This is a genomic window from Vibrio sp. 1288 (assembly GCF_033344475.1).
Genome location: NZ_JAWPOX010000031.1, coordinates 1 through 54,310 on the forward strand (window position 1 = coordinate 1; position 54,310 = coordinate 54,310).

Consider the following 54,310-nt stretch of genomic DNA (forward strand, 5'->3'; position numbering starts at 1 on the left):
GGTAAGCAGAGTTTTTGAAATGTAAGGCCTTTGAATAAGACAAAAGGCTGCCTCATCGCTAACTTTGCAACAGTGCCTTTTCAACACAAGCGTGATCATCGGTGCATCCGCACCCTATACATTTAGCAGTGAGCATAAGCGCCTCCCCAAGTAAATTAACAACATCATAGTATCATTATGTGATGCTGTAAATATTAAAAAGAAAGCGGCCATAGCCGCCCTTCCGAAGTAATTTTCCTTTAGTGGTTGTCTTGGCCCTGTTTCCAAGCGACGAATGCCTGCACTAGCGGTACGCCATCATCACTCAAGGCATTCCCTTCTATCCATCCGCCTCGTATGACGACAGACTGCCCTGATTCCAAGCCAAAAGGTTCCCACTCAGAAGCCACCGGGGAACCGTCCACCAGCAGGTCGAGATCTTCAATCCATTTATCCCGGCCATCCAGAGTTTTCCAAACTGAGTCATCGACCCAAAAGGCCTTGATTTGTTCTGGTGTGGCATTGGTCCAATCGTTGTCTTTCCCGTCAGCAAGTGAAAGTACAGAGTCAACCGTTTGCTGCCAGTTCGGCCAATCTTCTTCGACAACAACGCAAGTAAGCGAGCTCTTGCCATTTGCTCTGCGGCCATCATCAACCTTCCGGATCAGCCTTTCCAGTGTCGCCAGCTCCTCATCGCAGAGCACGGCCTGTGCATCGCTTATCTTTGCCACGAAGTAACGTGCTTCAAGCATCGACATAATTATTTTCCTCCCCAGGGCACAAGTTTTGTCGAATATCCAAGCATTAGTGGGTGCTTCGGGTCCCCCGAACCAGTCACGCCAAATGCCAATACCGGCTTCCCAGATGCAACGAGCTGCTCTAAAAGCCTGTCCAAATGAACATGCAAAGACTTAGGCAGCTTAGTTCGGCTCCCCCAGCAGGGCACCAAGACATCAGCATCCCGAATAATCCTTTCCAAGTGGATTTCATTTTCAGGCCCGACAGGATCAACCGCCGTAGCCAGCTCTCGAACGTCGGTCGCCCGAAAAGCAAAAGCATTACCGACTATGAATCGCCTCCCTCCGTTGACCTTGGTAAACCCTATCCACTTTCTGACCGTGTGATCGTCCTCGGTGGCCGTGGCCGTAGAGCCGTTTACACCAAAATAACCGAACACAAGGCCTTCGGGTTGCACATCCCTTTCCAGACGGTATCTGTACATGCCGCACTTGCTGATAATTGCACTCAAAGTGTCACCTCTTTTTGAATGAAAAATGCCCTTTCACAGTTGCATTTTTTAATGCTGTGATAGGATAAAAGTGTAAGTTGAAAAGGAGAGATGACCATGAAACATGTACTGAATATCGCGCTGATGGCTGTTGTTATTCTTGGCCTGGCTATGCTTGAGGCCACCAACTGGGGTTACGCAGTGCTGGCTATCCCGGCAGTGATTTGGGCCAAGTCGGTGCTCAACCTTCTGCACAAACTGCCGGTTCTGGCTGCTGCTTTTTGGATTCTGGTTGCTGTTTTCGCGTGGCAAGCGGCACTTGTTGGTATCCTGTTCTATGGCGTACTTGCGACCCCTAAAGCGCCAGCAAACACCAATGGCAAGAAAAGCCGAAAAGCCAATCTGATGGGCACTTACAGCTACGACTTTAAAACCGGCGAATGCTTTAGCTAAGACTGGCTCCACGGTTATTTCTCCTCAGCCTTCCTGATGGGCGCTCTCAGCGCTCTCAGGACAGCTTCTTCAAGAGCTGCGGCCCCTGCCCTATCACGTCGCTTTGTTAATGCCCCATATTGCTTCCTGATGGGTAGCATCAGCTCTTCGAGTTCATTGCGCTTCCTATCGTCGGCTTCAAGTTTCTCGCTTCGCGCCAAGGCTTCGGCTTGCTCGCTTTTTGCTTGCCACTCTATCTTGTCGCCTTGCACTTCCCATGCTTTAACGTAATGAGCATCATCCAGACCTTTTGCTCCGTTGTCCGAAAACGAGGCCCCTGAGTAAATGCCACCGACAACCCAGCGCCTTTTGCTTTTTCCCTTTGAGAAATACATCTCACGGCCTAAAACACCATCGCGCAAAGTGGCTACCGAGATAAATAGCCCAGCGTCCCCTTTCCTAAAGCCGCAGAACACAAACTCAAGCGGTTCGTATAAATCACTCATGCTGATCACTCCGAAGAACAGACAAGACCTTCTCAGCTCGCTCCTGGAGGTCTATGAGTTCGGCAGCATCATTACCGCTCAATGACATGTCCCCGCCATAGAGGCGATACTCAACGCTGTCCATCGCCTGGCGAAGCAATCCTAGAAGAGCATTCACGTTTGCCGGTGTTGATAGGGCGACGGCTTCACCTTTCAGCTCACGTCCATTAAATTCCGACCACTCGGCTATGCCTGTCAGTTCGCAACAATTTGAGCAGGACATACTGGCAACATTCTGGGGATCGTCTGGACAGTGTTCATTGATGACAAAGTTCATCTCGTCACTGCCGCACTTTCCACAAATGATGTGTACTTTTTTGCCCATGCTGCTGCCCTTAGTGGAGAGTCTGCTCTTCCACAACAATCATCCCGTCAACCAAGCTGATTGTGGCGGGACCGCAGTTACCCAGCACCTCAGCTTTGACTCCGTTGTTCAACGCGACATAAAGCCGTCTCGCCCCGTTGGTGACGCGGATGCCTTTCTGGTCGAGTTGTTCAAGCATTTCTTCGTAGGTAATTTTTTCGTCCATCAGTTCTCCTCAGCAAGGATCTCGTCGATGAGGTTCTTTGCTATCAATCTGGCATCCAAAGGGACAGCCAGGCTGTCAATTCTGCCTCTTTCATGGGCAACAATGAGTTGCGCCTTCCAAGCTATCCCGGAAAGAGAAGCATCAGGTTCTTTACCTGAGCTTCTCATACATCTTGCGTTTCGGTACGCCGCCAGCCACTCAGGTCTGGTTGAGTTATAACGCCCAAGGCCAGCTTTTCGTTGGAAGCACATTCATCGCGCACCTTTACAGATTCATTTTATGATACTGTAAACAATAAAAAGACACCTTGCAAGACTTTCACATGTGAAAGTTTTCTGGTTTACATCTGCTCGCTTGGATCAAACCCCAAAGCCTTGCACACGTCATCCAGGTCATCGAGCGTGAAGAATCCCAGCGTCAGTTCCCCGGAGCGCTTCGCGGGGTTATAGCGAACTTTGATAGGCCTACCCGTAGCATCGCTCATCAGGGTCTCCAGGCGCTTAATGTCTGCATCCCTGTCCACTTCTTTGCCCTTCGCTATCGCCTCAAATTTATGAACCGGTGTCCTGGTATGCAGGAGATCCCTCAGGAGCTTTTCTCTCTTGCTGAAAGGTAACTTAGCCACGGCCCTCACATGCCCCAGGGTGATCTTGCGTGGATTTCTGAGCCAGAGTGTTAGCTCTTCCTCCGATAGCGTACCGGCGCGTTTCAGGTGTGTAACCGTATAGACCTTCTCAATACCCAGATCCTCTCTGATCTGACTGTTTGAACGCCCCTCTCCGCTTAGGAACGCGACCACATAGGCCTTTTCTGCATCAGTCATGCCTGGATGCTGGTGGTAGTAGTCAATGGCTTCTCTTGCATCGAGCAGTAGGGGTAGGTTGTTCATTCAGGACACCTTTTAGTCACATGACTATATCGAGGCTTATTCTACCCCCTATTTTAGTCACATGACTACTTACTGACATTTCGGCCCCCATCGCCGCCGATTTTTCTTGATTATAGGTTTGAATCTATATAGGATTGCACCTATATTAAGTAAGGAGAAATCATGTGGGTCATCGAGACAACCGACACCTTTGATGAGTGGTTCGATGCTCTGGATGATACCGATAGAGCAAACGTGCTGGCTTCGATGATGGTGCTGCGAGATAGAGGCCCCATGCTGTCGAGGCCATACGCGGATACTGTTAACGGTTCATCCTACAGCAACATGAAAGAGCTTCGGGTCCAAAGCAAAGGAGATCCTATCAGAGCGTTCTTTGCGTTCGATCCAAAGCGTAAGGGGATTCTTCTCTGCGCCGGTAACAAGACCGGGGACGAGAAAAGGTTTTATGAAGTAATGATCCCAATTGCAGACCGTGAGTTTGCGGCGCACTTGGATAAATTGAAGAAGGAGTGACGTTATGGCAAGAACTCTTGACCAAATGCTGGCAACAGAAAAGCCTGAGGTTGTTGCCAAAGCACAGAAAGCGGCCACTGAGATGTTACTGAACATCCACTTGGCAGAGCTTCGTGATCGCATGAACCTTACCCAGGGGGAAATTGCTGCATCTCTGGGTGTGAGACAGCCGACAGTCTCCGAGATGGAAAAACCTGGACGAGATCTCAAGCTGTCGTCCATTAAGCGGTACGTTGAGGCCTCCGGTGGCAAGCTACGCCTCGATGTTGAACTTCCGGACGGCACCCACTACGGCTTTGCCGTTTAACTCGATACGCCCCGTTATGGGGCGTATTACTTCTCTTGCTCTTCTTCCAGCCGTTTTCGGTATATCTCTCCTGCACGTTCCCTGCCATCGTCGGTCAGCCTAAAGGCCAGCTTTAGAGAAGCATTCCGGTACTTGTTCAACAGGCCGTTCTCCACCAGCGTGTGGCATGACGTTCGGAAGTTCGTTCCATGAATACCGCTCTGGCGAGCTGAATTGATCATCTCCAGTATTTTTACACCTGGTACAGGCTCGGCTTTTCCACCGGCCTCAATTGCGTATAGAATGAACAAAACGTCTTTTTGAGTTGACGACAATCTCATCCCTTCCCCTTATTCATGTCTGATATGAATAAGGCTCCCACGAAGGAGCCTTATGTAAACCTTATTCATGTGTCACATGATTAAGATCTAGTTCACGGAGTCTTTCAACCCCTTACCAGCTTTGAACCCAGGAATGTTGGCCGCCGCGATCTGGATGTTCTCTCCAGTCTGGGGATTCCGCCCGGTTCGCGCTGCGCGTTCCTTAACGTGGAAAGTACCAAACCCAGTGAGCGCTACTGTCCCACCCGCTTTAAGCTCCTCTGTCACTGAGTTGATCAGCGCATTTACCGCAGCTTCGGCCTTTGCTTTGCTAATGTCAGCGTCTTCGGCCACTTTCATAATCAGTTCACTTTTGTTCATCGTTATTCCTGTTTGTTTTCTTGGTTACTGTTTACACCTGCATACTCTGGGGTGTGGTTAGTGCTTTCTTCGCCACTCCCAAGGGGGAGTTCTCTCCGATTCCGGTAATGCCCAGAGACCTCGCTTATCGGCTTTGGCTTCGGCCTCCAGCTTGAACAGCTCCGGTGTTTTGGCGTACTGCCGGTACACCCACGCACTCCCAGAACGGACCATTTCGGCATTGACCCATTTGCCATCGACATAAAGGTTGGCGACCAGACGGCCATAACGGTCTTTGTCGATTTGCTCGACTTTAATCATTCGACCAAACACCAGATCGGACAACGCCTGTTTCGCCTTTGAGCCGTAGGGTTGTTTCTTCTCTGGGGTGTCGATTTCCGCCAGCCTTACCCGGTACTGGATTTTGCCGCTCCGGCAATCTTTCCCGGAGTCACAGCTTTGTTCAGTCAGGACCTTGACCGTATCACCGTCAGACACCCCCACAACCTTCGCAGTAAAGGTTTCTGCCCATACCTGAGGGGCCACCACCAGCATGGCTACCAGGAACGCTGAAACCCCCGTATTTTTCACAAAACCTAACCTCATAATCACTCCATCCAAATTACTTTTTTTTCCCAGCCGGTAGAGCCTTGGCCCAACAGAGCCTTGTTTCATCCACCTTGCTGTCTACGATTCGACAGGCATCCCAGTTAAGAGATGACCAGTGAGCAATGGCAGAGGCCAACCAGTACCACGGTGCCGTAAACACCGGCTGGCCCCCTTCCTTCGTTTTAAATACCTGGTATCGCATGTTGATCCTCCTGTTTGGGTGAGGCTTAGGCCTCGTAATAGAAATTTTTTGTGTCCGGATAGGGTTTAAAGCAATGAGCCGTGGCTCTCCCCAGGGAAAGCACTGAAGCCTCAGCTTCCGGCGCTTCCTCAGTGTCTTCACGAAATTCCCCGCCAAGTTGCTTCACCCATTCGGCAGCGAGCTGCACACCTTCATCAAAGGGAACTTTGTTCTTTTGAAGCACATCCAGATAGGAAAGCAGCAAGCAGTGAGGCGTAATGACGGCGGTGTTCCAATCGGTTGCGAGCCGTGTTTCGTCCATATCTGCATACCAGGCATCAACCTGATGTTTCAATCCGATCTCGGCCATCATGCCGTGCTTACCGGCGACCTTTCTGCCTTCCTCTACCACATCAACCGGGGCGTCCCAGTAGAGGACTCCCCCGTCCGCTTCTTGGGTCGCACAGGTTGCACCTTGCGGCCAATGCCTCCGTTCCATAACGAGCTCGCAGAGCGTTTGGTTGCCTACAGGAGCCTTGTAGTCCTCATCGAGATTCACCACGATGGTTTCCGGCTCCTGTTCAACCGGTGGCAGGTATCTGGCGACCAGAGGCATTGTCAAAATCACAGCCCCATCCATGTGAAAGGATGTTGGAGCCTTCACTATTCGGTCCATTACCCAGCACCAAGCATGAAGCAACCGATCCTCTACCTTGTCGTCAGCCTCAATCTCTTGAACGAACTGGTTGAAACGAACCTGACTATCCAGAAACAGGCCTGTGCTCTGACACTTATCGCTGATCGTATGAATGAGCTCCGCCTGCTCCAGAAGCATTTCTCGGGTGACTTCCTCCACATCACCAAATGCGTCAAACAACTTTGTCATGTAGTCACGAATTTGCATGTTCTTCCCCCTCGGCATCGAATTGCTTTGCAAGCTCAGGATCACCGGCCCAGCGAAGGGCGTCTCCCATATGCGTGAAAGCGCGTTTATTGTTATCCTGCTTATTCACCCTGACCGGCGTCTTTTGGTCACGAGGCTGTAGTAGCCAGTACCCGGCCTCTTCCCTGATTAGTTCTGCGGCCACCAGAAAGCCGTTCTTCGTTGCAATGATCATCATCAGCTCCCGTGGTTAAGCCAGTAGGCATAGATAGTGATGGCAAGGCCTCCCGCGAGCACAATGACTGCGGCGGTACGCTGGACCCACTTCGATGCACCAAACCGCGCCAGGTGTCTCCCCAGGAACTGGAAAGGTGCTGTCTTTCCGATAGCGCGAATCACCCAGGAGATTGCCAACAGAAGGATGGCTGTGGCCGGGTATATACCAACCCCTAAGAGATTCATCTCTCCGACCGCGAGCTGATAGATGAATGCCAACAGCATGGCTACCGCAGTCAATACAGCTACAACCTTGGTCCCGTTTCGCCAGTCCCACGCTCGACGTGCGTCACTGGTAAAACTCACCATCGAGACAAGGAACGGCATAAATGGCAGGTTCATGCTGGTGGGTTTATCCATGAATGCGTCAAGACCCACAAACATGGCCGTCATCACCACATAGAACAACAGGGCGGGGACAAGCATGTCGCGTAAAGACCGAACCTGGTTGGCGTTCGCGTTTTGAGTATTCGTCGTCATTGTGTTTGCCCCTTCAACATTCCCCATAGCTGACGGTGAAGATCAGCGATTACCTTGTACGTCCCCTTCACTGCTGGTTGCTCAAGGGTCTTGAGCATCCACAAAGCAATAAACAGGCTGGAAAGCAGTGCCACCACCAACTGGATGTTGTGGCTACTCAAATAGACGGCATAGCCGTTTAGGCAGGCACTCAATAGCAACCAGACCCTGGCCGTCATCAGCCCCCAGCGGTGATAGGTCACGAGCAGGTAGGCTGTTACGACAGAACAGAGTGTCATGGCACCAGAAGTGGCTAGGTAAACGACCCATGTACTGGCCTCGCCAGTGACGTAAGTGCCACCAACGGAGAAGGACAAGCCAAAGATCCAAATTGCTGCATTCCGGAGTAGGGCATCAACAATGATGTAACTAGCAGCGAGATTGATAATTCCGCGTTTTAGCATTACCCCCTCCCGTTATTCTGATACCTGCCCAGCTCAGCTCTGAGCCTATTAATTTCTTCCGTGGCTTCGGCCAACTGCTCCCGATACTTCTTGAACTGCTGATATGAATGCCAGGACTGTCCTTTCGATACTGACTTCGTGATGGCGGCGACCTCATCCGGCGTCAACCGGGTGAGCTGCTCTTCCGGATAGATCAGGATGGTGTTGCTGTCCCAGTCAAAGCCTGCGTGAATAGCTTTCACCCCCACTGTAGGGGTTCCACCAATCCCACCTGGCTGGTGGATGACAAGCCTCAAAGGCGCTGAGGCCTTGTGTGGATGAAGGCTATCGAGAGCCTCTTTTGCTTCTTGTAACTCCATAGATTCACCTCATAGTGAAATCAGGCCCCGGAGAGCCTGACTTTCACATGTGAAAGTTAATTTGCCTTCTGCTGTCTGGCAGAAACCCTCAAGGCCAGCGCCTTTTGCATGTCGGGCTGCTGGAAACGCACCTTGGTCCGATCAGGCCAACTGTCCATTTCATTGCACCGCAGGGTGTCTATGGCCGCATCACGGTAAACCTGATAGAAGTCGGTTCCACCTATGGAGTTAATTGCCATCATGGCGGCAAACATCGGGTTACTGTTCATGACGCTTGTAAGAGTCTCGGGGGTCATTGGGGTGTCGCATGACTTGTTGAGGGCAACCAGCAGGTCATTACCAACCAGGGCACAGGCAGCGCATACCTGTTTGGTATCATCCAAGGCCTTCGCGTATTCGTTGTTTGGCTGAGGGACGCTTGAGCAAGCCGACAGGACAAGCAGCCCCGCCAGAAGGCATCCCAATTTAGTTGTAATCTTGATCATCAGTTCTCACTCCACTTTCACATGTGAAAGTTTTTATTGGTTCGCGGAGTCGTCTTGTTGCGACTCAATCATCATTTTTCGCATCACGGCCATGATGGCTTGCGCCGGTTGAGCGCCGCCGAGAAGCTGGCTCTTGCCGGTATGGTTGTCCACTACAAAAGTGGCTGGTGTCCCGTTGACGCCATAGCTCTTGGCTTTCTGGATGTCAGCTTCAACCTTGTCTTCGTACTTTCCTGAGCCGAGGCACTCCCGGAACGCATCCAGATCAGCACCAACACCAGTGACAACAGAGGCCAGGTCAGCAACACCGCCACCATTCCCCTGGGTATGGTGGAAAATGTCGTTAACGAAGACCCAGAAGCCACGGTTGCCCTTCTGCTCAGCAATACATTCAGCGGCCAGAGCTTCCTTGTGAGCTGCCGGGTTATGGAAATCGAGAGGCATGTGCTTCCACTGCCAATTCACATTGCCTTTGCTGGCATCCACAATTTGTTTGGGTGTGTCGTGGAATCGCTTGCAGAATGGGCACTCCATATCGGAGAACTCCACCAGCGTGAACCGAGCACCAAGGTCCCCGTAGATGTGTTTGCCTTCTTCGACCTTCTCAGGTGCTGCCTCGAACTGGGCATACTTCTGATCGATGTCGGCTTGTTGTTTCTGCGCGACAAACTTGTTGATGCTTTCGGCCACAGCAGCTTCAAACTCTGCCTTGCTTTTGAAGGTGACGCCTTCGGCATCCTTCACCTGGTTGACCGTAGACTTCACGTTGGCGATCTCTTGCGCCAGATCCTTCTCTTTCACGAACTGGTAGATCCCGAACCCGGTTCCTACGAGCCCCAAAAGAATGGCGGCAACAACCCCGAGACGTAGTGATTTGGTACTTTGTTCTGTCATATCAAACTGCTCCTATCAGTAAACTTTCACAGCGCTGAGTTCTTGCACGAAGGAACTGGCTTCGAGCTTCGCTCGTTGGGTCAGTCGCCGGATGATGTCTTCGGTTGGTGTGTAGTCCACCAAGTTGCTCTGGTGGATGACGTCTCGCGCCACGGAGTTCAAACTACCCAGGCCATCAATCAGCCCAATGTCTTTGGCCTGCTCCCCGTTCCAGAGCAATCCAGAAAACACCTCTGGGTCGTCTTTCAGTCGATCACCCCGCCCAGCCTTCACTCGTTCGATGAACTGCTGGTGGGTTTTCGATAGAACGCCCTCCCAGAATTTCTTCATGTCAGAGGTAAGAGGGGAGAATGGGTCGAGAAGCGCTTTGTGCTCTCCGGAAGTGATAGCCCGGCGCTCGATGCCGAGCTTGTCCATCAAGCCGGTGAATCCAAACCCCGAGCTGATGACGCCGATAGAACCGACAAGGCTGGCGCGGTCAGCATAGATTTCATCCGCAGCAGAGGCGATGTAGTAACCGCCAGAGGCACCGATGTCATCAATGATGGCGTAGACCTTTTTCTCCGGATGAAGGGCTCGCTGCGCCTTCACTTCGTCATAAATCCGTCCTGCTTGAACCGGGCTACCGCCAGGGCTGTTTATGCGAAGCACGATAGCTTGTGAGTTCGGGTTGTCGAATGCAGCTTGGATGGACGGGATAAGGTGATCAGCATCGGCCAGAGTGCCAGCAGCAATTTCACCACGGATGTTGATATACGCGGTGTGAGGGGCTCCTGCCTTGGCGCTTTGCCACGGCATCCCACCCGGATTAGATGCCAAAATGATGAAGCCGATCATGAGAAGCACGAAACCAGATGCGCGAAGCACACGCAACATGGTCCGCCAGCGCCGGTCTTTCACCTGCTCTTTATGCAGGGTGAACATGTACTTCTCAATGAGTTCTTTCTCCCAGGGGATCTCTTTGTTTTCTGCCATTAGTTTTTCCTTTTGCATGTTTCGATTATCAGTCCCCAGAACTCTTCATCAGCGCTATCAGCCCGGTCTTTGACTTTCTGGTAAACAAGGTTGGTGTTGAGCTGATGCTCACGACAGAACTGAGCAATGTTGCTGTAGGTCCTGTCCAGATAGGTGAAGGGTTTCCCTTTACCTTTTTTCTTGGCGAGGATGAGCTTCCACTCATCATTGGAGAGTTTGTCTGCGGCCTTCCCGGTGTCCGCAATGCGCCTACGCACCGTTACCGGATCAAGTCCATGTGCTCTGGCTATGCTGGCAACGCAGTTGAACTTCCGACCGTCAATCATGACAGTAGGCAAATCACCAGCGGCAGCCTCCTTGAATCGGAAACCTCTGTAACCTGGTTTGAAGATCCCAGGAGCAAGTTGCTCACGGAACTCGATTGCTTGTTCTGACCTGACAAACTTGCTGTCGATTTTGCCGAGCATGTACTTAGCCCGAGCGATTACCTGGTAAAGCGTCTTCTCCAGGAGCATGGCGTCAGCAGCTCGACTCGGAAGACCTATGTCGTCTTCTTGCTCGATACCCAACATTTCTGCATGGCTGGAGCCTTCTGCATGTCGGAAACAGCCGTCGTACTCAAAAAGAAAGGAGGCCAAACCTCCTCTCAGCTTTGCTTTGAACCGGGTGTTGGCCGCGTTCTCTGGCGCTGGTGCCAGCTCGGACACTTCAAGCCCTAAATTTGCGGCCAACTTCCGCAGGTCTTCCTCTCCAATTCGGCATCCAGGCTGCATAACCTGCGCCAGAGCAGATTCATCAGCACATCCGCGTTCTTTCAGCTCAGCCAAGAGGTAGGGAACTCGTACTACCCCCATAAGCTCAAGCTCCCTGAATCGCGTGGACCACCAGCTCACAGAGTTTCCCGTACACAGGAGCAAGGCAGAGTGAAGCCATCACCATGCCAAAGGCTTTCGATGGAGCCTCTTTGGCGAACTTGGTCAACCACGGCATCATGCCGCACAGAGCAGCAACCATAGCGCCAGCCACCCCCAGGGAAGGGAATGCCATCACTTGGGCCAGAATGAAGAAACACTGGGCGTATGCCGCATGGGTCATCGCCTTCTTATCTGCTGCCGTGAACTCCACGGCATCTACGCTTTTGACTTTTTCCATCACATTGTCCTCATGCAACATCAGGTTTTCCGAAAAATTTCTCATACACTTCGAGGTCGAAGGCCAGCATGGTCTTTGCCGCCTTTTCACTAAGCTGGTGGAGGCTAAGCATCTGAACCTTGTCAGTGCCGGTCACTTGCAGATCCACCGCGAACCACGTCCCACCTTTGGTCACGGCCAGAACTTGCACCGCCCAGGGCTTATCCAGTCGTTCGGGCGGAGTGATCATGTTCGACACTTTGGCGACCGTCGCGGTTGAACCTACCCAGTGCTTGTCGAACGCAATGACGTTCAACGCTTCAAACGCATCCTTCGCAGCTTTAAACCGGCTCCGGACAGCATCTTGTTGCTTCCAAGCCATGAACTGGAGAAGGGTCATTCCACCAGCCATAAGGGTGAGAAAACTCAAGCCATTGGCGGCAGCTACGACCGTCGCTACCAAGGACCCCAACATGACGAAGCGGTTATGTTTAAGCTGGGCCACTATTCACCTCCTATACCAACCAGCGTACAGGACTTTTCAAAAATGCAACCCCGCCTAGCTGCCCAATTCGGGCAACCCTGATTCAATCCAGAACTTTCACATGTGAAACTTTCCGCCACAGGAACAGGAGGTTTTTACCTGACCAGAACGGATGGATTGATAGCGGTGCCACAGCTTGACCACTTCTTTTTCGCTGAGAAGGTTTGTCTTGATGTAACGGACTCTATCCCCGTCCGCTGTCTCAACAACGGTTCGGACATAGCCGTACTTGGCAACGGGTGCCTTGTACTTGTGTGACAGAATTACCCGGTAAACCGAGAGCTGGATAATGTCCGACTCATAGATGTGGTTTACCTGGCGCAGCTTGGTGTCCAAGGGAATGAGAACCCCATTCTTGGTTTGGTACACCTGATCAACCCTGCCGTGCATGGGCACCGGCTGTGTGGTTGATATGTCCTGTTCGGACAAAAACAGAGTGGCCGAGCGCAGCTCATAAGGCATGTTCTCTGATTTCCACCACGCCCAGGTGTCTCCAATGCCGCGTTTGCGCCATTGGTCCACTTTCGCAATGACGAAAGGGGCGATGATCAGGACGAATATCCAGAGAACTGGCTTCATGACTACCTCCGGCCCCTAAACCACTCTGGATGATTGGATACATCCATGCTCTTAACCTGTGATGAGAAGACCAGTAGCTCTTGGGTCGTCAGGACGGTCTCAGGAGCCCGAGCGATGAAAGGTCTCAGCAATTCAGAACCCGCATAGATATTGATGACCATATGCAATCGCTCTGTTGCTCCAGAAACTCTCCGCCAGCTCCGGTAGGTTTCTGTTGATTTGGCATAGCCAACCAAGGCAGGAGCCAGCGTGTCGGACTCCTTCGTATTCAACTTCCCTTTTGCTGCCTTCGATACGAACTCAGCGATCACCGAAGCCAGCATGTCGGAGGTAAGGTGAAGCGGCAGCTTTATCGTGTCGAAGTCAGCCTGCTTGATGGTGAACAGGCGGATGTGATCGTTGCGGTAGTCACGCACATAGATGACATGACTCTCAAATGGGTTGGAGTGGTTAAAGGCATCCATACCCCAGCCTGCGGCCTCAAGATGTGCGTTTGATACTGACTTGTCGTAATCAAATTCCACGCTATTACTCTCCGTCTTGTCGTTCAGGAACTTTCACATGTGAAAGTTTTCCGTCGGTCATGATGTCCAGGACGGCTTTGCCCAGTCTCATCCCTTTATGGTTTTGAACCGGGTCTCCCTTGTAGAAAAGTCCTGGCTCGTTATCGGGATGGAATACCCCGTGAGGAATGTTGTCGTGATCGCCCAGCCACATGCGTAGCCTCAGATCCACCAGCCACCCATCATCCAGGACAACCCAGAAATGCGGTGTCACGATGTCCTTGGTCTGTTCGTTTCGCACAAAGCCATACATGCAGTCATGAGGTACACCCGCTTCATTGAGTAGGTGGCTTACTGCCCATGTCATACCGTCACATTCCATCTGGCAGTCATCCAAGGTCATAAGGACGGCTTCCAGTTCCCGGTGCCACTCCGTCATTTGCTTGGCCGCAGGTTTTACCACCAGCTCGTTTTTGTTTTCTGCCAAGATGATGTCTTCCTCGTCAATATTGCATTCGTCTATCGCTTCCGAACGGATGGATACCGCTTCATCCCAGTCATCGCTCGATCCGAAAATGCTCCAACCCTCAAGACCGTAATTCACCCATACGATGAACCGCTTTATCGTTTTCATGTGCGGCCCCCTTTAACCGTGCAACGTTCCCACATACTCACCCCTTCAAACCGTAACCCCACCAAAAAGCCACTTCTTGATGATTTCCAATCAGCAGCGGCAGGTTGCCCCTGAACTAACCTCACCGAAAAACCACCTTTAGATTGCTTTCTGGTGCTTATCAAGTTCTCCTGAGTGATTAGTCGTTCTGAAAACTTTACTTTTCACAGTATCATTTTATAATACTGTAAATCATAAAAACAACCCAGTAAAGAAAAAAGAGCGACTTATGTTGAGACGAGAAAACCAAGGAGATTTGTTCGATGACCAGGTGGTGTTGCCATCACTGGAGTCGGTTCTTACCGGCATATCTTCCAGTCAGCGTTGTGACGATAGAACAACGTACTTCTCCGCTCCGGATGTGGACCTGAGTTTGTACGATCACATCATTGTTTGCCTGTCTGGAGGCAAAGACTCGATTGCTGCGTACTTGCGGCTGGTGGACATGGGTGTTGATAAGTCAAAGGTGGAGTTCTGGCACCATGATGTTGATGGTCAGGAAGGCAGTTCGTTGATGGATTGGGCCTTCATGCGTGATTACTGTCGTCAGCTCGGGGAAGAACTGGGTATCCCAATGTACTTCTCGTGGCTTGAGGGCGGCTTTGAGGGCGAAATGCTCAAAGACAATGCCTATAGCCACCCCCATCGTGTAGAGACGCCTGAGGGGCTTCTGGTGCTGCCTAGAGACCATAAGCGCTCTAAGCCTGGTACGCGCCTTCGTTTCCCTCAGCAATCGCCATCACTCCAAACAAGGTGGTGCTCATCAGCCTTGAAGATCGATGTTGGCCGCAGAGCTCTTAATAACCAGGAGCGCTTCAAGGGGAAGAAGATCCTTTTCATCACTGGTGAGCGCCGGGAGGAAAGTGCAAACAGATCCAAGTACAACCAGCTTGAGGCTCATGCCTGTGACAGAAGATATGGGAAGACTGCACGGTTAGTTGATGCCTGGAGGCCCGTTCTTCATTGGACTGAGGAGGAGGTATGGGAAGTAATCGAGCGTCACCGCATCCTGGCCCCAGTCCCTTATCGCCTTGGCTGGAGCCGGTCGTCGTGTATGACCTGCATCTACAACTCACAGCGTATCTGGTCCACGATCCGTCACTACTGGCCTGAACGAGCTGGGAAAATTGCTCAGTATGAACAAACCTTTGGTGTGACGGTATCAAGAAAAAAAATCGACGTAATAGATTTAGGTTCTGCTGTTGCGCCGATACAGATTAGTGATGTTGAGGCATTGGAGCAGGTATCCAGAGAAGATTACACGCTCCCGATTTTTGTGCCGGAGGGGCAGAAGTGGGTTCTCCCTGGTGGCGCATTTGGCCGAGAGGCCTGTGGTTCTGATTGATTTGTGCAGAGGTGGCAATGTTGGATTTTGTTTTTTTGGTGTTTTTGGGGTTGGGCATATCTACGGTGCTGGTGCGTCGGTCTTCCCGTAAGGGGATGGATCTTGAGCTGACATGGCTCCAGTCGTTGAAGGTCGTGCTGGTTCGTGGAGCTGTTGCATTGGGCCTGGGTTTTGGCATTGGCAGGCTTGTATTGATGGGGATGCAGTATGGTTTCCTGAGTGAGTCTGTCCTGAGGGAACATGCACTTGTCTCCGTAGCGGTGGTTCTGATCTGTGGGCTTGGTTCGTTCGTTGCGTTTCAGTGGATCATCGGGAGGATCTCTGGAAGATCGATCAGCGTCGTTTCTGTGATCAAAGCTGTGATGTACGAGTCTGGTTACTTTGTGCTGTCGATGCTTATCTTGTTGGTGATACTCGTCCTGTTCGGCCTTGCATACGAGACTTTTTTCTAAAAAAACAGTGTTGATTATTTTTTGTTCAGTGATCAAAAGGATAAATATAAAGATCTTTAGATCTTTGTATAAAGGATTAAAAACGGTTAAAGACAGGTTAGGCGTTCTAAATCACCACTCAACACATTGATATTACTGGTGTTTTCATATTTATTCCGTGCAACAAACCCATAGGTTGCCGTGCAGCGTTCCCATAGGTTGCCGTGCAACGTCCCCACATACCCTTGGATCTTATCCACTGTTATCCACACGGAACCCCTCTTTTTTCCACAAAATCCTTACAAAACAGAGCTTTCGTGCAGCGTTCCCACATATCAGATCTGGTGTTCGTGCAGTATTCCCACATGTCTAAGGTCATACGTGCAGTCGCCCCATATACAATTTTCTGAACGTGCAACGTACCCACATGTCAATTTTGGTCGTTTTTTGCACCGTGCAGCGTACCCACATATGATCGTGCAGCGTTCCCATATACCAAAACCCCGTTTATGCACAGGAAATGTGGATAACTTTTGGCCTCTTTTTGTGTGCGCGTGATCACTTTATGGACTATTAGAGTCATTTTGACTGCTTTTTTAGGTTTGTCCTGATCTGTCAATCTTTGTTCTGCTTCGTCAATCGTGCAGAGTTCCCATATATCGAGAGGTTCAGGACCTGCTTTCGTGCAACGTACCCACATATCAAATCTCATAACGTGCAGGTCCCCCACATCCTCACCCTTTAACTATCAATACCTTACGGGAACCACTCTACGGGAACCACTGGAGCAGCATGGCACTTATCCTTCGTCGTGGCTTACGCTTGCACGATACTGAGACTCAGCTTGCGACTACCGTGCAGCGATCCCATATATAGAGCCCCAGCCCACGCTGCATCTGGGGTCACGTTCGCTCTATCCGTGCAGCTCCCCCATATGCGGAGGCATTCCGTTTCCGGTCCTGCCTGGTGGGCGTACCTTGTGCGCTTTCTTCTGGCATAAAAAAAGGCGCTGACGCGCCTATCTTTCTTTTCCCTGGGGGGTGGGAGATTCTGGTGGCTATCTCCCCTTACGTTGGGGTTCATCAATGATGTCGTGGTCGATCATGCCGTGCTTGATGGCCCGTAGCTCTGTCTGCTGCTTACGCTTGTTGGACGCCATCACCTGCTTCACGAAGTTCTCATGAGGCCTTATGACGTACCGCACGTCGATGACTCTGCGGCCATCCTTGATCTGGTTCGCGTCGTAGTCGCTTATGACCTCTTGTTTGATGAGGGCCTCCAGAGCGAGCTTCATGGCTCTGACGTTCTCCGGCATCCGTGGGCTCAATTCACGAGGGCTCTGGGTCAGGAAGCTGATAAGCGATGGCGTGTACGGCGAATCTGGTGATGCTTGAGTCCAGTAGTGGCTCATTCGCTTGTAGATGTACCGTGCAAGAGGGGAGCGGATTTGCATTCCGATTTTGTAGTTGTACTGACGAAACGACAGATTCATGATCGATTCGTTTACCAGCGGGTTGAACTGCACATAGCACCTGGCGTTCCCGCCTTTCTTGCGAAACTCACCTCTGGTGGTCAGTCCCACCATCGGGAAGAAGCTGGAGCTGATGAAGGCTTCACCGTCATCACTGATACATTCGAGTGTTGCGCCACGACAAACCTGGATTGCTTCCTTGATTTCGTTCAGGTTGTACCCGTGACCCATCTTCGAGAGCTCTTTCTGGAGTTCGTACAGAGTGAACATGACTCCAGCCTTGCCCTCGATGATATGGCCTTTCCCGTTCACTGCGAGCTTGCGTAGAGCATCCTCAAGGATTTCCTCTCGCTGTCCCGCGTAGATCAGCACGGTTCTTCCGTCATCCTTCTCGATGATGGCTGGCTTCACCTTCACCGTGAAATGCTGGCCTCTGATGGTGCATTGTCGTGTCACTACAGCGTTGGATAAATCTTCATGCTCACGCTTTTGGTCCCAAATGTACTTCGGCAGCGCATCGTAGATCTCGATGGTGTTGGAGTAGTCGTCTTTCTTGGCCGGAGATTCAATGATCTCAAACAGGCTCATTTGCGGTGAGTCTTTGATTACGTCGAGTTTCTCCAGGTCTTTGTCTTTGGTTCTCTTGCTCATGATTGTTCCGTCGATACTTTCTAGCTGGTGGTCCATGCCGCCAGCATTGTCAATGCTCCCGCTGCTACCGTCGCTGAAAACACTAGCTGGTAGATGCGACGCTTAGCCCCCGCAGTGCCGCTCATAAAACGCAGGGCTGCCGCTTCATATCGGAAATGAGCGAACTCACCCCGAAGGGTGCTATCTGTCCCCTGTGGCGATTGTGGGCGCTTTGACAGGGCAGGGCGAGGATGGCTGGCGACTTTCTTGATCATCGCTTCACATTTCCCCAGTTTCGCCAATTCAGTGGCCGCTACAGATGCTGTCATGTTGTCACACCTCGTCGCTATGTGTCTTGTTTAGCTGGCGCTCGTACTCGTTTAGCGCCCGGCGAATTTTTGCTAAGGCAGTGGCGCGTTGTCTTAACACGGCATACCTGGTTTCAACTTGCTGGATCAACTCTTGTGCCCAGACAGGCTCTTTCTTGAAGTGCGACATGCTGTAGGCATGACCGCGACCCTTCTTGATATGTGTCGATAGAACCCTTTTCTTTTGTCCGGGAACTTGTTCGACAAATCTGTTGCGATACCACTCTGCAACGAGTGATACGCCTAGAATGCGAACCCGTGTACCGACACGCCCTTGTTCGTCCTCTGACGCTTCTTCACGCGCTGATTTGTGCGCGTTCCAGTACATGTCCGCTTCCTGCTGCGCCTCGACAGCAAGAACCGCTAAGGCGTGATCCAGTTTGCTCCGTACCTCTGCAACAAACTCTCGTCCCTCTGCCTCTAGCAGATCCTCTGTTATCTCGGATCGTTCTTCTTCGAGCTTCGGATCTAGCAGATCTAGCCATCGCTCTGTTGGTAGACTCACCTCAATACCCTCCCAATTCCTATCCAATTCCTATCCACATAACTATCTATCTGGAATTTAAAGCTGATTATTCCAATACTGGAATCTAGTTCTGTCACTAGGCTAACCCATCTTTGGAATTTGTCAAATTTCCCTCTATCTATCTGGAATCTTGATGCTCTTATTCTTTCACAGCCTCTTTACATATGAATCTATATTTAAAGATTCCAGATATATTGGATATGGCATCAAAGATTCCAAATGCCTCTTTACCACCGTCTCTCGATGCTGGAGGGCAAGCGGTTCTCGATGCGAGGGTAAGGTCTGTTTATCTGAGCCTATCCGTGCAGCGTTCCCATAGGTTCCCTTACTCAACGATCAAAAAGCCACCGAAAAGCAACCTATATGCCCCTTTTGGGCAATTACACAGGCCATCTGTCCCCGCTTTTAGCCTTATTCTCTATCCAACACGCGGCAAGCAATCGAAAAGCAATCTAAAAGCAATCTTTGGAGGATTTCATGAGTCAATTTGTTCTGGGTTTGGATATTGGTTACTCCAACCTGAAAATGGCAATGGGGTATAAAGGTGAGGAAGCTCGCACAGTCGTCATGCCGGTGGGGGCAGGTCCATTGGAACTGATGCCACAACAGTTAACTGGCGGTGCAGGGACCTGCATTCAGGTTGTGATTGATGGAGAGAAATGGGTTGCAGGCGTCGAGCCTGACCGATTGCAAGGATGGGAGCGTGAGCTTCACGGCGACTATCCTTCGACCAATCCATACAAGGCTCTTTTCTACGCTGCACTCCTGATGTCCGAGCAGAAGGAGATCGATGTGCTGGTGACTGGCCTGCCTGTTAGTCAGTACATGGACGTAGAGCGCAGAGAGGCGTTGAAATCTCGGCTTGAGGGTGAACACCAGATCACGCCAAAACGATCGGTAGCGGTTAAGTCTGTCGTGGTTGTACCTCAACCTGCCGGTGCTTACATGGATGTTGTAAGTTCAACCAAAGATGAAGACCTCCTGGAGATTATCCAGGGAGGAAAAACCGTTGTAATTGACCCTGGGTTCTTTTCTGTAGACTGGGTAGCTCTTGAAGAGGGAGAGGTCCGCTATCACTCATCTGGCACCAGCCTCAAGGCGATGTCGGTGTTGCTACAGGAAACGGACCGGCTAATTCAGGAAGACCACGGCGGTGCCCCTGGCATCGAAAAGATCGAGAAAGCTATTCGTGCCGGTAAGGCCGAAATCTTCCTCTACGGTGAAAAGGTATCGATCAAAGACTACTTCAAGAAAGCCTCAACCAAAGTCGCTCAAAACGCCTTGATCCCTATGCGGAAGTCAATGCGTGAGGACGGGATGGATGCTGACGTAGTTCTGCTGGCTGGCGGCGGTGCCGAGGCTTACCAAGATGCGGCCAAGGAGCTTTTCCCTAAGAGCAGGATCGTACTGCCCAACGAATCCGTGGCATCCAATGCCAGGGGCTTCTGGTTCTGCGGCTGATAGATAGGAGGTCGTTGTGGCTGGTAGCAAATGGGATGGAAAAATATCTAATCTGAACATATCGGAGCAAGCCTTTCCGGAGCTCTATCGTGAACTGTCCCAGATGCAGCATAAGGCGCGTAGTGATCGGCTCCGCGCCCTTGCTCTATTGGGTCTTTATTCTCTTCGATTTTCTGGCAACATTGGGTCTTTTGAGCAACAGAGTTCAGAGAGTCAACCTGCACAGCATCAAAATTCGCCAGTGCAGACTGACGCAAAACTGAACTCTCAACGTGATTCACTTAAAGGAAAACTGATGGGCTCCGTATGACATGAAAGACCACGAGGAGTTCTCTACGCTATCAGCGGCTGAACGTAGAGAGTTAATAATCGCAGAGTTAAAGCGTAAAAGCCGCATTCGCACCCTGTTGCGAGGACTCCCGTTAGATGAAGTTCGGGAGATCATTGACAGAATGAAGGGCGTTCTCAATGAACTGGAGGAAGAGTACAAAAAGCGAGAAGAAGAAGAAAAAGAAAAGCGAGCTCAGGCTGAGCGAATAATGAGCGACATGGAATCCTGCGGTGTGGACATCGGCTTGCTCAACGAAATGTTCACGAGCAGATCAGAACCTGATAATGCTAAATATTCAAAAGACGGAGTTTCGTGGAGTGGGCAAGGACGTCGCCCGGATGCTTTCAAGGGGTTGGGAGCTGTCGAGCTGGAGCGCTACCGTATCCCACAGAAGAAGTAAAAAAATGAGCGCCGCAAAGTTTGGGCGCTCATCTTCTGGTCCGAAATGTCATAGTCTACTCAAGCACACTCTTTCTCCCCACCACCATGCCTTCCTTGTTCTTTGCAGAACGGACATTCAACGCAGGTTCTTTGATTAACAGAGGTGAAGTACGTACACTTGCAGTTGTCGCACACCTCCAGCATTGCGTCCCCACTTCTCAGCTCCGAAGCAAGACACCAGGCATCAGTAATATCAAACGGAGCCCACCGAGCACCTTTCATTCCGGGCACTTCTTTGCGGATTGCGTGATACATTCTAAATGCCTTGTTCAAGGCTTTGATGTTCACAGACCGCAACACGGCTTCTCCACCAATGTTGAAGTAGAGCTGCATTAGAAGAGAGGCCTGTATCTTGGATGTGTGACTATGAATCAGTGTCGCACCACCCCGGAAAGTTCTGGATTTTCGTTCCAGAGTATATCCGTCCCTCTCCAGATCCTGGTAAAGCCGTCTGACCTGTTTGTAGGTCAGACCAGTCTCGATCATGATGATTTTTGTGATGTACCCAGCAAGGGCCATGTGTCGAGCTGTAACCCAGCGACCCAATGTACCAGAGTTGCCAATGTTCATCTCCACCTCCCACGTCCCTGTAGAGACTGTTGCAGTTTTTTCAATACCGGGTGTGTTAACTCTTCCCGGCTGTCATCGAGAATTTCTTCAATGATGCTCGGAGCAAAACGAAGCGTAAAATGCGTAACCGTTGTTCCAGACATGTGGCGCAACTGGCTGTCTGTTGCCTTAGCCACCAGCTCCGCAAGCTCTCTCGAAACCCCGAAAACTTCCTTTGCCATCTCCGGGTCTCTCGATGCGACGCGGTTAAATAGCAACCAGTAGGCAGCATCAAATTCATCAACACTATGGTTGATAAAAACTACAGGGTCGTAGTCGCCAGAGAGTCGCGTGATGATGTTCTGCTCTGCTGTTTCGAGTTTGAAAGAGATCAACACGCCAGAGGCCAGAGCTTCCAATTGGGAAGGTGTTGCCAGTGACAGCTTTTGAACGGTGTCCATGCCCAAAGAAAATTGTGAGGCCGCATCATCTGGACGTTCTTTTGCCAGAGTGGATAGCAGGTTCCACAATGTCAGATCGAACTCGTAGACGTTTCTATCAGCTTCTTCTTGATCGAGGTTGACGGCTCTTGCATCCCACGCACCAATAATATCCAGTTCCAACATTCCGCCCCCCTCACAAATCACGAAGGTTGCGATAGATAGCCAAGACTCGGCTACCATAGTTTCTGGCTCGGATTTCGTCTTCCCAGGCGTGATAGCGGCCAACGCCAAGCTCCAAGTCATTTGGAGATGACTGAATGGCTTCTGATAGCACCTCTGCCCCAACCATGACGTTGGTCTCTGGGTCGAGAAGATCTGCTGGAGAAGAAACTCTATGACCATTCCACCGGATGCTCACTTGCATAAACCCGACATCAATGGCACGACCGTACTGCTGCTGAAACTCAGCGAGCTTAGCCTTTGCCTGATCTTCCGACTTAGCATAGAAAGGAAGCCCAGGAACGCGAAGCGTCCAAGGCCAAGGACTTATAGAGCCATTACCTCTCCCTGATGCAGATTCGGCCAATGCGACCGAATACACTAGAAGAGGGTCGAGGTTATATGCTTTCGCTGCTTTGTCGAAGATGGTTCCGCTCAGGTCAATAGCATTCGCTGTTGATGAAAGGAGAGCCGCAGACAGAACTAGCGCCTTGGCTTTGTTCTTCATCAGCTTGCCTCCTTATGTCTGAGGGGTATTTCGTGTTCTTCGTCGTACCGCTCCGGCCAAATCTCAGACGGCTTCACACCCAAAGCTGTAGCTATCTCATGTTCCCAGCGTGGACTGGGCTTATAGAGTGCCGTAGACACCACCTGCCGAGATGTTTTGTGTTTTCTGCCCAATGCGGCCAGAGAAAGCCCCTGGATCTTGAGTTTGTACTTGATCCACTCACGTTTCTTCTCTGGGTCGCTTGGGATGTCTATCAATTGGCATTTATCCATTGTTTGCCACCCTTTAAACTGCGTTGTTAGCCATACAAAAAGTGCGTTATTCGATGAACGCTTTTAGAGTTCTTCTATTGTCACAAACTGACACATTTTGCGCCTTTACAAGCCCAAATAATGATGCTGTCAACAATAAAAAACCTTTAAAAACATACACTTAACTTTGTACCGACGGAACAAAGTTACAATACTTTTAGTAATCAATGGGATACGGATATTTTTGCGATAGTAATGGAAAGTGCGCCAAAAGAATGGCGGAAATAGCGCACGGGGAGTGCGGTATTTTGTGATATTAAATAGCGTTTAGGTATAAGTGATTTTAGGGATACAGCGAGGGCTGAAATTGCGAATACAGCAGGAGCTGAGGAGGGCAGGGAAGGCAAAGGCGCATCCCGACCACACAAGGATGATGGTGTTTACAGAAAGAGATATTTGAGAAAGAGAACTCTGCGGTGTTGCAGATGGGGACCAAAGCGTTAGCAATGGCCTATTCCATAGTGTATGCGATTTGTTTGACATGTTCAACTATGTAATGCTTTGTCAATAAACGCCTTGTTCCGTAAGGGCAAACTTTCACATGTGAAAGTTTGAGGGCAAATTCTAATCGAAGAAGTTGCCAATGGAATGGTTGTTTAGCAAAAAATAGTCAAACTTTCACAGTTGCATTTTTTGATGCCGTGGTAAACTGGAGGTAAAGAGTAAGGGGGTTGATATGAAACATGTGGTCAATATTCTTCTGCTGGGAATGGTGCTTCTGGGAATAGCCATGATGGCTGACACACCTTGGGGACTTGGTGTGGCGCTGGCTCCCTTCGGCGTTTGGGGTGCTCGTTTCCTATTTCTGGTTCACAAAAGCCTTTGGGCTGCTGTTATCTTTTGGGGAGGGATCGCTTACTTCCAGTGGCAAGTTGCTTTGGTTGTCGGGGCTCTGTTTGGACTAACGTGCTTTATCCGCGTTGCGCGGTCAGCATATAAAGAGGCACCACCTACCCGGCGCAGAAAAAAACAAACTGGTGGGTTTCAAGATTCCTATGATTTTGACCAGCGCTTCCATATTGGAGCTGGAGACGAATAAGGGGGCCTGCTGGCCCCCTTATTATTTGGTTGGTCTTTTAGAACCTTTGATTTGCTATGTTGTACCCCCTGACGGCAGTCAAATAGCTACCTGAACGGTCTCCAGCTTCCGTCGAGTTCTGCAATACGTTTACCAGCTTGTCCGTAAACTCTTCGTTTTGCTGAGAAAGAACAGGCTGACCTCCTTGCATCATCGGTGAGCCATCCGGGTTACGTTCTGCATACTCCATTTTCAGATTCTGAACAGCCTGGTTCATGCGACCTTCGTTTGTGTCAAACGATTCGGCATAAACAGCGGCTTGGGATTCAGTCAGCCCATAACGGCTTTGAGCGATAGACTGCATCGTTTCTTTGAACTCATCACCGTACTGGTTCATAAACTGCTGCGCGGCTCCACCACCAGCTTCTGCGGCAGAGGATAGCGCTGCTGCATAGAACGCGCCGCGTTCCTCAATGCTCATCCCTTTAGCGGCTTCCGATAGATCAGATTTACCAGTTAACCACTCCTTCGCTGCATCATAGCCGCTTGCAGCAGCTCCCATGACGTTGCGGCCAAGTTTAGCCATACCGACCATCGCATCACCGGCCCAGCCAAACTCCTCTTGCACGGCCTGGTCGCCGCGTTGAGTGGCCGCGATGAATTGGTCGCGTTGTTCAGGTGTCATCGTTCTCATTTGATCCATCGCTCTTGAGAACGCATCAGCGCCAGCTTGACCACCAGCAATGAGAGCTCCACCTGCTTGTTCAGCTCTGCGGCCCATCCAATCACTGGAGTTGTCCCACGCTCCCCACGCCGAAGCGCTCCAAGACATTTCCGGAAGCGAGTTCATAAGGTTATCTTGGGCTTTTTTCAGTTCAGGAGCAGATACATTTCGCTCTGTTTGCTGTGCTTGGTTATGAAGAGCTGACGTACCGGCTGCATGTTCATTTTGAACAAGGGGGCTATTCGTTGGTAACTGCCCAGCTTCTGATGCCGGATTAGTTCCAGCCATCCCAGCCACATTCTCCCGGAATCCGGTTGGGATGTTAGGTCCACTGCCTACAGCCCCTTGAACCTGACCTGGTAGGCCTTGAACATTCGGGCCTTCAATGCCGTTATTTCCGTAAGCATCACCACTAAATGCTCCGTTGCGACCGGACGCGGTATTGATCGCCTGTAGTGCGGCTTGATACCCGCCAAGCTCCTTACCCTGTTCGTAATTTTTGGAGTTGGTCATTGCTGTCATTCGCGCTGCTGCCTGGGCCACTTGAGGAGACATTCCGTAGGCTTGGTATCTTTGCTGTAGTGAAGCCGCCTCGTCTTTAACCGATTGCGGCGCGGCATTTCGGAAATAGTCATTCAGTTGGTTCATGGCCGCAGGGGTTTGTGCTACTGCACCACCGAGAGTTTTAAAGTCGGTATTAGTCATGGAGCCCATTTGGTTTTGGAGCTGACTCATTGTTGTGAAGGTGTCCGATGCAGACACCAGTTCAGAAGCGGACTTGGATAGGTTCTGGGATAAGCTATCGCCCCAGGTTTGCTTGAATGACTCGCTTCCAGAACGGCTGAAACCCTGCGCTAATTGATTTGTCAACGCCTGGCTATCGGTTTGCGAATAGCTCACACCCTTCATGAACTGGGACACATCACTCGCTGACCAGCTTGAAGAGTCTTGAGTTGATGACTCTGTTGCTCCCTTCGCTTGCGCTTTGATGTCCAGGACATCACTGCCGCCGCCTGATTCGCCATTACCACCAGCAGGAACTAGGGCTGTACTGTTTGATTTCACACCAGCAGCGGCCTTCATTGCTGCCCTGGCCTTGCCAACCATAGGCATAAGCATGGACGCAGCTTCGTCAACATCGAGTGTGCCCATAGCCTGCATGGCAAAAGCACCTTTGACAGCATCAGAGTGGCTATCATCCACCTGGAACTTATCCATGAAGTTCTTGGCTTGCTGGTTGATCAATTGGCTTTGAGCTGTGTTTTGCGACGAAACGTTGCGCCCGACATTGGAGAGTCTTGAATAGGCTTGATCCTGACTTACTCCATCAGAAAAACCTCGACCAAGAGTGCTTTGGAAAGCCTCCGATTTCTGACTTTGTAATGCCTGTGCGGAGCTCACGCCTGATGCCAAGGTGGAGCCAAGCGAGAAGGTACTGATCATGCTTTCTGCGCCGTTTGCAATCGCACCACTGAACTGGTTGTGATTGTACGCTGGCTGACTTTGCATAACCGGACCTTGCTTGAGTAGATCTGGCGTTTGCATCTTTTCGTCAACGTGGTCAGAACCACTTATTCTCGATGCCAAGCTGGTGAAGGCGTAGGTGCTACCTGTGACGATAAACAGGGAAATCACCGGAGTGGCCGCAGCCAACATGCCGCCGGTTGCAATCCAGTGTTGCAGAACATCTCCAGTTGAGGAAAGAGCGTACATGGAGTTGAGACCACCAGCACTGAGGCTAGACATCTCATTTGACGCGGCGGTATGAACAAACAGGTTTATAATTGAGAGGACTGGCATCCATAGCTGAATCCAGAGGATGGTTTGTACATATTTCCCGGCTAACTGGAGGCCGAAGCTGCCCATCACGATAATAAAAGCAATGATCGGGGTTATAGCATAAATAAAGCCTTCAAAGAACGTCAGCATTGGTCGGACGACGGTCATGAACATCGACTGCTCTGCGGCCCACTGTGTGTTCCGTTGCTGAATAGCCTGGTTGACCATCAATGCAGAGCCATAATCCTGGAGGTCCTGATAACGTCCTGCTGCGGCTTCATAATAGAGGGGCTCCAGAACGGCGGCTTTCAGATAGTCGATTGATGACGTAGTTGTGGCACCCATCGCTTGAAGCGAATCGGTCAGCTTCGTTAGAGCGTTGTCTCCAGTTGACGTGTCAATACCCAGTAGGCTGTTAAGAGCATCAACAACAACCGGGCTGCTTAGGTTGGCGGTTGCAGTGCTAATAGCCACCCATCCGTCAGTACATGTGTAGTCAGCGCCGTCAGGGTTTGCTGTAGACAAATACAACCTAGTTCCGTAGAGCTGTGAGTTGAATCGCAAAGCTGAGTCAGTTGAACGGTTCATCAACTCATCAAGGGACATTAGGTTGAGATCGACTTTGGTTAACGTGCATTCCCGAATGTAATTGTTCCAGGAACGCCTCACGTCAACATAGCCGCCTCCATTTGCTGAGTTAAGCGCAGTAAAAACTCCTGTGTCATAGGCTCGCCGTCTGACGTCATTCAACAGTTTCAGTGTTTCGGAAAAGTGGCTTTCCGTGACATTGGGTACGATTACCCCATATCCAGTTTCAAACAAATTGGTGATGGTGTATCCCACGTTGGATATGACACCTCCAGCAAAGCCTACCCCAATAGGGACATTGGCGACGACTCGAACCTGCCCTGTATAAGCGTCCTCGATAGTCACAGTTGTGGTTGGGCCGAAGAAACAGGCATATAGAATCCAACCTACCAGCACTTGCTGGAGGTTGATTTGCTTTGCGCCCTGAAAGACGGACTGAATACAGATCATCAAGACCCCAAGAAGCAGGCCAATACTGACCATCTTCTCGAAATCCCCGGTGCCGGTGATCATTGATACTGCAATCAGGATTTGCTCCAGAAAAGCAGAGTCACCGATAGAGTGGATTGAAAAAGATCCCATTCCAATAGCTCCTTAGTTCGTGCTAGGAGGATTGGACAAAGTTGCCAGCATGTATTTTTGCTTGCGGATGTTGTCCAGTAGGTTGTTGTATTTCTCAATTTGGCTTGCCAGATCGCCGTATTGAGAGGACAGGATTGTGTATTCAGCACGGATTTGCTGTTGCGATTGCGCGAGAAGCTCTAGTGCCTCTTTCTTGTAGGGTGATTTGCTGTTAGCCATCGCAATGCGAGCTGCGCGGAAGAACTCTTCCGAGAAGCTATACATCATGGTCAGGGCTATCGCTCCTGATGACTCTGTTGCGAACAGGTTAGCGCCGTCCTGTGAAAGGACAGACAAGTTACGAACAATGGTGCCAATCCCTCCGGGGAGGTTAGAAACAAAGGCCTTTTCTGGGTCGGTTAAGGTTCCAGAGTTCGTTGCGTATTTGTAGATCACACCAGGTGTAGAGCTTGTTCCTAACAGCATATCGGTGATCTGGTTCTTGATACCTTTGAGCACGACAGTTTTATTGCTGGAGCCAGCACTCAGGCAGTTGGTCGTATCAGAATCACAGGAATAGATCTCAACAGAACCGCCTGAAATCAGGTCTGACAAGGTGATCTTGTTACCTGGTAGGGTCGTCAGAGGGGTTGTTTTCGCACCAGTGCCGGTTGAGTTCGGGTCGTTTACCAGATCACCAATGATGACTGTGCCGGTTAAAGACATGATCGCTTCAAGAAGGGTGTTATCCCCGTACTGGAACCAGGTGTTGGCGTTGTTGCTCTTGAGTTGCTTCCAGACGATGTTGCCAATCATCTTGTTGTATTCGTCAGGTTTGTTGGCTTTCAGTTCTTCCAGAGGACTCTTGCCGCTGGTTTCCTGCTTGGACCCGAAGAAGTCTTCATACAGGCCGGAAGTTGTCGCGGTTATAGAAGCATCAGTTTTGTGTTTAAGGTCCATGCCGCTGGTTAGGTCGTTCACGAAACCTTGAGCGAGCTGGCAGGAGTTGCCCAGATGTTGGTTGAGCGCTTGCACTTTCTTCTGGAAGTTCTCTATCCACTTCGCTCCGTCCGGGAAAACGTTATCGAGCGCAAGCTGGAAGGCATAGCCCTTGGCGTTGGCTGCTACAGCCCGAAGGAGTTGGACAATTTGATCCGCGTTAATGAAGGAAAGCGAACCGCCGAACAGATCTACACCACCGCAACCAGCTTTCCATGATGGAGGGGCAAAGCTCACCAGGTTCTCGTCGAAGATTCGTGTCTTTGCAGTGAACCGGCCACCAGCTAAAACGCCACGTCGTTGGCTTTCATAAACCCCAGGTGGTGTTGTGTTGCTCATTTCATTGAAGAGTTTGTCCATCTGTGATTGGAGGCCGTTAGCGGCTATCGCCCCTGTCGGTGCCATGACGAGACTGGCCGCCACACTCAGGGCAAGCAGGCTCCTTTTTAATGTCTTGTGCGTGACCATCTTAGTTCTCCTGTAATTTGTCCCGGATGTACTTCATGAGTTGTTCCGGTGGCACAAAGTTGTCTTTATCACCGCTCGCTTGAGATAGCTGTTTGAGGTCAGAGCCCAGCTCTGGTGAGGCCAAGCGTTCGGCTATGTTGTTTTCCAGGTTGAGTACCGGACGTGTACGGTTAAACTCTTCGTCTGTGACCCAACCATTGCGTTTTGCTGCGACCAAAATCCTGTGATTCAGCTCAGGAAGAGACATTGGCCCTTGTCCTATAGGAGCGAACTGACCGTCTGGAGATGCGAGGTAAACAGCAGGGAAAGTTACGATACCAAGTTGTTTGGCATGGCCTTCATCGGTTTTGTAATGGGGGAAAAGCCCACTGGGGAGTGGTTTGCCGTCCATAGATACAGGAATGATCGAGAATCCTTCTCCTTGTTCCAACATCTTGATGAGCGGTGCTTGCAAGTCACTGTAGTCATCGTCGGACTTGTAGAAGAAGAATATCCCTACGCGTTCGGCTACGCTTTTGAGTAGCATGTTTTTGGCGTTACCAGCGTCACGATCAACTTGTTGTGAGGCAAACGTGGCAGCAGGACGTCGAGTAATTTCATCCAAGAAAGGATCACCTACGACCGCCAGCTCTGTAGCATCGGAAAATTGTTCAGAGCGATCTATCGCAAATCGTTGCAAGTAGAGAAACGTCCTGACGTTTTCAACGGTAGGATTGTTCCAAGCAAGGTCTTTGTACTTGGGTAAGTTTTCCCGGAACCATTCCGCTGAGAACATTTCTGGGCCGCTCGGAAGCGGAGCAGCAGGCTTAGGCTGTGTAGGCTTCGCTTCTGCCACAGGCTTTGGTTTGGGCTTTTCGGGTTTTTTCTCTGGTTCTTTGGGCTCTTCCTTGTACCAGAACCAACCCTCTTCCTTTCGCTCATAAAAACCAGGTCTTGTGCCATCTTGAGCCCAAGCCTGGTGTGATGCCCCCAGCGTGAGCGCTGCAAGGAGCAGTAAATTCAAAGGTGATTTTTTCATAGTCTCACGCACGTATTTTCCCATGCTCGATATGGTAGAGGTGGGAGGCGTGAAATTAGGCAGGTGTAAGCGCCCATTTAGGGCGCTTAGAGCGTTTTATTTGTCAACTTTCACATGTGAAAGAATTGACCAAACTATTTGGTCGTGTCCTCTTCAACTTCTGTCGCTTCTGCGGCCATCTTCATCTGCTTCTCGACCATGCGTTTTTGGGTGATGTAGCGGATAACCATCTCGACAGCGCTGTTCAACGCAAGGATTCGCATCGCTCTGGTGGATGCAACGTAGAGCAGGTTTATTTCATCGTCACGGGCCATTGGGTCGAGCTCTGGGTCCAGGACATCCGGAAAGTCGTCATAGAGCTGAACAAAGTCCCACTCCAACCCTTTGCACCGATGAGCTGTTGAGACCGTAATGTCAGCCCCAAACTCTTCTTTGACTGTATTGCGTCGTAGAGTGGTGAGTCGTTCAGGGATTTCATCGTAGCTGTTGATGATCTTGACAGCCCTCATCATCTCAGGGTCTTTGGTCGCCTTCGCTACTTCTTGATACTCGAAGTAGTCTTCATACTCATCAAGCAGTTTCTTATTCTTTACCCGGTCTGGCTCTGCCATCGAAAACCAGTACAAATCCTGGAGCTCATTGATCTGGTAAGCGTCGATTCCACCGACCCAGAATACCTGCGCTCCGGATTCGGTCGCAGAGAGCGCCGTCTCTATAACCCCCATGACGGTTCGGTGAAGTATTGCGCGGTGGCCCACGTCACCTGGTAAAAACATGAGTACCTGATCTGCTGGTCCCCGGCCAACAACAGGTCGTGTTTCACCTTTGAGTTCAAGAAGGGCGTTTGCCACCAGCGAAACGTTGGGGCCAAAGCGGAAGCTATGAGTGAGATAGAGTTGGTCGGCGTTCATGAGCTCTTTGCTATCAAGGGCGTTGTTTGCGCCTCTGAACCTATAGATCTGCTGGTGGCGATCTCCAACCAGGATTACCTTGCAGTTCTGCTGTAGGACGATGCTACTTGTTACGGGGTTAGCGTCTTGTGCTTCATCAAAAAGAATGGTGGTGTACCGGCGAGACAGATTCGGCATCCCGAGCTGATACTGTTTGAGGTAGCAATCGTGTACGGTCGGGAACGGATCTTGAACGTTTGTCATCCGTTTCCATATGAGCTCAGCACCTTCGACCACCTGGATTTGGTATCTCTCCTGTTTGGACGTAAGCACTTTACCCGTATCGGCGCGAGCAAAATGCGTATAAAGAATCCGCATGTCTGCACTACACATAAAGGCGTTGAGCGTATCGAGAATATCTTTGGCAAACGTCCAGTTCTTGGTATTCACCGCTTGGGCAATATCGGTGAGCCTTAGGTTGCCGGAGAGTTTGTGCTGGTAGCCCCTTCCTATAGTGGCGTAGGCAAGCTGGTGGGACGTTTTGCAGTCTACGTTTGCAGGAAACTTTTCTCTTGCCTCGTCGCGGATAGCCCTGTTGTATGCCAAGTAGAGGATACGTGAATCGAGGTTGTTGTGGGCGTACTTCACCAGTGTCGTGGTTTTACCCGTTCCAGCGTAGGCCTTAACGACAAGGCGAGGCCCTTTGTACTGAGTGATCAGTGATTGTTCTGGTGTGTCAGGAGGAAGTTGTTTCATGAGGCCCCCTACGACAAACACATCTGGAGAGTGATGCGCTTCTTTTGTGTCGAGAGGAACGTACTGATCCGCTTTTCTTCTCGGGGGAGGGATACTTCACAATCCAGATCTGTCCACCAGTCTGGGGCTTTACCTTGAGCCACCTCCGTAACCCAACTATGGAGACGGTGTAACCAGCGATAGTCGCCAATAGATGAGGTGGCTAGTGTCATAGCCTCCTCAATCTTGGTTTGAAGAGCCGCAGCTCTGTGTCGCCACTCTTCTGAATATTTAGCCTTTCGCGCCATCAGTTTTCCTCTTTCTTTTTCCCTCCCTTACCAGCTTTAGCGAGCTCTTGCTCCAACCCAGAAATTTTGGTCAGTGCATCATTGAGTCTTTGTTCGAGGCTCTTGGCCTGCTGGTCTTTTTCCTGCAACTGACCAGCCATCATGCCTTTGTCTTGAACAAGAGCGCGAGCTTCTGCTTCGGCGCTGGATAATTTGGCGTCCAGCTTTTCTACCTCTCCAGATAGGCGCTGGCACTCTCGTTCAGCGGATTCGCCATGAGCTTTGGCTGTGGCAAGGGAGTCCTGTGATTGGGCCAGTTTGGCCTGTACATTTTCGAGCTGCTCTTTCAACGATGTTTTTTGTTCCTGAGCGGCCCGGAGCTTTTCTGTCTGCTCTATACTCTTGCCTTTTTGCTCCTCCAACTCACCCTCTGTAGTTGCCAATTTTTGGCTCAAAGAGCGATTTTCGCTTTTAGCTTGCTCCAGGTGATCCTGTGCTCGGGTCAGATCTGCGGCTTTCGCCTCCAGCTTGCCCTCCAACTCAACGATCCGCTTTTCCAGCTTATCAATGTCAGCCAGTGAGCGTTCTAGCTCCGCAGACTTGAGGGATAGCGAGTTTTCTGCCTTACCAAGGGCCGCATCGAGCTCTGATTTTTTGTTGGTGAGAGCTTCAAGTTGTTCCTCCAGTAGCTCAGCCCGTTCGGTGGCATCATTTGCCATGTCCACGGCTTGCTGCATATCTTCCTGGTACTCAATTTCTTTCTGTCGTAGCAGTTCACGCTCGCGCTCAAGCTGTTCATCGGCGCTTGCTTTGGCTACCGTATAGATCTTCTGTAGGAAGAGCTCAGCATCGCTCATAACCGATTCTGGAAGGACTACCTCTACCAGCTCTTCATCGAGGGAGTGTTCCTCTGACCACTGTTTGAGATACGTTGAAATGGTGGTAAAGCTCCCCTTGCCAATGATGTCTCTGATAGCGATGACCGTTGGGCGTTTACCGGCGTCCTTGAGCTTTTGGGCCGCAGCCGCTACATCGTCAAACTCAACCAATTTTCTTGCCATGAGAACGTTCCTTTTAATTTGTAATGTTTACGATAATTACGATAATTACGATAATACGGTAATTATCATAATTATATATCATGCTGCTGTCGATTGGAATTGTTTGTGTGGGACAAAGCCCTTCCGGCTGCGGAAAAGCCTTGTTACGCGGTCACGCTGATTCATCCAGGGAAGGATTCGATAGTGACTCCACCGAAGGTGCCAAGGATTTCCGATGCCGCTTTATCAGATCGAGTTTTGCGTTGTTCTGAGGCGTCAAAGTTACGAAGCAATTTGAGCTGAACATCCTTATCCTGGAGCACGATCAGGGGCATTGGCGCGGTAACGGTTTTGAGTACCCCTGCGGCCATGACGTTTGCCACCGGTTGAACCTTTACTTCCCTTCGCTCCCGGAGATAAGGCTCCGGGGTGCTGGCGATCTTCTGGATAAGCTGCTCCAGGGGAAGTTGATAGTCTGGCCCAGATCGCTCCAGCTCCTCTCTGATGCGTTGCAAAAGCTCCTCTTTTACGGGCTTCTTCAAGGAGTCCTTCCGTTGCCAGGTGAAGCGGATAGAGTCGATGTCGCCATTGGTATAGCACCGAATTTGTCTGTAAAGGTGGAGAGTCATGACACCAGGGCAGTCCGCTCGAAGTGCTTCAAACCTCTCTTGCCTGGTGGGGTACGTCGAGATAATGAACTCCTCGATACCAGCTTTGGCCGCGTTGATGCGTTCAACCGTCGCCGCAATTTCGTCAGCTACACCAATCCTGGAAGGGGAGAACCAGAGTACCCCCACGGTGCGCCTGGCAGACTTCTGCGAATAGTCTGGGTTGATGTGAAGATCTCTGTAGCTGTGCGCTGCCAGCTCAAGAGCTTCGCGCCCAGTTTGTTCAGTTACGACAATCTTGTTGACGGGCTCGTTCTCCATTCCTTTTCCGGTAGGAGGGATGGCCGCAACTTTTGCGTACCGTGGCGGTAGTCGTTTGATAAGAGAGGACAGGTTCGTTAAGTCGCGGCACATGGCCGAGAATTGTTCTGATATGAAGTTTTTAGCCATGCTGCCGCCTATGTGTGGGTTTGTTCTAACAGTTCATTGGTTACATAGTAGACAGATTTAGACCATCATGCAACGAGGGGGAGGGGCAAGAATACGCCTCCGCTTCGCGTCGGCGGGTGCCCTGTTTGACCTTCGTGTGTGAGATTAGATTGAGAAAGAGAGAGAAAAAGAGAGAAAAAGAGAGAAAGAAGAAAAGCGCGGGGCAAGCCAGAAATGTGGCTGAGGGGGACTGCTGGGGTGGGGCTGGCACCCTCTATACCCCACTTTGCATGATGGTCTAACTTTGTGGTTATAGGACGACTTTTAGAGTGCCTAGATTTGCTCGATTAGGACAAATTTCGGTCCATCCACGCTGATTGGCGTAGCAGCGCGATGGCATCAGAAGGGGTAACTTTCCATGCGTTGGAAAGCTGGCGAACTGCGAAGACTGCGAGCTCCATTCGGTCGTCATCATTGATGAAATTCTGGAGCTGGTTTCCTCGCTCACTAAGGATGATCGCAACACCGGCCTTGCCGTTGTTGTAAACCGCAAAGCTCTTATTCTTCGCGTCGCCGTGATAGGAACCCTCAGCCTTGCTACGCAAACCAAAGAGAACGCTGCAAAACGCCGTCAGTTCGCCGCGAGTGAGCTGCACCGTGATCTTGCTTTTCCAGTCTGGGCTGGACCCCGATGCCCTGATCGGCGCAATCTCGATGCTGACCGTAGGATATTCACCTCTGGTTAGCGTGTGTTGCACATTCAGGCCGGTGCGTTTCGCGGGGTCCTTCTGCCAGTCTGAGAAAAATTTGAGACTTTCGCCGTAGGATTGTTCTGTCATTCCAAATTACCTTTGCTTTGAAGCTCCTGGAGCTGGACCACGAGGTCACGTTGGACTTTGGCTATCTCTGTCACCAAGTCGGCGGTGGCAATAGCGTCGGTCGCTGCTGAATGGGCTCGACCTTTCCAGCTCACACCTGCCTCGCAGGTGGCATCCGCAAGTGAGATTGTGCCGTGCCGGTTGGTTGAGCCAAAGGCATCAGCCGCCAGCTTCATCGCGCACAGACAGTTCTGCTCTTGCCACCAAGAGAGTTGGTCTCCAAATGCACTGGCTGTTTGCCTCAACATCCTACTGTCGAAACTGGAGTTAAATATCACCAGATGACGGCCCGACAAAAGCCGGGCGAGAGCTGGCGCAACTTGAGTCCACGTAGGCTCATTCGACAGCTCAGTCTCGGTGATGCCATGAACACCCATTGCCTGAGGGTCTATTTCCACGGTTGGCCGTAATCTGGTGCAGAGGAGAACCGCGCCTCTGATGTCAGTAACAGCCAGCTCGATCACCTGGTCTCTTTCACCAAGTCCGGTCGTCTCGGTATCGAGAACCAGAGGTTCCAGAGCGACCCACCTTTGTGCCATGACAGAGGCCTTTGCCAGGTTGCTACGCATTCTTGCCTTGACCGAAAGGATGGATTGCGCCCTTATTTGCTTTTGTGATGCCGGTGAACAACCCCTTCTCCGCATTGGTTGGCAATCTGCTATCCGGTACACTCCAAATTGGCCACCATACCCGTTTTTGTAGAACGAAACTGGCTCTACTCCTGGCTTAGGCTTCATCCTAAATTCGTCCCTGAGCCGTCCTTTTGAAAAGCACCTATCGGCTTTCATGGCTTCGGCTCTGGCAAGTTCGAGTTCTTCATCATTCATGCTGTTAATCCGCTATATCGAGGCGTTGGCTCGCTCTCTTCAAACGCTCATCGCCGCGTCTGTCATATTTCTGGGTAGTTGCAATGCTTGAGTGGCCCATTGCGTCCTTCACGGTCACAATATCCTCACCGTTATCCAGCATCGAGGAGGCAAAGGTGCGTCGCAGGTCATGGGGCGCAAACATCTCCAGACCGGCTTCAACTCTTCTGGTCTCCAAGATGTGGTAGATGGCCTGATCCGACATCCGCTCTCCAGTCACATCATCAAACCGCCTGATCCTCGGGAATAAAGGCCCTTCATGCGTTCCTCGAACCTCTTCAACCCACTTATCCAGTCTTTTCCATGCGCCACCAGGCACATACGCCATTCTCTCTTTGTTGCCCTTGCCAAGAACCTTGAGAGCGCGGTCCTTGTAGATCATGCTTCCCATGTCCAGCGCAACGATTTCCGAGCGGCGCAAGCCACACCCGAGGAGCACCCCGAGAATGGCCGCATCCCGAAGCCCTTTGGCGCTTGAATCACTTTCACATGTGAAAAAGAGGCTGCGAATCTCATGGCGTTCAAGTGCCCGCCCTTTAGGAAGTCGAGATCCACGTACTGAACGGACTTGCTTAATGTGCTGGAAGCTATCCGTATCAATTTGCTTCATCGTCCAGGCTTCAAGAGCCACCCCTTTGAGCGCTGACAGGTAGGTGTTGATCGTTGCCGGAGCCTTCCCTGCATCCCCCAGCATTTCCAGCACCGCCAATATGTGGTGCCGCCTCATTGAGCTCCATGCACAGTCACGAAGGTTCTGAAACCCGATCATCTTGGCGACAATGTTGAGGAATGAGCTCATGGTCTGCCTGCTTCGCTTTGACCCGAGGCTCACCAGATAGGCGACGGCGGGGTTGTCCTGGATGTTCCGGAGCGAGCTCGATGACGGCAACAGTTCACCGCGAATGCTTTGTTCTGCCGGAACATTTACTTTCGCATGTGAAACTAGCTCTTCCTTGTCATTGTTTGTGTCGTGCAAAGTTACCTCCTAAGCCCGACCGCAACGAGAAGAAAATCCCATATTTTGAGGTGAAGAGGTAGTTCCTCCTCCATATGTTGCGTTTCGTAGCTTTGCATCAGTGGTTCAAACTTGGTTGGATTGCACAGCAATTCGTAAACTGTTCGGTTGGGCTTGGTGATCGGCTTATTCGGAGTGAATCCATGTTTGTTCTGGAGGTACAGCGCTACCGCGCCACTTCTGGATTCTCCGTAATAGCAATGAACGAAGATCTGATCGATACCGCTACCAACCAATCCATCCAGGAAGGTGGACAGCTTTTCAGCCTGGGATGAGTCAATGTAAGAGGCGTAATTCATCCGGAACGCTGCCTTCATCGTGTGGATGGTGTTCTCAGAATAGCCGCCGTCATAGAAGCTATCGCGGTACAACTGCCCCCACTGTCCGAGAGCGGCAGGGGACTTGTCTGGGTCAGTTATGGAGATCATGGCCGCACCGGGAACCGGCTCCAGTCTTTCGGCCTCCGCTTGACTAATGAAAAAGACTTTTTTGCTAAGCATGTCCCATCATCCCCTTACAAGGATGTGTTGCGAGTAGCTCACGCGCCTGACTTTGCCCCTCTTGAGTATCTACAGGAGCGGTCGTATACACACCTCCATGCCGCAAGTCCACAATACTGGTCCGACAGCAAGAACCTACGTTCTGAACTTTATTGTCCGAATCCAAACCAGCAAAAGTATGGCACGGTCCAGGGAATGGTTTCCTGCAAATAGAGCAGCGCTCAAAGTTCTTATCGAGGATTCTCTTTAAAACTTTCTCAAATTTGTTTTTGTTTAACATCGAGTTCTCCACACAAAGTTACTGGCCGAGCATCCCAGCCAAGGTGGTCTGCTGGCCTTCGCTACAAGGTGCAAATCCGGCAAAAGCACCGGCATTAACCTTGAGCTCATCAAAGCGTCCATCGGTGTCCCGGTAGTACACCTTACGTTTTCCAATTCCACCTTCGAGGTTTGCGGCCAACCAGGCGATCACTGCATCAGCATCGTTCGTAACTGATGCTCCCTGATCCAGATCGATAAGTACCAGGTGGGTGTCCGTCTGGAGTGCCACTTCAAAGGTCGCTCTTACATCAAAAATCACTGGTCGCGCTCCTTGTAAAAAGTGGGCATTCAGCACCACCTATCCTATTCCAAAAACTCTACTTTTTCAAAGATACATTTTAATAAGTAGAACAACAGCAAGAAGAACTTAAATTTATTTACCGTAATTATCATAATTACGGTAATACGGTAATACGGTAATTTTACAGATTTAGATGGAATGGTATAAGATGTCTCGCTGGAACATACTTGCTGAAAAAACGCTTAACAACGATAGTGAAAACATCATGTACAGGTGCGAGAGATAATATGTATAAGAGCCTTGAAGATCTGATGGCGGGTATTTACGAGATGGCAGCGCCAGATGGCATCATCTGTAACGAGGTTTCCAAATTCCTTGCGGCCAACCAGGTCAAGCCGGAAGACATAAGCTCTGGGATCTGGTTTTTCCTGTGGCTGAAATCAGCTCCCAAGGATGCGAAGCCAATCCAAAAAGAAATCCCCGGATTTGGAGTTGTTCTCAACATGCCGACTTATGGCGGAACGCTCAACGAAGCAATCACAGGGTTGATCGAGAACGAGTGCCGTCAAATAGAGCTCGCTGAGGGACATCCGAGCCTTGAGGCTTGGGTTGAATCAGTATTAGCCGGTCGAGATGACGGAGAGGAAAATGAAGCTGCGGCCAATATCGTGGATCTGCTTAATGGGTGTCACGACCTACTGGATACAGCAATAATCAATTACCTTTTTAAGGTGGGAAAAATCAACGAGCAAGAGATTTTGTCGCTCATCTATTATGGAGAGCTATGTGACCACTCTCTTGTCGGTACGCCTTTTTCAACGTTACATATCCCGAGTGAAAATAACGTCCACGAACGTAACATCATCCCCATTAAAAAAGGAGCCAGTTAGGCTCCTTTTTGTTACTCAGGGTTTGCTTTGAGAAACAACTTCATTCCAAGTATGCAGCACCTTCGATAGGTGCTGATGCTTTCTGGTGAAGTCCTTATCATCCAAGAGTGCTTTAAATGGCGCGTTCAGGTCACTGCATGTGACGTTCTTGCCGATCACAGACAGGGTATCCTGGAGTGATCCACCAGCAGCATCAAGCCCCATTCTATCGACGGTCTCACTACTCACCATTGCCTGGACAACATTGGTGAATGCCTTTGAGTTGAGCTGCTCAACGCTCAGGGCTGTATTGCATTTCTGCTCAACCGCTTGCTTGTACTAGATGGTGTACTTTGCAGTGATAGGTGACATGGTGTTCATCGCAAGTATGTATGCGTCTACCTCACTGGTCGGTAATGTCGCGGCGTAGACTGACGAGCATGATGCGGCTGCGGCCATTATCAAAGTTATTACCTTCTTATTCTTCATTTCTCTGAAATCCCCCTTTAAAATATGGAGCTACAACTCATTTGTACCAATCATAATACTATTGATTTCCAAAAGTATCTCTCTCTACTGACTCTATGATGGCTCGCCTTCCAAACACTTGGCCGCTGGCGTCGGTTAGCTAGACTAACACCAGCGTATTCAATGAATAACTAGCCAAAAACCTTTATCAATTCTTTAATTGTTCTGGCAGACTCCATTTCCTCCATAATCTTTTCAATTCCGACGCCGGAATCCAAATTACTTCTGTACTTTTTAGCCAAATCACAAAGTTCAGATTTTAACTCCTTGCAATCCAGATTAGAGATAAGAACAGCATTGAAATTAGCCTTAAACAGTCGAGAACCATACATCACAATTTCTACAGGCCAGTACCAGAATGGACTTAGCGGCTTGTAGCTCGCAACCTCGTCTATTTTGTAGTGACGACCTTCCGAATCATAAATGTCCATCAGCTCAAAATAACCGTTCCTCAAAGACTGAATAGTACATTTCCCGAACTCGGATTCTGATGCCACTACGAAGAGCGACCTTTTCTTGCTGCTCACAAGCAGCGCTGGAAATTCAATTTGCACAACCGCATCCCTCATCATTTATTGAATCAGCTAAACCACCACTAACAGGAGAGGCTTGAGCTACTTTTGCCCATTCAGGCGTCCCGTGCCACCAACGACCAAATGCGCTATATGGGGTAGGTCCATTGCCGTGAATGTTTTGGTGAATATCTCTTGGAATGGACTTCAAGTTCCAAGGATGGTTTTTTATTGAGTCAGGAACATATTTGCCAAACTTGCCATTTCTCTGAATAGCCCAATGGTGAAGCTCATTACCTCGTGGAACCCCTTGAACTTTCCTTACTCTGGGTGAGACATTGCTCCATTTTTGGCTTAATTTGAACCACGATTTACCGGAGCTGGCATGTCTGAAAACTCCTGACGCCCAGCCGCCACCTATAGCCCCAATCGCTCCGGCGATTCCAACTTTTGACCAACTAACACATTTCCAACTCCCATTATTTTCGATTAGTTGGCTAAGTAGCTCCAACCCAGCTCCAATACCTGCACCAACAAACGCAAATTCACCCGTCGGGTCGGTATTGGACATAGGGTTTCCATGCACATACCCGTAGGTGTTTACTCCATCGATCAGGCCAAGAGGGTCGCTGGTAATGTACCGCCCGGTCGCTGGGTCGTAGTAACGCCGCCAGTTGTAGTGGAACCCGGTCTCCGCGTCGTAATACTGTCCTGGGAATCGCAGGTTGAAGGTTGGCCCCTGGATGATGATGCTGGCCTTACCGAACGGGCTGTAGCTCGCCTTCCAAACGACTTGGCCGCTGACGTCGGTCAGTGCCTTCGGGGTGCCCAGGTGATCGACGTGGACTTGGTAGGTCTGTCCTGACTGAACAAAGCCCAAGGGTGTCCCATCGAGCCAGATGTACTCCGCCAGCACGTCTCCAGTGGCCGCGTCCAGCTCCTCGATGAGGTTTCCTGCCAGGTCGTAAACCAGCAGCCGGGTATGCCCGTTTAGGGTCTTGGTTACACGCTGATCCAGATGGTTGTATGTGTAGCTTACAGTCACTCCCGCGACCGTTGCGGCCACCAGCCGGTTCTGGCTGTCATAGGTGAAGGTATCCGCCCCCTGCTTCGTCAGGTTGCCATTGGCGTCATAGCTTCTGGAGGTTTGCCCGGCCTTCACCAACCAGTTGTTCATGTAGTTGATGGTGTAGCTTTGGCTCAGGCCATCGGTCGTGATCGAGGTCCTGTTGCCGGTGGCGTCATAGCCATAGCCCAAAACGCCATAGATCCCCTCAGCAGAGGTGATGCGGCCAACCGCGTCATAACCGAGTGACTGATTGACTGATGAGCTGAGATTGTCGTCTATGGCTGAAATCAACGAGTCTGGCGTGTACCGATAGACCAGCGAATGCACCCTAGCAGCGTCGATGCCGGTGACACGGTAATCGAGATCCAGAGTGCGGCTTTCTGAAATGCCGTTCCCTCTGACCATACTGGTGACGGGGCCAAAGGGCGCTCGCTCAATCTGGCTTGCCAGGTTTGTTGTGGTGCCTGCTTGTGTCGTTGTCACCTCGATGACGTCACCGGCTGAGTCACGGGTGTAGGAGACCTCACGGCCACTGGGATACGTGATCTTCGTGACGAGGCCTGCACCATCGTATTGGTACTGGGTAGTCAGGCTCTGCCCGTGGGTTTCCCAGGTTTCGTAAGCCAGCCATCCTTCGGGGGTGTAGCCAAATCTCCGGACACCGTTGCCATCATCGACTGAGGTCAAGCGGCCTATGCCGTATGGTGAGGTTGCTTCGTCGTACCCGTACAGAATTGGCGATTCGCCAGCGACATCGCTGGAGGTTTCGATGATCCGGTTCAGCGCGTCATAGCTGTAGCTTGTGGTTTGCCCCTTGGCCGTTTTGCGCGTTGCCACGTTACCGGCTTCGTCATAGGTAATGTCGGTGGTGCCGGTGTCCGGGCTCCGGACCTGGGTCACTTCGCCAAAGCCGTTGTAGCTGTAGTAGGTCAGGCGCGAACGAGGGTCGGAGACACGGTAAACATCGCCGGTATCCTTGTAGAGCACCTGCGTGACCTTCCCGAGGGGATCGGTCGTTTGTGTCCGGTGATGGAAGCCGTCGTACTTGTAGGAGTGTGTGTTACCAGAGGGACTGGTCTCCTGTATCAGGTTTGCCACCACATCGTAGGAAAACGATGACTGATTGCTATAGGCGTCGGAGACACTGGAGAGCCAGCCGATTTCGTTGAAGATCCGGCGCTCTATCCAACGGGTCTGGCCCAGCGCATCGAGCAGTCGCTCTTCTACTGGGTTCCCGAGGTCATTGAGCTCAAGCTCGCGCCGGTTGCCCTGTGCATCTGTTTCCGCCACCAGCCGATGTGCAGCGTCGTACTCATAGCTGACGGTTGCACCATTTGGCTTGGTCAGCGAACTCAGGAGGCCCACAGCATCATAGTTGTAGACCGTGGTTCCTTCTGGCCCAGTGGAGCTGACAAGTCTTCCTCTGGCGTCATAGGTGAGGGTTTGGGTTACACCATTGACACCCTGAATGGTCCCGGCGCGACCGTTCGCGTCGTAGTCACCAAACTGCGTCACCTGCCCCAGCGCGTTCGTTGTCCGGATCAGGTTGCCCTGGTCATCGTAGTCAAATGTCGTAACATCGCTGACGTCGGTGCGCGGACCATCAACCGAGGCCAACAGGCTCGGCTTTCCTGTACCAACAGGGGCATAGGTGTAGGTCCATGTCCGGGAAGCGCCCGAGCTGCGATCAGTGACCTTGCGGCTTATCACCCGGAGATGAGTGTCGTAGGTGAGCTCAGTGATCCTGGTTGGTTCTGTGATTTTTGCCGGGAGCGACTTGGAAGGAAGCCAGTCGGTCGTAACCTTACCCCCGTCCTGGTCTATCTGGGTGGTTTCCAATCCCCGGTCGTTATGGGTGAACGTGCGCTTCTGCCCAGCGCGGTCAGTAATGCTGGAGACGAGGCCTTTGCTGTCGTAGACGTAGGTTTCCTTGCCGCCCACAAAGCCGGTACACGGCGCACCCTCAACCACATCAGGCTTGAGCATCCCATTGTGGCGACTGTAGGTGTATCGCTGAACGTGGCCGAGGGCATTGGTGACAGAGACGCTTCCGTCAGCGTTGTAGCTTACCTGAGTTTTCTCTGCGCCCCCGGCGTGTTCGCTTAGAACCGCTCTCCCCTGAGTATCATATCCCCATGTGGCGAAACGGTTGCCGTTCTCGTCCACCAGCCCAGAGAGCAAACCCGGTGCATTCGGGTCATCGTAGAGATAGCTGCGGCTCGTATTGTCCTGGTAGATCACTTCCGCCAGCTTGCCAGCGCTGTTGTACTGGTACTGAATACTGCCACCAGCAGGATCGGTGACACTGACCATGCGGCCATCTTGATACTGGAACTGGATGGTGCGGCCAAAGCCGTCAGTGATCGAGGATAGCTCTCCGTTCAGATAGCTCAGGGTGATGTGATTGCCGTTGGGCTTCTCGATGCCGGTCAGTCGTCCGGTTTCATCATAGGCCTCGACTACCCCGTCAGATTGAGTGTAGCGCCAGCCGGTAGCATCCTTCGTCAAGGTATCATCGGTTTTCCATGTTGGCACCCAGACAGAGGACGAGTTGTAGAACGCGAGTTGTTGCCCTTCTGGCCGGTGCAGGACAACCATGTTCTCACCGTACTTCGAGGCGTTGACCTCGACGCTCCGCGAGTAGGTATGCCGCCAGCCGCCGAGCTCTTCATCAGGAAGGTGGCTATTGTAGTATCTGGTGAATGTGAAAGGGTCGGAGCCTCCGCTTTGATAATCCAGTTCAGCCTGGAACTTGTTGCCGGTGCCAAGATGGATAGGGTTCCCTACACACATGGTCGTTGTTGGTAAGCCGAGATCCCTGTCCAGGAACGGTGTTTTATCCATCTCACCCGGCAGAACATAGGTTGAGCGCCAGTAGACCGTAGCTGGGTCGCCAGTGCAGGTAGTGGGGTCATAATCGCCAGTAGCACCTAGATACTTAAAACAGATCCTGGAGACATAACGGCCATCACCATAACTGGCAACCGGATAAAGCGCATCCCCAACTGGCGTTCCCTTCCCTTGCTCCTCACCAGAGCGATAATTCTTCATGAAGGAATGCGCGTCTATGATGGTGTTGAAGCGCATTTTGTCTACTTCGGTGCTCACGGCTACAACCCGCCATTGTGCAAAAGCAACGCATGGCAAAGTTGCGAGCACCACAACGGCCAATGACCGCAGGTTTCGCATCAGTAAAAGGGAAGGTCTCGATCTCATTTACAGCTCCAGTTTTTATGCTGGAGCTATTTTCAGGTGGGAGAGTCGTTATCAACGACTGCGTTATTGCCCTTTTAGGGTATGAATACGTGATTTGGAGAGGTTGTGTATTCAGAACAAATGAGAAGCAGGTTACTCATTTCGCTCAAACACTGTGACAAGAACACGTTTTTGGTTGTCGTCGTTGATCACCATCAGGTACTTGAACTTGGAATCTCTATGGCCCCAGACTTCCACGTTATCTACGCGGCCATACTTTCTGGCTTTATGGCGAGCCACTTTCTCGTCAAAGGGCTGAACCTGTAACTCTGGATGCTGGAGGCGGCCAACAAGTGAGGCCCACGGTTTTTTAGGGTCTCCAGAGGTTATCCGGGCCTGATACTGATCGATGGCATGTTGAGTAACCAGGACGGGGCCAATGGCAGGTGTAGATATTTCGTCATGGGTCTGGGTATAGGCTTGCTTGTCCACATCGAGGAGCTCAATGTTGCCCTCTCCCGGCTCATCCATAAACTCCATGCTCTGCGAGACTTCAATAGTAGCGCCCTTTAAACGCCCAGTGAGGCAAGCCGCAAACTTGAAAGCAAAAGCCTTGGTGGATTTGCCCAGCGCCAGCTTCTTGATTGCACCTTTGGATACCACCAGCTTGTAACCAGCACCAGCACCTGGCTCTCTGCAAAAAACCTGTTTGTCCAGCGCCAGATAGCGAATGGCTACGAGCTCAGCCAAAAGATCCGCTTCTTCGTGGTCAAAATCAATATGGACATCAAGGATGCCTTTCCGTTTTGTACCAACGCGCCAGAATACAAGGGCTGAATTATTTGAAGTTTTCTTCGAGACGGTAGTCAATGTCATCATGGTCTATTTCTCCATTGTCGGGATAATGGTCGGCATCGCCGCCAGCCCCCCTATTCGTTTGGGTTCATTTAGATGCTATCACGGGTTTTAAAAATGCAACCCCTAGTGTCACTCTATTTATGGTCCCATGTATTTTTATAAGCTCGGGCTAGGCGTTTCTCGATCACTTCTGACAAACTGCAACCATCGACTTCTGACAACCGCTTCAAAATCCTGTGGGCTTTATCGCTTATAGTTATGCTTTTACCAACACCATATCCCCTTCTGCGACGTTGCCTAATTGATGTCCCGAGTTTATTGATTTGCTCTGCTGTCAGGTATTTATTAATCCATTCAGTGAGTTCTGATGGTGATCGCCCTATGCTGTTCAGGCTGTCCACGGCTTCAAGTTTCTTATCGAATGGGACGTCACGCCAGAAAGCTGGGCGCGAAGCAGCTCTGAGGAGATAGATCGCCGTAGCCTGAGCATCTTCATTGGATACTTTCAAAAAATCACCTTTTCCGTTACATGTCACACTTACCTTATCGTGACATGTAACACCTCAAACTGCAAGTATAAAAAAAGGCCAGCTATTGCTGGCCTTTACGTTCATTGTCGCAGTTACTCTTTAGGCGTTGTGATGCTTTTTTTCCTTCTGTTTCTCATGGTAGAGATACAGACTGCCGCCAGTGACGACAGTGAAAAAAATGAGCAACCCCAACATGCCTAATGTGAAAGCGTCCATTTGACCCCCTTAGGAATTGCTGACCTTGGTTAAGATTATACCATAGATCCACAGGATAACCCCAATGACCAACACCAAACCGGCTTCTTTGACGGTTATAGTGTCCCCAGATACAGCCAATCCTACAAGGGGTCGTCTCAGAAAACGGAATCTATGGTCACTCCCGTTTTTGCAACACCGATTTTGACGACAAGTTGGCTTGCTTGAATCTATCCGGCGTCTGAATGGGATTTTATTCCCGCGCCTCGATGAGTTCCGCGCCTGATGAACCTCCAGAAAATATACGGCTTCAATGAGCCTTTCCGTTTTACAGGTTCCTCAACAGGCCGGTGGGCCGTTAGTATCATCAATATCAGTATTCGCAAAACCAGATCAGTAATTCTTTAAACCGGTGTATTTCTGCCGTTATGCTACATAAGTTTGCTGTCGTGCCGTTAGGGCCCAGGCTATTCTGGCCAGCTTGTTTGCCAGAGCACAAGTGACGACAAAGTTGCTTTTCCGGCACAGTAAATCCCTGACCCAATCGGCCAATTTGCCAGACTGGTGTTCCAGTTTTTGTATGAATACCCTGGCACACTGAACCAACAAAGTTCGGATCTTTTTATTACCTCGCTTACTAATTCCCAGCAATGTCGTCCTACCTCCCGTGCTGTACTGCCGAGGTACAAGCCCTGTTGCCGCCGCAAAGTCACGGCTGCTGGCGTACTGCTTCCCGTCGCCAATCTCAGTTGAAATAGTACTCGCTGTCAGTGTTCCGACGCAGGGAATGCTCAGCAAGCGCTGTCCAACCTCATCTTCGTCCAACTTTCGTTTCAACTGGGATTCCAGATCTTTAATCTGCTCAACAAGATAGTGATAATGCTGTTGTAATTTCAGCAATAACTGGCTGAGGTAAAGAGGCAAACTATTATCCTCAAGAATGGTACTCAGTCGGCTAATAACGGCAGCTCCTCGGGGAACGCTAATGCCAAATTCCAGCAGAAAAGCATGCATTTGATTGGTTGTTTTCACCTTATCCTGAACCAGGGATTCACGGACACGATGCAGAGCCCGCATTGCCTGCTGAGATTCCGTTCTGGGCTGCACAAAACGCATAGACGGACGCGATGCAGCTTCACAAATAGCTTCGGCGTCGACAAAGTCGTTTTTATTGCTTTTAACGAACGGGCGGACAAATTGTGGTGATATCAGCTTTGGGGAATGCCCCAACTCTTCCAACTTGCGTGCCATAAAGTGAGAACCGCCACAGGCTTCCATTGCGATGGTTGTAGCGGGGCATGTCGCCAAAAATTCGATCAACTTTGGCCGGGTAAATTTTTTACGGTAAACAGCCTTCCCGCGACGATCCTGGCAATGAATATGGAAAGAGTTTTTACCCAGATCGATACCAATGAGCGCAATGTTTTCCATGATAGTTCTCCGAATGAAAGCCTGTCCTCAGCATAGTACCGGGAAGGAGGGAGTGACCATCTCATTAAATAAAGCACGCTAAGGCGTAACTACCCTCGGCTACACCGCGTCGGCACCACGCGGCTCTTTCTCCCCTTGCAGCGAAGCAATCAGCGGGCAAGAAACGTTCCCTTGCCGCGCATGGCAGGCGAACACAAGTTCGGATAGCACGGTTTCCATGCGCGCCAGGTCGGTCATTTTTTCGCGCACGTCCTGAAGCTTGTGCTCGGCCAGGCTGCTGGCTTCCTCGCAGTGGGTGCCGTCATCCAGCCTCAGCAGCTCTGCGATCTCGTCGAGGCTGAATCCGAGCCGCTGGGCTGATTTCACGAAGCGCACCCGCGTCACATCCGCCTCGCCATAGCGGCGGATGCTGCCATAGGGCTTGTCCGGCTCCGGCAACAAGCCCTTGCGCTGATAGAACCGGATTGTTTCCACGTTGACCCCGGCCGCCTTGGCGAAAACGCCAATAGTCAGATTCTCCAAATTTTTTTCCATATCGCTTGACTCCGTACATTGGTACGGAAGTAAGCTTAAGCTATCCAATCCAGATTTGAAAGGACAAGCGTATGTCTGAACCTCAAAACGGGCGCGGGGCGCTCTTCACTGGCGGGCTAGCCGCCATCCTCGCCTCGGCTTGCTGCCTGGGGCCGCTGGTTCTGATCGCCCTGGGGTTCAGCGGCGCTTGGATCGGCAACTTGACGGTGTTGGAACCTTATCGCCCGATCTTCATCGGCGCGGCGTTGGTGGCGCTGTTTTTCGCCTGGCGGCGCATCTACCGACCGGCGCAAGCCTGCAAACCAGGGGATGTGTGTGCGATTCCCCAAGTGCGCGCTACTTACAAGCTCATTTTCTGGGTCGTGGCCGCGCTGGTTCTGGTCGCGCTCGGATTTCCCTACGTCATGCCATTTTTCTATTAATCACAGGAGTTCATCATGAAAAAACTGTTTGCCTCTCTCGCCATCGCTGCCGTTGTTGCCCCCGTGTGGGCCGCCACCCAGACCGTCACGCTGTCCGTACCGGGCATGACCTGCTCCGCTTGTCCGATCACCGTTAAGAAGGCGATTTCCAAGGTCGAAGGCGTCAGCAAAGTTAACGTGACCTTCGAGACACGCGAAGCGGTTGTCACCTTCGATGATGCCAAGACCAGCGTGCAGAAGCTGACCAAGGCCACCGAAGACGCGGGCTATCCGTCCAGCGTCAAGAAGTGAGGCACTGAAAACGGCAGCGCAGCACATCTGACGCCCTTGTCTGCTACCACAAACGAAAAAGGATCTGTCGCATGACCCATCTAAAAATCACCGGCATGACCTGCGACTCGTGCGCGGCGCACGTCAAGGAAGCGCTGGAAAAAGTACCCGGCGTCCAATCTGCCATAGTGTCCTATGCCAAGGGCGCGGCCCAGCTCGCCCTTGATCCAGGCACAGCGCCGGACGCACTGACCGCCGCCGTGGCTGGCCTGGGCTACAAAGCGATGCTCGCCGATGCCCCGCCGACCGACAACCGCACTGGGCTGTTCGACAAGGTGCGCGGCTGGATGGGTGCCGCCGACAAGGGCAGCGGCGGCGAGCGCCCGTTGCAAGTCGCCGTGATCGGCAGCGGTGGAGCCGCGATGGCGGCAGCACTGAAGGCCGTCGAGCAAGGCGCGCAGGTCACGCTGATTGAGCGCGGCACCATCGGCGGCACCTGCGTCAACGTCGGTTGTGTGCCGTCCAAGATCATGATCCGCGCCGCCCACATCGCCCATCTGCGCCGGGAAAGCCCATTCGACGGCGGCATGCCACCCACACCGCCGACGATCTTGCGCGAGCGGCTGCTGGCCCAGCAGCAGGCCCGTGTCGAAGAACTCCGTCATGCCAAGTACGAAGGCATCCTGGACGGCAATTCAGCCATCACCGTTCTGCACGGTGAAGCGCGTTTCAAGGACGACCAGAGCCTTATCGTTAGTTTGAACGAGGGTGGTGAGCGCGTCGTGATGTTCGACCGCTGCCTGGTCGCCACGGGTGCCAGTCCGGCCATGCCGCCGATTCCGGGCCTGAAAGAGTCACCCTACTGGACTTCGACCGAGGCCTTGGTCAGCGACACCATTCCCGAACGCCTAGCCGTGATCGGCTCGTCGGTGGTCGCGCTGGAACTGGCGCAAGCCTTCGCCCGGCTGGGCAGCCAGGTCACGATCCTAGCTCGCAACACGCTGTTCTTCCGCGACGACCCGTCCATCGGCGAGGCCGTCACAGCGGCCTTCCGTGCCGAAGGGATCAAGGTACTGGAACACACGCAAGCCAGCCAGGTCGCGCATGTGAACGGCGAATTCGTGCTGACCACGGGACACGGTGAAGTACGTGCCGACAAGCTGCTGGTCGCTACCGGACGGACACCGAACACGCGCAGCCTGGCACTCGACGCGGCGGGAGTCACCGTCAATGCGCAGGGTGCCATCGTCATCGACAAGGGCATGCGCACCAGCACGCCACACATTTACGCGGCCGGCGACTGCACGGACCAGCCACAATTCGTCTATGTGGCGGCAGCGGCCGGCACCCGTGCCGCGATCAACATGACCGGAGGGGATGCTGCCATCAATCTAACCGCGATGCCGGCCGTGGTGTTCACCGATCCGCAAGTAGCAACCGTGGGCTACAGCGAAGCGGAAGCGCATCACGACGGGATCGAAACCGACAGTCGCACGCTCACGCTCGACAACGTGCCGCGTGCGCTTGCCAACTTCGACACACGCGGCTTTATCAAGCTGGTCATCGAGGAAGGTAGCGGACGGCTCATCGGCGTGCAGGTCGTCGCCCCGGAAGCCGGCGAATTGATCCAGACGGCTGTTCTCGCCATTCGCAACCGCATGACGGTGCAGGAACTGGCCGACCAGTTGTTCCCCTACCTGACGATGGTCGAGGGGCTGAAGCTCGCGGCGCAGACCTTCACCAAGGATGTCAAACAATTGTCCTGCTGCGCAGGATGAAAGGAGATGGAACCATGAAGCTCGCCCCATATATTTTAGAACGTCTCACTTCGGTCAATCGTACCAATGGTACTGCGGATCTCTTGGTCCCGCTACTGCGGGAACTCGCCAAGGGGCGTCCGGTTTCACGAACGACACTTGCCGGGATTCTCGACTGGCCCGCTGAGCGAGTGGCCGCCGTACTCGAACAGGCCACCAGTACCGAATATGACAAAGATGGGAACATCATCGGCTACGGCCTCACCTTGCGCGAGACTTCGTATGTCTTTGAAATTGACGACCGCCGTCTGTATGCCTGGTGCGCGCTGGACACCTTGATATTTCCGGCGCTGATCGGCCGTACAGCTCGCGTCTCATCGCATTGCGCTGCAACCGGAGCACCCGTTTCACTCACGGTTTCACCCAGCGAGATACAGGCTGTCGAACCTGCCGGCATGGCGGTGTCCTTGGTATTGCCGCAGGAAGCAGCCGACGTTCGTCAGTCCTTCTGTTGCCATGTACATTTCTTTGCATCTGTCCCGACGGCGGAAGACTGGGCCTCCAAGCATCAAGGATTGGAAGGATTGGCGATCGTCAGTGTCCACGAGGCTTTCGGCTTGGGCCAGGAGTTTAATCGACATCTGTTGCAGACCATGTCATCTAGGACACCGTGATCGGATATCGACCCAATGTTCTACGGCACCGGCATCGGATTCGCAGCGCGCGGATTGAACTCGGCGAAACGGTATATGCATTGCCGTGAACCGACCAAAAGGAGGTGTTCGATGAACGCCTACACGGTGTCCCGGCTGGCCCTTGATGCCGGGGTGAGCGTGCATATCGTGCGCGACTACCTGCTGCGCGGATTGCTGCGGCCAGTCGCCTGCACCACGGGTGGCTACGGCCTGTTCGATGACGCCGCCTTGCAGCGACTGTGCTTCGTGCGGGCCGCCTTCGAGGCGGGCATCGGCCTCGGCGCATTGGCGCGGCTGTGCCGGGCGCTGGATGCGGCGAACTGCGATGAAACTGCCGCGCAGCTTGCTGTGCTGCGTCAGTTCGTCGAACGCCGGCGCGAAGCGTTGGCCAATCTGGAAGTGCAGTTGGCCGCCATGCCGACCGCGCCGGCACAGCATGCGGAGAGTTTGCCATGAACAGCCCCGAGCGCATGCCGGCCGAGACACACAAGCCGTTCACCGGCTACCTGTGGGGTGCGCTGGCGGTGCTCACCTGTCCCTGTCATTTGCCGATTCTCGCCATTGTGCTGGCCGGCACGACGGCCGGCGCGTTCATCGGCGAGCACTGGGGTATTGCAGCCCTCACGCTGACCGGCTTGTTTGTCCTGTCTGTGACGCGGCTGCTGCGGGCCTTCAGAGGTCGATCATGAGCGCTTCCCAGCCAATTGAATGGACAGTGGCGCAACTGGCGCAGGCGGTCGAGCGCGGGCAGCTTGAGCTGCACTACCAGCCGATTGTCGATTTGCGCAGTGAGCAGATTGTCGGCGCGGAAGCCCTGTTGCGCTGGCGTCATCCGACGCTCGGACTGTTGCCGCCGGGCCAGTTCCTGCCCGTGATCGAATCGTCCGGCCTGATGCCGGAAATCGGCGCATGGGTGCTGGGCGCAGCCTGCCGTCAAATGCGCGACTGGCGGGTGCTGGCATGGCAACCGTTCCGGCTGGCCGTCAATGTTTCGGCGAGCCAAGTGGGGCCAGATTTCGACAAGTGGGTAAAGGGCGTGCTGGCCGATGCCGGGTTGCCCGCCGCGTATCTTGAAATTGAGCTGACCGAATCGGTTGCGTTCGGTGATCCGGCGATCTTCCCCGCCCTGGAAGCTTTGCGACAGATCGGTGTGCGCTTCGCCGCCGACGACTTCGGCACCGGCTATTCCTGCCTGCAACACCTGAAATGCTGCCCCATCAGCACGCTCAAGATCGACCAATCGTTTGTCGCCGGACTCGCCAACGACCACCGCGACCAGACCATCGTGCGCACCGTGATTCAGCTTGCGCATGGGCTTGGCATGGAAGTAGTGGCCGAAGGCGTGGAAACATCGGCGAGTCTTGATTTGTTGCGACAAGCGGACTGCGACACAGGACAAGGCTTCCTGTTCGCCAAGCCGATGCCGGCGGCGGCATTCGCCGTCTTCGTCAGTCAATGGAGGGGTGCCACCATGAATGCAAATGATCCGACTGCCACCAGTTGCTGCGTGTGCTGCAAGGAAATCCCGCTCGATGCCGCCTTCACCCCGGAAGGCGCGGAATACGTCGAGCACTTCTGCGGGCTGGAGTGCTATCAGCGCTTCCAGGCGCGCGCCAAGACCGGGAGCGAAACCGATGCCGATCCGAACGCCTGCGACTCATCACTGTCAGACTGAGGCATACCCTAACTGGATGTCAGGCAAGGCCGCACCGCGCCGTCAGAATAGAGTCCGCTTTCACATTCTTTGACACATGCTTGCCAAGGTCATAGATTTCAGCCTGACAAATTCAAGGCTTCGGGCGCAATGGAACCAAAAACCAACGTAAGCCCTACCGCCCATCCAGCCTATGGAGGCATCTTGCAGGGACAACGCATCGGTTACGTCCGAGTCAGCAGTTATGACCAGAACCCGGAACGCCAACTTGAGCAGGTCGAGATCGGCAAGCTGTTCACCGACAAGGCCTCAGGCAAGGACACCCAGCGCCCGCAACTGGAGGCTATGCTCGGATTCGTCCGCGAAGGCGATACCGTGGTGGTGCACAGCATGGATCGCCTGGCGCGCAACCTCGACGATCTGCGCCGTCTGGTGCAAAAGCTGACCAAGCGCGGTGTACGCATCGAGTTCTTGAAGGAGGGGTTGGTGTTCACCGGCGAGGACTCTCCCATGGCCAACCTCATGTTGTCGGTCATGGGTGCCTTTGCCGAGTTCGAGCGCGCCCTGATCCGCGAGCGGCAGCGCGAGGGCATCGCCCTGGCCAAGCAGCGCGGTGCCTACCGGGGCCGCAAGAAAGCCCTCTCCGACGAGCAAGCCATCACGTTGCGGCAGCGGGCCGCTGCGGGCGAGCCGAAGGCTCAGCTCGCCCGCGAGTTCGGCATCAGCCGTGAAACCCTCTACCAGTACCTTCGCACGGACGACTGAACCATGCCGCGTCGCTCGATTCTCTCGGCCACTGAGCGAGACACCTTGCTTGCGCTGCCAGAAAGCCAGGATGACCTGATCCGCTACTACACCTTCAACGACTCCGACCTGTCGCTGATCCGCCAGCGGCGCGGCGACGCCAACCGCCTGGGCTTTGCGGTGCAGCTCTGCCTGCTGCGCTACCCCGGCTACGCACTGGGTACTGACAGTGAGCTGCCCGAGCCGGTCATCCAGTGGGTGGCCAAGCAAGTTCAGGCCGACCCGGCGAGCTGGGCGAAGTACGGCGAACGCGACGTGACTCGCCGCGAGCACGCCCAGGAACTGCGCACCTACCTACAACTGGCCCCGTTCGGCCTGTCCGACTTCCGCGCCCTGGTGCGCGAGCTGACCGAGTTGGCCCAGCAGACCGATAAGGGTTTGCTGCTGGCCGGCCAGGCGCTGGAGAGTCTGCGGCAGAAGCGGCGCATCCTGCCGGCGCTGAGCGTGATTGACCGGGCCTGCTCGGAAGCCATTGCGCGGGCCAATCGCCGGGTCTACCGCGCCCTCGTCGAACCACTCACGGACTCGCATCGGGCCAAGCTGGACGAGCTGTTGAAGCTCAAGGCCGGCAGCAGCATCACCTGGTTGACCTGGTTGCGGCAGGCCCCACTAAAACCGAACTCCCGGCACATGCTCGAACACATCGAGCGGCTGAAGACATTTCAGCTGGTGGATTTGCCCGAAGCTCTGGGCCGGCACATCCACCAGAACCGCCTGCTCAAGCTGGCCCGCGAGGGTGGGCAGATGACGCCCAAAGACCTCGGTAAGTTTGAGCCGCAGCGGCGCTACGCGACCCTGGCCGCCGTGGTGCTGGAGAGTACGGCGACCGTGATTGATGAGCTGGTCGATCTGCACGACCGCATCCTGGTCAAGCTGTTTAGCAGCGCCAAG

Annotated in this window: 69 protein-coding genes (1 of these 69 cut by a window edge); 19 read left to right on the plus strand and 50 right to left on the minus strand. The window is 52.2% G+C overall.

What is annotated here, in order from left to right:
• Positions 1-239 precede the first annotated feature (239 nt).
• Together R8O11_RS19065 and R8O11_RS19070 are read right to left on the minus strand one after the other, a co-directional pair.
• The gene (locus tag R8O11_RS19065) at positions 240-710 is read right to left on the minus strand and encodes a hypothetical protein (protein WP_347880240.1); all 471 of its coding nucleotides are present in this window, start codon (positions 708-710) and stop codon (positions 240-242) included.
• A gap of 29 nt (positions 711-739) precedes the next feature.
• The gene (locus tag R8O11_RS19070) at positions 740-1,228 is read right to left on the minus strand and encodes a DUF1643 domain-containing protein (RefSeq protein ID WP_001273096.1); all 489 of its coding nucleotides are present in this window, start codon (positions 1,226-1,228) and stop codon (positions 740-742) included.
• A 96-nt stretch (positions 1,229-1,324) separates the two neighbouring features.
• On the opposite strand from R8O11_RS19070, the gene R8O11_RS19075 reads away from it, so the two are divergent.
• A complete protein-coding gene (locus tag R8O11_RS19075; RefSeq protein ID WP_000683476.1) occupies positions 1,325-1,660 on the plus strand; it encodes a hypothetical protein in 336 nt (111 codons plus the stop codon).
• Positions 1,661-1,674: 14 nt separating this feature from the next.
• Here R8O11_RS19075 and R8O11_RS19080 read toward each other — a convergent pair whose 3' ends face one another.
• The 4 genes from R8O11_RS19080 to R8O11_RS19095 form a co-directional block, all read right to left on the minus strand.
• Positions 1,675-2,145: a hypothetical protein gene (locus tag R8O11_RS19080; protein ID WP_001281821.1), complete on the minus strand. Its 471-nt coding sequence runs from the start codon at positions 2,143-2,145 to the stop codon at positions 1,675-1,677.
• Entirely contained in the window at positions 2,138-2,509 is a 372-nt protein-coding gene (locus R8O11_RS19085) for a hypothetical protein (protein WP_000516916.1), read from the minus strand. Before R8O11_RS19085 ends, R8O11_RS19080 begins: the two co-directional genes overlap by 8 nt.
• A 10-nt stretch (positions 2,510-2,519) precedes the next feature.
• On the minus strand, positions 2,520-2,714 hold the full coding sequence (locus tag R8O11_RS19090; protein ID WP_000343597.1) for a hypothetical protein: 195 nt from the start codon (positions 2,712-2,714) through the stop codon (positions 2,520-2,522).
• Positions 2,715-3,054: 340 nt separating this feature from the next.
• Positions 3,055-3,603 carry a transcriptional regulator gene (locus R8O11_RS19095; RefSeq protein ID WP_001061574.1) on the minus strand — a complete coding sequence of 183 codons (549 nt, stop codon included), beginning with the start codon at positions 3,601-3,603 and terminating at the stop codon, positions 3,055-3,057.
• A gap of 162 nt (positions 3,604-3,765) precedes the next feature.
• On the opposite strand from R8O11_RS19095, the gene R8O11_RS19100 reads away from it, so the two are divergent.
• Together R8O11_RS19100 and R8O11_RS19105 are read left to right on the plus strand one after the other, a co-directional pair.
• On the plus strand, positions 3,766-4,116 hold the full coding sequence (locus R8O11_RS19100; protein WP_000270043.1) for a type II toxin-antitoxin system RelE/ParE family toxin: 351 nt from the start codon (positions 3,766-3,768) through the stop codon (positions 4,114-4,116).
• Between the two features lie 4 nt (positions 4,117-4,120).
• Entirely contained in the window at positions 4,121-4,423 is a 303-nt protein-coding gene (locus tag R8O11_RS19105; protein WP_000124640.1) for an XRE family transcriptional regulator, read from the plus strand.
• Between the two features lie 26 nt (positions 4,424-4,449).
• On the opposite strand, the gene R8O11_RS19110 is transcribed toward R8O11_RS19105, so the two are convergent.
• From R8O11_RS19110 to R8O11_RS19190, 17 genes are all read right to left on the minus strand, one after another.
• Positions 4,450-4,743 carry a chromosome segregation protein ParM gene (locus R8O11_RS19110; RefSeq protein ID WP_001239997.1) on the minus strand — a complete coding sequence of 98 codons (294 nt, stop codon included), beginning with the start codon at positions 4,741-4,743 and terminating at the stop codon, positions 4,450-4,452.
• 87 nt (positions 4,744-4,830) lie between these two features.
• Positions 4,831-5,103, minus strand: coding sequence for an HU family DNA-binding protein (locus R8O11_RS19115; RefSeq protein WP_001043047.1), 273 nt, complete (start codon positions 5,101-5,103; stop codon positions 4,831-4,833).
• A 57-nt stretch (positions 5,104-5,160) separates the two neighbouring features.
• Positions 5,161-5,688, minus strand: a complete 528-nt coding sequence (locus R8O11_RS19120) for a thermonuclease family protein (protein ID WP_001236377.1) — start codon at positions 5,686-5,688, stop codon at positions 5,161-5,163.
• A 230-nt stretch (positions 5,689-5,918) separates the two neighbouring features.
• Positions 5,919-6,776 (minus strand): hypothetical protein, encoded by an 858-nt coding sequence (locus R8O11_RS19125; RefSeq protein WP_001167032.1) that lies wholly within the window; start codon positions 6,774-6,776, stop codon positions 5,919-5,921.
• Positions 6,763-6,990, minus strand: a complete 228-nt coding sequence (locus R8O11_RS19130) for a hypothetical protein (protein WP_001447532.1) — start codon at positions 6,988-6,990, stop codon at positions 6,763-6,765. Before R8O11_RS19130 ends, R8O11_RS19125 begins: the two co-directional genes overlap by 14 nt.
• Before the next feature lie 2 nt (positions 6,991-6,992).
• The gene (locus R8O11_RS19135; protein ID WP_000210756.1) at positions 6,993-7,511 is read right to left on the minus strand and encodes a nitrite reductase; all 519 of its coding nucleotides are present in this window, start codon (positions 7,509-7,511) and stop codon (positions 6,993-6,995) included.
• Entirely contained in the window at positions 7,508-7,954 is a 447-nt protein-coding gene (locus tag R8O11_RS19140) for a Fe3+-siderophore ABC transporter permease (RefSeq protein ID WP_000919345.1), read from the minus strand. The genes R8O11_RS19135 and R8O11_RS19140 overlap by 4 nt, the downstream gene beginning before the upstream one ends.
• Positions 7,954-8,313 carry a hypothetical protein gene (locus R8O11_RS19145; protein WP_000422768.1) on the minus strand — a complete coding sequence of 120 codons (360 nt, stop codon included), beginning with the start codon at positions 8,311-8,313 and terminating at the stop codon, positions 7,954-7,956. Before R8O11_RS19145 ends, R8O11_RS19140 begins: the two co-directional genes overlap by 1 nt.
• 56 nt (positions 8,314-8,369) lie before the next feature.
• Entirely contained in the window at positions 8,370-8,798 is a 429-nt protein-coding gene (locus tag R8O11_RS19150; protein WP_000591074.1) for a hypothetical protein, read from the minus strand.
• A gap of 33 nt (positions 8,799-8,831) precedes the next feature.
• Complete coding sequence (locus tag R8O11_RS19155) at positions 8,832-9,692, minus strand: DsbA family protein (protein ID WP_000139698.1); 861 nt, start codon at positions 9,690-9,692, stop codon at positions 8,832-8,834.
• Between the two features lie 15 nt (positions 9,693-9,707).
• Positions 9,708-10,667, minus strand: a complete 960-nt coding sequence (locus R8O11_RS19160; protein WP_000829616.1) for a S49 family peptidase — start codon at positions 10,665-10,667, stop codon at positions 9,708-9,710.
• The gene (locus tag R8O11_RS19165) at positions 10,667-11,521 is read right to left on the minus strand and encodes a hypothetical protein (protein WP_000539392.1); all 855 of its coding nucleotides are present in this window, start codon (positions 11,519-11,521) and stop codon (positions 10,667-10,669) included. Before R8O11_RS19165 ends, R8O11_RS19160 begins: the two co-directional genes overlap by 1 nt.
• 4 nt (positions 11,522-11,525) lie before the next feature.
• Entirely contained in the window at positions 11,526-11,819 is a 294-nt protein-coding gene (locus tag R8O11_RS19170) for a hypothetical protein (RefSeq protein WP_001370730.1), read from the minus strand.
• A 10-nt stretch (positions 11,820-11,829) separates the two neighbouring features.
• Complete coding sequence (locus R8O11_RS19175) at positions 11,830-12,303, minus strand: hypothetical protein (RefSeq protein ID WP_000057877.1); 474 nt, start codon at positions 12,301-12,303, stop codon at positions 11,830-11,832.
• 96 nt (positions 12,304-12,399) lie between these two features.
• A complete protein-coding gene (locus R8O11_RS19180; protein ID WP_000805800.1) occupies positions 12,400-12,921 on the minus strand; it encodes a hypothetical protein in 522 nt (173 codons plus the stop codon).
• Between the two features lie 2 nt (positions 12,922-12,923).
• A complete protein-coding gene (locus R8O11_RS19185; protein ID WP_000393785.1) occupies positions 12,924-13,445 on the minus strand; it encodes a hypothetical protein in 522 nt (173 codons plus the stop codon).
• Positions 13,446-13,449: 4 nt separating this feature from the next.
• The gene (locus tag R8O11_RS19190; protein ID WP_000849071.1) at positions 13,450-14,058 is read right to left on the minus strand and encodes a hypothetical protein; all 609 of its coding nucleotides are present in this window, start codon (positions 14,056-14,058) and stop codon (positions 13,450-13,452) included.
• Positions 14,059-14,326: 268 nt separating this feature from the next.
• Here R8O11_RS19190 and R8O11_RS19195 point away from each other — a divergent pair, with 268 nt between their 5' ends.
• A complete protein-coding gene (locus R8O11_RS19195; RefSeq protein ID WP_000946102.1) occupies positions 14,327-15,442 on the plus strand; it encodes a phosphoadenosine phosphosulfate reductase family protein in 1,116 nt (371 codons plus the stop codon).
• Positions 15,443-15,459: 17 nt separating this feature from the next.
• Complete coding sequence (locus R8O11_RS19200; RefSeq protein ID WP_000883925.1) at positions 15,460-15,894, plus strand: hypothetical protein; 435 nt, start codon at positions 15,460-15,462, stop codon at positions 15,892-15,894.
• Between the two features lie 1,036 nt (positions 15,895-16,930).
• Here R8O11_RS19200 and R8O11_RS19205 read toward each other — a convergent pair.
• From R8O11_RS19205 to mobI, 3 genes are read right to left on the minus strand one after another with little or no spacing between them, the layout of a single operon-like run.
• The gene (locus R8O11_RS19205; protein ID WP_000044787.1) at positions 16,931-17,995 is read right to left on the minus strand and encodes a RepB family plasmid replication initiator protein; all 1,065 of its coding nucleotides are present in this window, start codon (positions 17,993-17,995) and stop codon (positions 16,931-16,933) included.
• Positions 17,996-18,015: 20 nt separating this feature from the next.
• Complete coding sequence (locus R8O11_RS19210) at positions 18,016-18,303, minus strand: hypothetical protein (protein WP_000127321.1); 288 nt, start codon at positions 18,301-18,303, stop codon at positions 18,016-18,018.
• Between the two features lie 4 nt (positions 18,304-18,307).
• On the minus strand, positions 18,308-18,847 hold the full coding sequence (gene mobI, locus R8O11_RS19215) for a conjugative transfer protein MobI(A/C) (RefSeq protein WP_001447712.1): 540 nt from the start codon (positions 18,845-18,847) through the stop codon (positions 18,308-18,310).
• Between the two features lie 498 nt (positions 18,848-19,345).
• On the opposite strand from mobI, the gene R8O11_RS19220 reads away from it, so the two are divergent.
• The 3 genes from R8O11_RS19220 to R8O11_RS19230 are packed head-to-tail and all read left to right on the plus strand — an operon-like array spanning position 19,346 to position 21,060.
• Entirely contained in the window at positions 19,346-20,329 is a 984-nt protein-coding gene (locus tag R8O11_RS19220; RefSeq protein WP_000077458.1) for a ParM/StbA family protein, read from the plus strand.
• Positions 20,330-20,345: 16 nt separating this feature from the next.
• A complete protein-coding gene (locus R8O11_RS19225; RefSeq protein ID WP_000919078.1) occupies positions 20,346-20,639 on the plus strand; it encodes a hypothetical protein in 294 nt (97 codons plus the stop codon).
• Position 20,640: 1 nt separating this feature from the next.
• Positions 20,641-21,060, plus strand: a complete 420-nt coding sequence (locus R8O11_RS19230) for an H-NS family nucleoid-associated regulatory protein (protein WP_000651490.1) — start codon at positions 20,641-20,643, stop codon at positions 21,058-21,060.
• Positions 21,061-21,119: 59 nt separating this feature from the next.
• Here the strand turns inward: R8O11_RS19230 and R8O11_RS19235 are convergent, their stop codons facing one another.
• Genes R8O11_RS19235 through R8O11_RS19250 form a run of 4 tightly spaced genes read right to left on the minus strand, consistent with a single transcriptional unit; the run spans position 21,120 to position 23,092 of the window.
• The gene (locus R8O11_RS19235; protein WP_001020646.1) at positions 21,120-21,671 is read right to left on the minus strand and encodes a FlhC family transcriptional regulator; all 552 of its coding nucleotides are present in this window, start codon (positions 21,669-21,671) and stop codon (positions 21,120-21,122) included.
• Positions 21,668-22,333 carry a hypothetical protein gene (locus tag R8O11_RS19240; protein ID WP_002210562.1) on the minus strand — a complete coding sequence of 222 codons (666 nt, stop codon included), beginning with the start codon at positions 22,331-22,333 and terminating at the stop codon, positions 21,668-21,670. The genes R8O11_RS19235 and R8O11_RS19240 overlap by 4 nt, the downstream gene beginning before the upstream one ends.
• Positions 22,287-22,820 carry a transglycosylase SLT domain-containing protein gene (locus R8O11_RS19245; RefSeq protein WP_000790610.1) on the minus strand — a complete coding sequence of 178 codons (534 nt, stop codon included), beginning with the start codon at positions 22,818-22,820 and terminating at the stop codon, positions 22,287-22,289. Before R8O11_RS19245 ends, R8O11_RS19240 begins: the two co-directional genes overlap by 47 nt.
• Positions 22,820-23,092 carry a helix-turn-helix domain-containing protein gene (locus R8O11_RS19250; RefSeq protein ID WP_000356489.1) on the minus strand — a complete coding sequence of 91 codons (273 nt, stop codon included), beginning with the start codon at positions 23,090-23,092 and terminating at the stop codon, positions 22,820-22,822. The genes R8O11_RS19245 and R8O11_RS19250 overlap by 1 nt, the downstream gene beginning before the upstream one ends.
• Before the next feature lie 715 nt (positions 23,093-23,807).
• Between R8O11_RS19250 and R8O11_RS19255 the strand changes: the two genes are divergently transcribed.
• Entirely contained in the window at positions 23,808-24,170 is a 363-nt protein-coding gene (locus tag R8O11_RS19255) for a hypothetical protein (RefSeq protein WP_000683483.1), read from the plus strand.
• A gap of 37 nt (positions 24,171-24,207) precedes the next feature.
• Here R8O11_RS19255 and R8O11_RS19260 read toward each other — a convergent pair whose 3' ends face one another.
• The 12 genes from R8O11_RS19260 to R8O11_RS19315 all read right to left on the minus strand — a co-directional run bounded on the left by R8O11_RS19260 (position 24,208) and on the right by R8O11_RS19315 (position 38,114).
• Positions 24,208-27,822, minus strand: coding sequence for a conjugal transfer protein TraG N-terminal domain-containing protein (locus R8O11_RS19260; RefSeq protein ID WP_000534551.1), 3,615 nt, complete (start codon positions 27,820-27,822; stop codon positions 24,208-24,210).
• A 12-nt stretch (positions 27,823-27,834) separates the two neighbouring features.
• Positions 27,835-29,268 (minus strand): conjugal transfer protein TraH, encoded by a 1,434-nt coding sequence (locus tag R8O11_RS19265; RefSeq protein WP_000256129.1) that lies wholly within the window; start codon positions 29,266-29,268, stop codon positions 27,835-27,837.
• Between the two features lies 1 nt (position 29,269).
• Complete coding sequence (gene traF, locus R8O11_RS19270; protein ID WP_000749520.1) at positions 29,270-30,286, minus strand: conjugal transfer protein TraF; 1,017 nt, start codon at positions 30,284-30,286, stop codon at positions 29,270-29,272.
• A gap of 134 nt (positions 30,287-30,420) precedes the next feature.
• Complete coding sequence (locus R8O11_RS19275; protein ID WP_000811656.1) at positions 30,421-31,932, minus strand: UvrD-helicase domain-containing protein; 1,512 nt, start codon at positions 31,930-31,932, stop codon at positions 30,421-30,423.
• Positions 31,933-31,940: 8 nt separating this feature from the next.
• Positions 31,941-32,219, minus strand: coding sequence for a hypothetical protein (locus R8O11_RS19280; RefSeq protein WP_000101263.1), 279 nt, complete (start codon positions 32,217-32,219; stop codon positions 31,941-31,943).
• On the minus strand, positions 32,219-33,259 hold the full coding sequence (locus R8O11_RS19285; RefSeq protein WP_000101568.1) for a DNA-binding protein: 1,041 nt from the start codon (positions 33,257-33,259) through the stop codon (positions 32,219-32,221). Before R8O11_RS19285 ends, R8O11_RS19280 begins: the two co-directional genes overlap by 1 nt.
• Positions 33,260-33,420: 161 nt before the next feature.
• The gene (locus R8O11_RS19290; RefSeq protein WP_001097010.1) at positions 33,421-34,296 is read right to left on the minus strand and encodes a DNA replication terminus site-binding protein; all 876 of its coding nucleotides are present in this window, start codon (positions 34,294-34,296) and stop codon (positions 33,421-33,423) included.
• 326 nt (positions 34,297-34,622) lie between these two features.
• Entirely contained in the window at positions 34,623-35,114 is a 492-nt protein-coding gene (locus R8O11_RS19295; RefSeq protein ID WP_000139717.1) for a hypothetical protein, read from the minus strand.
• Positions 35,111-35,980 (minus strand): 3'-5' exonuclease, encoded by an 870-nt coding sequence (locus tag R8O11_RS19300; protein ID WP_000997323.1) that lies wholly within the window; start codon positions 35,978-35,980, stop codon positions 35,111-35,113. The genes R8O11_RS19295 and R8O11_RS19300 overlap by 4 nt, the downstream gene beginning before the upstream one ends.
• Positions 35,981-35,984: 4 nt before the next feature.
• Positions 35,985-36,995 (minus strand): tyrosine-type recombinase/integrase, encoded by a 1,011-nt coding sequence (locus tag R8O11_RS19305; RefSeq protein WP_000543934.1) that lies wholly within the window; start codon positions 36,993-36,995, stop codon positions 35,985-35,987.
• Between the two features lie 2 nt (positions 36,996-36,997).
• Positions 36,998-37,534, minus strand: a complete 537-nt coding sequence (locus R8O11_RS19310) for a hypothetical protein (RefSeq protein ID WP_000949433.1) — start codon at positions 37,532-37,534, stop codon at positions 36,998-37,000.
• Between the two features lie 298 nt (positions 37,535-37,832).
• On the minus strand, positions 37,833-38,114 hold the full coding sequence (locus tag R8O11_RS19315; protein WP_000575657.1) for a hypothetical protein: 282 nt from the start codon (positions 38,112-38,114) through the stop codon (positions 37,833-37,835).
• 209 nt (positions 38,115-38,323) lie between these two features.
• On the opposite strand from R8O11_RS19315, the gene R8O11_RS19320 reads away from it, so the two are divergent.
• Positions 38,324-38,986, plus strand: a complete 663-nt coding sequence (locus R8O11_RS19320) for a hypothetical protein (RefSeq protein ID WP_015063586.1) — start codon at positions 38,324-38,326, stop codon at positions 38,984-38,986.
• Between the two features lie 15 nt (positions 38,987-39,001).
• Here R8O11_RS19320 and R8O11_RS31825 read toward each other — a convergent pair whose 3' ends face one another.
• The 8 genes from R8O11_RS31825 to R8O11_RS19365 all read right to left on the minus strand — a co-directional run bounded on the left by R8O11_RS31825 (position 39,002) and on the right by R8O11_RS19365 (position 47,817).
• Positions 39,002-39,217 carry a hypothetical protein gene (locus tag R8O11_RS31825; RefSeq protein WP_000254804.1) on the minus strand — a complete coding sequence of 72 codons (216 nt, stop codon included), beginning with the start codon at positions 39,215-39,217 and terminating at the stop codon, positions 39,002-39,004.
• Positions 39,218-39,304: 87 nt separating this feature from the next.
• A complete protein-coding gene (locus tag R8O11_RS31830; RefSeq protein WP_001326395.1) occupies positions 39,305-39,454 on the minus strand; it encodes a hypothetical protein in 150 nt (49 codons plus the stop codon).
• Between the two features lie 170 nt (positions 39,455-39,624).
• A complete protein-coding gene (locus R8O11_RS19330; RefSeq protein ID WP_001165345.1) occupies positions 39,625-40,047 on the minus strand; it encodes a hypothetical protein in 423 nt (140 codons plus the stop codon).
• Positions 40,037-44,290, minus strand: coding sequence for an RHS repeat-associated core domain-containing protein (locus R8O11_RS19335; RefSeq protein WP_001257735.1), 4,254 nt, complete (start codon positions 44,288-44,290; stop codon positions 40,037-40,039). The genes R8O11_RS19330 and R8O11_RS19335 overlap by 11 nt, the downstream gene beginning before the upstream one ends.
• Positions 44,291-44,422: 132 nt before the next feature.
• A complete protein-coding gene (locus R8O11_RS19340; protein ID WP_000988731.1) occupies positions 44,423-45,148 on the minus strand; it encodes a hypothetical protein in 726 nt (241 codons plus the stop codon).
• A 113-nt stretch (positions 45,149-45,261) separates the two neighbouring features.
• Positions 45,262-45,636 (minus strand): hypothetical protein, encoded by a 375-nt coding sequence (locus R8O11_RS19345; RefSeq protein ID WP_000868820.1) that lies wholly within the window; start codon positions 45,634-45,636, stop codon positions 45,262-45,264.
• Between the two features lie 642 nt (positions 45,637-46,278).
• The gene (locus tag R8O11_RS19360; protein ID WP_000427623.1) at positions 46,279-47,283 is read right to left on the minus strand and encodes an IS110-like element IS4321 family transposase; all 1,005 of its coding nucleotides are present in this window, start codon (positions 47,281-47,283) and stop codon (positions 46,279-46,281) included.
• Between the two features lie 99 nt (positions 47,284-47,382).
• Positions 47,383-47,817 carry a mercury resistance transcriptional regulator MerR gene (locus tag R8O11_RS19365; protein ID WP_000414383.1) on the minus strand — a complete coding sequence of 145 codons (435 nt, stop codon included), beginning with the start codon at positions 47,815-47,817 and terminating at the stop codon, positions 47,383-47,385.
• Positions 47,818-47,888: 71 nt separating this feature from the next.
• Here R8O11_RS19365 and R8O11_RS19370 point away from each other — a divergent pair, with 71 nt between their 5' ends.
• The 9 genes from R8O11_RS19370 to R8O11_RS19415 form a co-directional block, all read left to right on the plus strand.
• Positions 47,889-48,239: a mercuric transport protein MerT gene (locus R8O11_RS19370; RefSeq protein WP_001294666.1), complete on the plus strand. Its 351-nt coding sequence runs from the start codon at positions 47,889-47,891 to the stop codon at positions 48,237-48,239.
• Between the two features lie 15 nt (positions 48,240-48,254).
• The gene (gene merP, locus R8O11_RS19375) at positions 48,255-48,530 is read left to right on the plus strand and encodes a mercury resistance system periplasmic binding protein MerP (RefSeq protein ID WP_000732290.1); all 276 of its coding nucleotides are present in this window, start codon (positions 48,255-48,257) and stop codon (positions 48,528-48,530) included.
• Between the two features lie 71 nt (positions 48,531-48,601).
• Positions 48,602-50,287, plus strand: a complete 1,686-nt coding sequence (gene merA / locus R8O11_RS19380) for a mercury(II) reductase (RefSeq protein ID WP_000149288.1) — start codon at positions 48,602-48,604, stop codon at positions 50,285-50,287.
• A 14-nt stretch (positions 50,288-50,301) separates the two neighbouring features.
• Complete coding sequence (gene merB, locus R8O11_RS19385; protein ID WP_000761850.1) at positions 50,302-50,940, plus strand: organomercurial lyase MerB; 639 nt, start codon at positions 50,302-50,304, stop codon at positions 50,938-50,940.
• 111 nt (positions 50,941-51,051) lie between these two features.
• Positions 51,052-51,417: a mercury resistance co-regulator MerD gene (gene merD, locus R8O11_RS19390; RefSeq protein WP_000995361.1), complete on the plus strand. Its 366-nt coding sequence runs from the start codon at positions 51,052-51,054 to the stop codon at positions 51,415-51,417.
• Positions 51,414-51,650: a broad-spectrum mercury transporter MerE gene (merE, locus tag R8O11_RS19395; protein WP_001087810.1), complete on the plus strand. Its 237-nt coding sequence runs from the start codon at positions 51,414-51,416 to the stop codon at positions 51,648-51,650. The genes merD and merE overlap by 4 nt, the downstream gene beginning before the upstream one ends.
• On the plus strand, positions 51,647-52,636 hold the full coding sequence (locus tag R8O11_RS19400) for a DUF3330 domain-containing protein (protein WP_001276635.1): 990 nt from the start codon (positions 51,647-51,649) through the stop codon (positions 52,634-52,636). Before merE ends, R8O11_RS19400 begins: the two co-directional genes overlap by 4 nt.
• Before the next feature lie 183 nt (positions 52,637-52,819).
• Entirely contained in the window at positions 52,820-53,380 is a 561-nt protein-coding gene (locus tag R8O11_RS19410; RefSeq protein WP_034064682.1) for a recombinase family protein, read from the plus strand.
• A 3-nt stretch (positions 53,381-53,383) separates the two neighbouring features.
• Positions 53,384-54,310: the 5' end (the start) of a Tn3 family transposase gene (locus tag R8O11_RS19415; protein ID WP_034064681.1), read on the plus strand. Its footprint extends 2,040 nt past the window's final position; the window shows 927 of its 2,967 coding nt (coding positions 1-927); the start codon lies at positions 53,384-53,386; the stop codon falls past the right edge of the window.

Bases quoted from the DNA above. Each gene is read 5' to 3' on its own strand.
- R8O11_RS19095 (WP_001061574.1), bottom strand. From the start codon at position 3,603: ATGAACAACCTACCCCTACTGCTCGATGCAAGAGAAGCCATTGACTAC.
- R8O11_RS19155 (WP_000139698.1), bottom strand. From the start codon at position 9,692: ATGACAGAACAAAGTACCAAATCACTACGTCTCGGGGTTGTTGCCGCC.
- R8O11_RS19205 (WP_000044787.1), bottom strand. From the start codon at position 17,995: ATGAGCAAGAGAACCAAAGACAAAGACCTGGAGAAACTCGACGTAATC.
- R8O11_RS19275 (WP_000811656.1), bottom strand. From the start codon at position 31,932: ATGAAACAACTTCCTCCTGACACACCAGAACAATCACTGATCACTCAG.
- R8O11_RS19340 (WP_000988731.1), bottom strand. From the start codon at position 45,148: ATGATGACATTGACTACCGTCTCGAAGAAAACTTCAAATAATTCAGCC.
- R8O11_RS19190 (WP_000849071.1), bottom strand. From the start codon at position 14,058: ATGAAAACGATAAAGCGGTTCATCGTATGGGTGAATTACGGTCTTGAG.
- R8O11_RS19260 (WP_000534551.1), bottom strand. From the start codon at position 27,822: ATGGGATCTTTTTCAATCCACTCTATCGGTGACTCTGCTTTTCTGGAG.
- R8O11_RS19365 (WP_000414383.1), bottom strand. From the start codon at position 47,817: ATGGAAAAAAATTTGGAGAATCTGACTATTGGCGTTTTCGCCAAGGCG.
- R8O11_RS31830 (WP_001326395.1), bottom strand. From the start codon at position 39,454: ATGAAGAATAAGAAGGTAATAACTTTGATAATGGCCGCAGCCGCATCA.
- R8O11_RS19140 (WP_000919345.1), bottom strand. From the start codon at position 7,954: ATGCTAAAACGCGGAATTATCAATCTCGCTGCTAGTTACATCATTGTT.
- R8O11_RS19265 (WP_000256129.1), bottom strand. From the start codon at position 29,268: ATGGTCACGCACAAGACATTAAAAAGGAGCCTGCTTGCCCTGAGTGTG.
- R8O11_RS19255 (WP_000683483.1), top strand. From the start codon at position 23,808: ATGAAACATGTGGTCAATATTCTTCTGCTGGGAATGGTGCTTCTGGGA.
- R8O11_RS19075 (WP_000683476.1), top strand. From the start codon at position 1,325: ATGAAACATGTACTGAATATCGCGCTGATGGCTGTTGTTATTCTTGGC.
- R8O11_RS19165 (WP_000539392.1), bottom strand. From the start codon at position 11,521: ATGGGGGTAGTACGAGTTCCCTACCTCTTGGCTGAGCTGAAAGAACGC.
- merD (WP_000995361.1), top strand. From the start codon at position 51,052: ATGAACGCCTACACGGTGTCCCGGCTGGCCCTTGATGCCGGGGTGAGC.
- R8O11_RS19100 (WP_000270043.1), top strand. From the start codon at position 3,766: ATGTGGGTCATCGAGACAACCGACACCTTTGATGAGTGGTTCGATGCT.
- R8O11_RS19285 (WP_000101568.1), bottom strand. From the start codon at position 33,259: ATGGCAAGAAAATTGGTTGAGTTTGACGATGTAGCGGCTGCGGCCCAA.
- R8O11_RS19370 (WP_001294666.1), top strand. From the start codon at position 47,889: ATGTCTGAACCTCAAAACGGGCGCGGGGCGCTCTTCACTGGCGGGCTA.
- merB (WP_000761850.1), top strand. From the start codon at position 50,302: ATGAAGCTCGCCCCATATATTTTAGAACGTCTCACTTCGGTCAATCGT.
- R8O11_RS19195 (WP_000946102.1), top strand. From the start codon at position 14,327: ATGTTGAGACGAGAAAACCAAGGAGATTTGTTCGATGACCAGGTGGTG.
- R8O11_RS19105 (WP_000124640.1), top strand. From the start codon at position 4,121: ATGGCAAGAACTCTTGACCAAATGCTGGCAACAGAAAAGCCTGAGGTT.
- R8O11_RS19110 (WP_001239997.1), bottom strand. From the start codon at position 4,743: ATGAGATTGTCGTCAACTCAAAAAGACGTTTTGTTCATTCTATACGCA.
- traF (WP_000749520.1), bottom strand. From the start codon at position 30,286: ATGAAAAAATCACCTTTGAATTTACTGCTCCTTGCAGCGCTCACGCTG.
- merP (WP_000732290.1), top strand. From the start codon at position 48,255: ATGAAAAAACTGTTTGCCTCTCTCGCCATCGCTGCCGTTGTTGCCCCC.
- R8O11_RS19300 (WP_000997323.1), bottom strand. From the start codon at position 35,980: ATGAATGATGAAGAACTCGAACTTGCCAGAGCCGAAGCCATGAAAGCC.
- R8O11_RS19085 (WP_000516916.1), bottom strand. From the start codon at position 2,509: ATGGGCAAAAAAGTACACATCATTTGTGGAAAGTGCGGCAGTGACGAG.
- R8O11_RS19295 (WP_000139717.1), bottom strand. From the start codon at position 35,114: ATGACAGAACAATCCTACGGCGAAAGTCTCAAATTTTTCTCAGACTGG.
- R8O11_RS19245 (WP_000790610.1), bottom strand. From the start codon at position 22,820: ATGAAGAACAAAGCCAAGGCGCTAGTTCTGTCTGCGGCTCTCCTTTCA.
- R8O11_RS19145 (WP_000422768.1), bottom strand. From the start codon at position 8,313: ATGGAGTTACAAGAAGCAAAAGAGGCTCTCGATAGCCTTCATCCACAC.
- R8O11_RS19080 (WP_001281821.1), bottom strand. From the start codon at position 2,145: ATGAGTGATTTATACGAACCGCTTGAGTTTGTGTTCTGCGGCTTTAGG.
- R8O11_RS19160 (WP_000829616.1), bottom strand. From the start codon at position 10,667: ATGGCAGAAAACAAAGAGATCCCCTGGGAGAAAGAACTCATTGAGAAG.
- R8O11_RS19220 (WP_000077458.1), top strand. From the start codon at position 19,346: ATGAGTCAATTTGTTCTGGGTTTGGATATTGGTTACTCCAACCTGAAA.
- R8O11_RS19400 (WP_001276635.1), top strand. From the start codon at position 51,647: ATGAGCGCTTCCCAGCCAATTGAATGGACAGTGGCGCAACTGGCGCAG.
- R8O11_RS19120 (WP_001236377.1), bottom strand. From the start codon at position 5,688: ATGAGGTTAGGTTTTGTGAAAAATACGGGGGTTTCAGCGTTCCTGGTA.
- R8O11_RS19150 (WP_000591074.1), bottom strand. From the start codon at position 8,798: ATGATCAAGATTACAACTAAATTGGGATGCCTTCTGGCGGGGCTGCTT.
- R8O11_RS19360 (WP_000427623.1), bottom strand. From the start codon at position 47,283: ATGGAAAACATTGCGCTCATTGGTATCGATCTGGGTAAAAACTCTTTC.
- R8O11_RS19230 (WP_000651490.1), top strand. From the start codon at position 20,641: ATGAAAGACCACGAGGAGTTCTCTACGCTATCAGCGGCTGAACGTAGA.
- R8O11_RS19135 (WP_000210756.1), bottom strand. From the start codon at position 7,511: ATGACGACGAATACTCAAAACGCGAACGCCAACCAGGTTCGGTCTTTA.
- R8O11_RS19210 (WP_000127321.1), bottom strand. From the start codon at position 18,303: ATGACAGCATCTGTAGCGGCCACTGAATTGGCGAAACTGGGGAAATGT.
- R8O11_RS19250 (WP_000356489.1), bottom strand. From the start codon at position 23,092: ATGGATAAATGCCAATTGATAGACATCCCAAGCGACCCAGAGAAGAAA.
- R8O11_RS19290 (WP_001097010.1), bottom strand. From the start codon at position 34,296: ATGGCTAAAAACTTCATATCAGAACAATTCTCGGCCATGTGCCGCGAC.
- R8O11_RS19240 (WP_002210562.1), bottom strand. From the start codon at position 22,333: ATGGTAGCCGAGTCTTGGCTATCTATCGCAACCTTCGTGATTTGTGAG.
- merA (WP_000149288.1), top strand. From the start codon at position 48,602: ATGACCCATCTAAAAATCACCGGCATGACCTGCGACTCGTGCGCGGCG.
- R8O11_RS19180 (WP_000805800.1), bottom strand. From the start codon at position 12,921: ATGAAGCCAGTTCTCTGGATATTCGTCCTGATCATCGCCCCTTTCGTC.
- merE (WP_001087810.1), top strand. From the start codon at position 51,414: ATGAACAGCCCCGAGCGCATGCCGGCCGAGACACACAAGCCGTTCACC.
- R8O11_RS19200 (WP_000883925.1), top strand. From the start codon at position 15,460: ATGTTGGATTTTGTTTTTTTGGTGTTTTTGGGGTTGGGCATATCTACG.
- R8O11_RS19235 (WP_001020646.1), bottom strand. From the start codon at position 21,671: ATGAACATTGGCAACTCTGGTACATTGGGTCGCTGGGTTACAGCTCGA.
- R8O11_RS19130 (WP_001447532.1), bottom strand. From the start codon at position 6,990: ATGATCATTGCAACGAAGAACGGCTTTCTGGTGGCCGCAGAACTAATC.
- R8O11_RS31825 (WP_000254804.1), bottom strand. From the start codon at position 39,217: ATGGTGAGTAGTGAGACCGTCGATAGAATGGGGCTTGATGCTGCTGGT.
- R8O11_RS19310 (WP_000949433.1), bottom strand. From the start codon at position 37,534: ATGCTTAGCAAAAAAGTCTTTTTCATTAGTCAAGCGGAGGCCGAAAGA.
- R8O11_RS19125 (WP_001167032.1), bottom strand. From the start codon at position 6,776: ATGCAAATTCGTGACTACATGACAAAGTTGTTTGACGCATTTGGTGAT.
- R8O11_RS19090 (WP_000343597.1), bottom strand. From the start codon at position 2,714: ATGGACGAAAAAATTACCTACGAAGAAATGCTTGAACAACTCGACCAG.
- R8O11_RS19170 (WP_001370730.1), bottom strand. From the start codon at position 11,819: ATGGAAAAAGTCAAAAGCGTAGATGCCGTGGAGTTCACGGCAGCAGAT.
- R8O11_RS19280 (WP_000101263.1), bottom strand. From the start codon at position 32,219: ATGGCGCGAAAGGCTAAATATTCAGAAGAGTGGCGACACAGAGCTGCG.
- R8O11_RS19335 (WP_001257735.1), bottom strand. From the start codon at position 44,290: ATGAGATCGAGACCTTCCCTTTTACTGATGCGAAACCTGCGGTCATTG.
- R8O11_RS19115 (WP_001043047.1), bottom strand. From the start codon at position 5,103: ATGAACAAAAGTGAACTGATTATGAAAGTGGCCGAAGACGCTGACATT.